At 69.4% G+C, this 56,668-nt stretch carries 52 protein-coding genes, 1 tRNA gene and 2 pseudogenes (1 of these 55 cut by a window edge); 26 read left to right on the top strand and 29 right to left on the bottom strand.

Annotated features, from left to right (window positions below; all coding sequences use genetic code 11):
- Positions 1–590, bottom strand: the 5' portion of a protein-coding gene (gene ssd, locus STSP_RS25980; RefSeq protein ID WP_067282845.1) for a septum site-determining protein Ssd. It extends 526 nt beyond the left edge of the window; the window shows 590 of its 1,116 coding nt (coding positions 1–590); the start codon lies at positions 588–590; the stop codon falls past the left edge of the window.
- 554 nt (positions 591–1,144) lie between these two features.
- Here ssd and STSP_RS25975 point away from each other — a divergent pair.
- On the top strand, positions 1,145–1,978 hold the full coding sequence (locus tag STSP_RS25975; protein ID WP_067282842.1) for an HAD family hydrolase: 834 nt from the start codon (positions 1,145–1,147) through the stop codon (positions 1,976–1,978).
- Positions 1,979–2,525: 547 nt separating this feature from the next.
- On the opposite strand, the gene STSP_RS25970 is transcribed toward STSP_RS25975, so the two are convergent.
- On the bottom strand, positions 2,526–3,350 hold the full coding sequence (locus STSP_RS25970; RefSeq protein WP_067282840.1) for a Fic family protein: 825 nt from the start codon (positions 3,348–3,350) through the stop codon (positions 2,526–2,528).
- A 142-nt stretch (positions 3,351–3,492) separates the two neighbouring features.
- Between STSP_RS25970 and STSP_RS25965 the strand changes: the two genes are divergently transcribed.
- A complete protein-coding gene (locus STSP_RS25965) occupies positions 3,493–4,494 on the top strand; it encodes an ATP-binding protein (protein WP_067282838.1) in 1,002 nt (333 codons plus the stop codon).
- 75 nt (positions 4,495–4,569) lie between these two features.
- Here the strand turns inward: STSP_RS25965 and STSP_RS25960 are convergent, their stop codons facing one another.
- Entirely contained in the window at positions 4,570–5,883 is a 1,314-nt protein-coding gene (locus tag STSP_RS25960) for a polysaccharide deacetylase family protein (protein ID WP_067282836.1), read from the bottom strand.
- A gap of 367 nt (positions 5,884–6,250) precedes the next feature.
- Between STSP_RS25960 and STSP_RS25955 the strand changes: the two genes are divergently transcribed.
- The 6 genes from STSP_RS25955 to STSP_RS40430 all read left to right on the top strand — a co-directional run bounded on the left by STSP_RS25955 (position 6,251) and on the right by STSP_RS40430 (position 14,414).
- Positions 6,251–8,746 carry a bifunctional SulP family inorganic anion transporter/carbonic anhydrase gene (locus tag STSP_RS25955; RefSeq protein WP_067282834.1) on the top strand — a complete coding sequence of 832 codons (2,496 nt, stop codon included), beginning with the start codon at positions 6,251–6,253 and terminating at the stop codon, positions 8,744–8,746.
- 124 nt (positions 8,747–8,870) lie between these two features.
- The gene (acs, locus tag STSP_RS25950) at positions 8,871–10,868 is read left to right on the top strand and encodes an acetate--CoA ligase (protein ID WP_067282831.1); all 1,998 of its coding nucleotides are present in this window, start codon (positions 8,871–8,873) and stop codon (positions 10,866–10,868) included.
- A gap of 248 nt (positions 10,869–11,116) precedes the next feature.
- Positions 11,117–12,523, top strand: coding sequence for a Na+/H+ antiporter NhaA (gene nhaA / locus STSP_RS25945; RefSeq protein ID WP_067282829.1), 1,407 nt, complete (start codon positions 11,117–11,119; stop codon positions 12,521–12,523).
- 89 nt (positions 12,524–12,612) lie between these two features.
- Positions 12,613–13,119, top strand: a complete 507-nt coding sequence (locus STSP_RS25940) for a phage holin family protein (protein ID WP_067282826.1) — start codon at positions 12,613–12,615, stop codon at positions 13,117–13,119.
- Entirely contained in the window at positions 13,116–14,072 is a 957-nt protein-coding gene (locus STSP_RS25935; protein WP_067282815.1) for an alpha/beta fold hydrolase, read from the top strand. Before STSP_RS25940 ends, STSP_RS25935 begins: the two co-directional genes overlap by 4 nt.
- A gap of 153 nt (positions 14,073–14,225) precedes the next feature.
- Positions 14,226–14,414, top strand: a complete 189-nt coding sequence (locus tag STSP_RS40430; protein ID WP_078067513.1) for a hypothetical protein — start codon at positions 14,226–14,228, stop codon at positions 14,412–14,414.
- Between the two features lie 225 nt (positions 14,415–14,639).
- On the opposite strand, the gene STSP_RS25930 is transcribed toward STSP_RS40430, so the two are convergent.
- The 3 genes from STSP_RS25930 to nth form a co-directional block, all read right to left on the bottom strand.
- Positions 14,640–15,839 (bottom strand): MarP family serine protease, encoded by a 1,200-nt coding sequence (locus STSP_RS25930; protein ID WP_067282812.1) that lies wholly within the window; start codon positions 15,837–15,839, stop codon positions 14,640–14,642.
- A gap of 117 nt (positions 15,840–15,956) precedes the next feature.
- Positions 15,957–16,655, bottom strand: coding sequence for an NUDIX hydrolase (locus STSP_RS25925; protein ID WP_107441401.1), 699 nt, complete (start codon positions 16,653–16,655; stop codon positions 15,957–15,959).
- A 370-nt stretch (positions 16,656–17,025) separates the two neighbouring features.
- Positions 17,026–18,300: an endonuclease III gene (gene nth, locus STSP_RS25920; protein WP_078067512.1), complete on the bottom strand. Its 1,275-nt coding sequence runs from the start codon at positions 18,298–18,300 to the stop codon at positions 17,026–17,028.
- A gap of 275 nt (positions 18,301–18,575) precedes the next feature.
- On the opposite strand from nth, the gene STSP_RS25915 reads away from it, so the two are divergent.
- Positions 18,576–19,250, top strand: a complete 675-nt coding sequence (locus tag STSP_RS25915; protein WP_067282806.1) for a Crp/Fnr family transcriptional regulator — start codon at positions 18,576–18,578, stop codon at positions 19,248–19,250.
- 104 nt (positions 19,251–19,354) lie between these two features.
- On the opposite strand, the gene STSP_RS25910 is transcribed toward STSP_RS25915, so the two are convergent.
- From STSP_RS25910 to STSP_RS39295, 4 genes are all read right to left on the bottom strand, one after another.
- Entirely contained in the window at positions 19,355–20,185 is an 831-nt protein-coding gene (locus tag STSP_RS25910; protein WP_067283002.1) for an MBL fold metallo-hydrolase, read from the bottom strand.
- Entirely contained in the window at positions 20,182–21,105 is a 924-nt protein-coding gene (locus tag STSP_RS25905) for an NUDIX hydrolase (protein ID WP_067282804.1), read from the bottom strand. Before STSP_RS25905 ends, STSP_RS25910 begins: the two co-directional genes overlap by 4 nt.
- Positions 21,106–21,196: 91 nt before the next feature.
- Positions 21,197–21,670 carry a RidA family protein gene (locus STSP_RS25900; RefSeq protein WP_067282802.1) on the bottom strand — a complete coding sequence of 158 codons (474 nt, stop codon included), beginning with the start codon at positions 21,668–21,670 and terminating at the stop codon, positions 21,197–21,199.
- Entirely contained in the window at positions 21,667–21,825 is a 159-nt protein-coding gene (locus STSP_RS39295) for a DUF4177 domain-containing protein (RefSeq protein WP_157902902.1), read from the bottom strand. The genes STSP_RS25900 and STSP_RS39295 overlap by 4 nt, the downstream gene beginning before the upstream one ends.
- Before the next feature lie 72 nt (positions 21,826–21,897).
- Between STSP_RS39295 and STSP_RS25895 the strand changes: the two genes are divergently transcribed.
- Together STSP_RS25895 and STSP_RS25890 are read left to right on the top strand one after the other, a co-directional pair.
- Positions 21,898–22,875: an ArsA family ATPase gene (locus STSP_RS25895; protein WP_067282799.1), complete on the top strand. Its 978-nt coding sequence runs from the start codon at positions 21,898–21,900 to the stop codon at positions 22,873–22,875.
- Entirely contained in the window at positions 22,872–24,230 is a 1,359-nt protein-coding gene (locus tag STSP_RS25890; protein WP_067282797.1) for an ArsA family ATPase, read from the top strand. Before STSP_RS25895 ends, STSP_RS25890 begins: the two co-directional genes overlap by 4 nt.
- A gap of 102 nt (positions 24,231–24,332) precedes the next feature.
- On the opposite strand, the gene STSP_RS25885 is transcribed toward STSP_RS25890, so the two are convergent.
- Complete coding sequence (locus STSP_RS25885; protein ID WP_198547440.1) at positions 24,333–24,674, bottom strand: WhiB family transcriptional regulator; 342 nt, start codon at positions 24,672–24,674, stop codon at positions 24,333–24,335.
- A 485-nt stretch (positions 24,675–25,159) separates the two neighbouring features.
- Between STSP_RS25885 and STSP_RS25880 the strand changes: the two genes are divergently transcribed.
- Complete coding sequence (locus STSP_RS25880) at positions 25,160–27,394, top strand: transglycosylase domain-containing protein (protein ID WP_067282792.1); 2,235 nt, start codon at positions 25,160–25,162, stop codon at positions 27,392–27,394.
- 120 nt (positions 27,395–27,514) lie between these two features.
- Here the strand turns inward: STSP_RS25880 and STSP_RS25875 are convergent, their stop codons facing one another.
- Positions 27,515–27,979 (bottom strand): GatB/YqeY domain-containing protein, encoded by a 465-nt coding sequence (locus STSP_RS25875; protein ID WP_067282790.1) that lies wholly within the window; start codon positions 27,977–27,979, stop codon positions 27,515–27,517.
- Between the two features lie 76 nt (positions 27,980–28,055).
- Here STSP_RS25875 and STSP_RS25870 point away from each other — a divergent pair, with 76 nt between their 5' ends.
- Positions 28,056–28,982, top strand: coding sequence for a metallophosphoesterase (locus STSP_RS25870; protein ID WP_067282788.1), 927 nt, complete (start codon positions 28,056–28,058; stop codon positions 28,980–28,982).
- A gap of 172 nt (positions 28,983–29,154) precedes the next feature.
- Positions 29,155–29,228, top strand: a tRNA-Pro gene (locus STSP_RS25865).
- Between the two features lie 93 nt (positions 29,229–29,321).
- Here STSP_RS25865 and STSP_RS25860 read toward each other — a convergent pair.
- The 13 genes from STSP_RS25860 to STSP_RS25800 all read right to left on the bottom strand — a co-directional run bounded on the left by STSP_RS25860 (position 29,322) and on the right by STSP_RS25800 (position 41,809).
- Complete coding sequence (locus STSP_RS25860; RefSeq protein WP_067282786.1) at positions 29,322–30,857, bottom strand: tyrosine-type recombinase/integrase; 1,536 nt, start codon at positions 30,855–30,857, stop codon at positions 29,322–29,324.
- Between the two features lie 532 nt (positions 30,858–31,389).
- The gene (locus STSP_RS25855) at positions 31,390–32,646 is read right to left on the bottom strand and encodes a DUF3631 domain-containing protein (protein ID WP_067282783.1); all 1,257 of its coding nucleotides are present in this window, start codon (positions 32,644–32,646) and stop codon (positions 31,390–31,392) included.
- Positions 32,647–33,007: 361 nt separating this feature from the next.
- Positions 33,008–33,922, bottom strand: a complete 915-nt coding sequence (locus STSP_RS25850; RefSeq protein WP_067282781.1) for a bifunctional DNA primase/polymerase — start codon at positions 33,920–33,922, stop codon at positions 33,008–33,010.
- 88 nt (positions 33,923–34,010) lie between these two features.
- On the bottom strand, positions 34,011–34,472 hold the full coding sequence (ssb, locus tag STSP_RS25845; protein ID WP_067282779.1) for a single-stranded DNA-binding protein: 462 nt from the start codon (positions 34,470–34,472) through the stop codon (positions 34,011–34,013).
- Positions 34,473–34,496: 24 nt separating this feature from the next.
- A complete protein-coding gene (locus STSP_RS25840) occupies positions 34,497–35,009 on the bottom strand; it encodes a hypothetical protein (protein ID WP_067282776.1) in 513 nt (170 codons plus the stop codon).
- 12 nt (positions 35,010–35,021) lie between these two features.
- Entirely contained in the window at positions 35,022–35,525 is a 504-nt protein-coding gene (locus STSP_RS25835; RefSeq protein WP_332835392.1) for a hypothetical protein, read from the bottom strand.
- Between the two features lie 23 nt (positions 35,526–35,548).
- Positions 35,549–35,740: a hypothetical protein gene (locus STSP_RS25830; RefSeq protein WP_067282774.1), complete on the bottom strand. Its 192-nt coding sequence runs from the start codon at positions 35,738–35,740 to the stop codon at positions 35,549–35,551.
- Between the two features lie 212 nt (positions 35,741–35,952).
- Positions 35,953–38,067 carry a hypothetical protein gene (locus STSP_RS25825; RefSeq protein ID WP_067282771.1) on the bottom strand — a complete coding sequence of 705 codons (2,115 nt, stop codon included), beginning with the start codon at positions 38,065–38,067 and terminating at the stop codon, positions 35,953–35,955.
- A 1-nt stretch (position 38,068) separates the two neighbouring features.
- On the bottom strand, positions 38,069–39,685 hold the full coding sequence (locus tag STSP_RS40425; RefSeq protein ID WP_067282768.1) for a hypothetical protein: 1,617 nt from the start codon (positions 39,683–39,685) through the stop codon (positions 38,069–38,071).
- A gap of 92 nt (positions 39,686–39,777) precedes the next feature.
- Entirely contained in the window at positions 39,778–40,086 is a 309-nt protein-coding gene (locus STSP_RS25815; RefSeq protein WP_067282766.1) for a hypothetical protein, read from the bottom strand.
- 27 nt (positions 40,087–40,113) lie between these two features.
- Positions 40,114–40,449 (bottom strand): RRQRL motif-containing zinc-binding protein, encoded by a 336-nt coding sequence (locus STSP_RS25810; protein WP_067282997.1) that lies wholly within the window; start codon positions 40,447–40,449, stop codon positions 40,114–40,116.
- Complete coding sequence (locus STSP_RS25805) at positions 40,446–41,555, bottom strand: hypothetical protein (RefSeq protein WP_067282764.1); 1,110 nt, start codon at positions 41,553–41,555, stop codon at positions 40,446–40,448. Before STSP_RS25805 ends, STSP_RS25810 begins: the two co-directional genes overlap by 4 nt.
- Positions 41,552–41,809, bottom strand: coding sequence for a DUF6284 family protein (locus STSP_RS25800; protein WP_067282761.1), 258 nt, complete (start codon positions 41,807–41,809; stop codon positions 41,552–41,554). Before STSP_RS25800 ends, STSP_RS25805 begins: the two co-directional genes overlap by 4 nt.
- A gap of 618 nt (positions 41,810–42,427) precedes the next feature.
- On the opposite strand from STSP_RS25800, the gene STSP_RS25795 reads away from it, so the two are divergent.
- The 4 genes from STSP_RS25795 to STSP_RS25780 all read left to right on the top strand — a co-directional run bounded on the left by STSP_RS25795 (position 42,428) and on the right by STSP_RS25780 (position 45,932).
- Positions 42,428–42,781: a GntR family transcriptional regulator gene (locus tag STSP_RS25795; RefSeq protein ID WP_067282759.1), complete on the top strand. Its 354-nt coding sequence runs from the start codon at positions 42,428–42,430 to the stop codon at positions 42,779–42,781.
- 226 nt (positions 42,782–43,007) lie between these two features.
- On the top strand, positions 43,008–44,072 hold the full coding sequence (locus STSP_RS25790) for a hypothetical protein (RefSeq protein WP_067282756.1): 1,065 nt from the start codon (positions 43,008–43,010) through the stop codon (positions 44,070–44,072).
- Entirely contained in the window at positions 44,069–44,269 is a 201-nt protein-coding gene (locus STSP_RS25785) for a GNAT family N-acetyltransferase (protein WP_232789793.1), read from the top strand. The genes STSP_RS25790 and STSP_RS25785 overlap by 4 nt, the downstream gene beginning before the upstream one ends.
- Before the next feature lie 175 nt (positions 44,270–44,444).
- The gene (locus STSP_RS25780) at positions 44,445–45,932 is read left to right on the top strand and encodes a hypothetical protein (RefSeq protein ID WP_157902901.1); all 1,488 of its coding nucleotides are present in this window, start codon (positions 44,445–44,447) and stop codon (positions 45,930–45,932) included.
- Positions 45,933–45,999: 67 nt separating this feature from the next.
- Here the strand turns inward: STSP_RS25780 and STSP_RS37475 are convergent.
- Positions 46,000–46,254 (bottom strand): annotated as a pseudogene (locus STSP_RS37475) (helix-turn-helix domain-containing protein); the annotation flags it as partial.
- 378 nt (positions 46,255–46,632) lie between these two features.
- Between STSP_RS37475 and STSP_RS37470 the strand changes: the two are divergent.
- The 4 genes and pseudogenes from STSP_RS37470 to STSP_RS25765 all read left to right on the top strand — a co-directional run.
- A pseudogene (locus STSP_RS37470) lies at positions 46,633–46,810 on the top strand (transposase); the annotation flags it as partial.
- Between the two features lie 32 nt (positions 46,811–46,842).
- A complete protein-coding gene (locus STSP_RS25775; RefSeq protein ID WP_067282751.1) occupies positions 46,843–47,298 on the top strand; it encodes a hypothetical protein in 456 nt (151 codons plus the stop codon).
- 30 nt (positions 47,299–47,328) lie between these two features.
- On the top strand, positions 47,329–47,922 hold the full coding sequence (locus STSP_RS25770) for a hypothetical protein (protein ID WP_067282749.1): 594 nt from the start codon (positions 47,329–47,331) through the stop codon (positions 47,920–47,922).
- A complete protein-coding gene (locus tag STSP_RS25765; protein WP_078067506.1) occupies positions 47,915–49,198 on the top strand; it encodes an IS256 family transposase in 1,284 nt (427 codons plus the stop codon). Before STSP_RS25770 ends, STSP_RS25765 begins: the two co-directional genes overlap by 8 nt.
- Before the next feature lie 144 nt (positions 49,199–49,342).
- On the opposite strand, the gene STSP_RS25760 is transcribed toward STSP_RS25765, so the two are convergent.
- Positions 49,343–49,648, bottom strand: a complete 306-nt coding sequence (locus STSP_RS25760; protein ID WP_232789792.1) for a hypothetical protein — start codon at positions 49,646–49,648, stop codon at positions 49,343–49,345.
- A 299-nt stretch (positions 49,649–49,947) separates the two neighbouring features.
- On the opposite strand from STSP_RS25760, the gene STSP_RS39290 reads away from it, so the two are divergent.
- Positions 49,948–50,589: an HNH endonuclease gene (locus STSP_RS39290; RefSeq protein WP_157902900.1), complete on the top strand. Its 642-nt coding sequence runs from the start codon at positions 49,948–49,950 to the stop codon at positions 50,587–50,589.
- 1,011 nt (positions 50,590–51,600) lie between these two features.
- Here STSP_RS39290 and STSP_RS25750 read toward each other — a convergent pair.
- Complete coding sequence (locus STSP_RS25750) at positions 51,601–51,945, bottom strand: STAS domain-containing protein (protein WP_232789791.1); 345 nt, start codon at positions 51,943–51,945, stop codon at positions 51,601–51,603.
- A gap of 314 nt (positions 51,946–52,259) precedes the next feature.
- Between STSP_RS25750 and STSP_RS25745 the strand changes: the two genes are divergently transcribed.
- Positions 52,260–52,664 carry a response regulator transcription factor gene (locus STSP_RS25745; protein WP_067282740.1) on the top strand — a complete coding sequence of 135 codons (405 nt, stop codon included), beginning with the start codon at positions 52,260–52,262 and terminating at the stop codon, positions 52,662–52,664.
- Here STSP_RS25745 and STSP_RS25740 read toward each other — a convergent pair.
- Complete coding sequence (locus STSP_RS25740) at positions 52,642–53,295, bottom strand: response regulator (RefSeq protein WP_067282737.1); 654 nt, start codon at positions 53,293–53,295, stop codon at positions 52,642–52,644. The genes STSP_RS25745 and STSP_RS25740 overlap by 23 nt on opposite strands.
- A 108-nt stretch (positions 53,296–53,403) precedes the next feature.
- On the opposite strand from STSP_RS25740, the gene STSP_RS25735 reads away from it, so the two are divergent.
- Both STSP_RS25735 and STSP_RS25730 read left to right on the top strand, forming a co-directional pair.
- Complete coding sequence (locus tag STSP_RS25735) at positions 53,404–54,867, top strand: sensor histidine kinase (protein WP_078067504.1); 1,464 nt, start codon at positions 53,404–53,406, stop codon at positions 54,865–54,867.
- Between the two features lie 382 nt (positions 54,868–55,249).
- On the top strand, positions 55,250–56,566 hold the full coding sequence (locus tag STSP_RS25730; protein ID WP_067282734.1) for a COG1361 family protein: 1,317 nt from the start codon (positions 55,250–55,252) through the stop codon (positions 56,564–56,566).
- Positions 56,567–56,668 lie beyond the last annotated feature (102 nt).

The following is a 56,668-nucleotide window of genomic DNA, read 5'->3' as shown; positions in this document are numbered from 1 at the left end:
CCGCGCGACTCTGCGAACGCGGGCCAGCGCAGCCCGTCGGCGGTCTCACCGCCGAGCAGCACGTCGAGGCCGCCGCCCAGCGGGTCGGCGTCCACGAGCAGGGTGCGGCGACCCTCCCGTGCCGACGTCACCGCGAGCGCGCACGCGAGCGTGGAAGCCCCCGCCCCTCCGCGCCCGCCGATCACCCCGATCGTGAGCGCGGGCCGCCCCACGCCCTCGGCCACATCGGCGATCCGGTCCACCAGCCACTGCTCACCGTCGGGCAGCCGCAGCACATGGTCGGCGCCGATCTCCACGGCCCGCTGCCACACGTCCGGATCGTCCTGGTCGCGCCCGACCAGCACCACTCCACGTCTGCGCCCCGCACCCCGCACCCGGACGGCGGCATCGTCCCCGACCAGCACGAGCGGCGCCGCTTCCCACTCGCTCCGCCGCTCGGGCACTCCGTGGTGCACCTCCGGTCTCGCCCCGGCCGCAGCACACAGCCGCAGCAGATCGTCCAGCAGCTCCACGTCCTCCGTGACGATCAGCGGTGCGCCCTGCCGCCCCTCGGCGGCCGGCGACCGGTCATATGCGATGGCTCCCGCCACGATCCCCAGCCCCTCTCGCTGTACACGTCATGCGCCCGTGACCCGTGACCGCGGAGGACGGGCCGGCAATTCGCCAAAGAGAAGTGGCGGGAACCGGCACTGCGAACCGGCGAAACCGAACCGGTCATGAACTCCGCGAGCGGGACGAGCGGAATCACCGTGCAGCGATCCCGGAAATCGTGTGGATCTTGGTCAATAACTGTGGACAACCCAGGGGTTGTGAATATCCCTCTCACCCATACCGGTGACATCGCCGGAACTTCCACAGAGGAGCACAACCACTACGCAGAGTGACCAGTTGAGGCAGTCGGAACACAGCGGCACTCAAGCCACACGGAGGACCCGATGATCAGAGAAGAGGGGACGAAACCCGTCCGGACATGCGACGACCCCCGCCGGGGGGGAGAGCGGGGGTCGTCCCCACGGCCGACTCGGGGGGGGAGGAGTCGGACCGGGTTAGCACGGTCGCGAACGATCCGTGACTTCCATGGTGTACCCGAGAGCCCTCTCAGGCAAACCCACGCGCCACACCTTACGCCGAATGGTGGGCGCATATGCTCTGGCTCGTGGAAAACCACTCGTCGCCCCGCACCGCGGCCTTCTTCGACCTGGACAAGACGGTCATTGCGAAGTCCAGCACGCTCACCTTCAGCAAGTCGTTCTACCAAGGCGGGCTGATCAACCGCCGTGCCGTACTGCGCACCGCGTACGCCCAGTTCGTCTTCCTGGCGGGCGGAGCCGACCACGATCAGATGGAGCGCATGCGCGAGTACCTCTCGGCGCTGTGCCGCGGGTGGAACGTGCAGCAGGTGAAGGAGATCGTCGCCGAGACCCTGCACGATTTGATCGACCCCATCATCTACGACGAGGCCGCCTCGCTCATCGAGGAGCACCACACCGCCGGCCGCGACGTCGTGATCGTCTCCACCTCCGGCGCGGAGGTCGTCGAGCCCATCGGCGAACTGCTCGGAGCGGACCGGGTCGTGGCGACGCGGATGGTCGTCGGCGAGGACGGGTGTTTCACGGGCGAGGTGGAGTACTACGCATACGGACCCACCAAGGCGGAGGCCATCAAGGAGCTGGCGGCATCGGAGGGGTACGACCTCGCGCGATGTTACGCGTACAGCGACTCGGTGACCGACGTACCCATGCTGGAGTCCGTCGGTCATCCATATGCGGTCAACCCCGACCGCGCACTGCGCCGCGAGGCTCTCGCGCGCCAGTGGCCGATTCTCGACTTCCACCGACCCGTCCGGCTCAAGCAGCGGATCCCCGCGTTCAAGGTGCCCCCGCGCCCGGCTCTGGTCGCGATGGCCGCCGTCGGTGCCGCCGCGGCCACCGCGGGCCTGGTCTGGTACGCGAGCCGGCGCCGCACCGCGGCACTCTGACGCGTCCCCGGCACGGGGACAGTGGGCGAGGCGGCTGGCGGCCAGGTGCCGCCGGACGCCGCGCGCAGCGCAGCAGTCTGACGCACCCCCGGCGCGGGTACGGCCCGGCCGCCTGTCGGGCGGGCCGTCCGGCTCAGCGCACCGCGGTTCCAACCGGGCCCCGCCACCAGCACAGACACCGCGGGCCACGCCGGAATCACCGGTCTTTGAACCTAAAAGTAAAGAAGTGTAGCGACCACTTCCGCTTGCCCTCGGCCCTGGAGTACAAAGGACTCAACGGCCCGCGAGACCACGGCATATCCGGAAGGATCACCTGTAACGCAACCAAGGCCCACGGACCGATGCATGAATACCGGGCACCCACGCGACGTCGACCCGTCGATTACGGGCCAGCCGCACCAGGCGACGGGCTAAGTCCCCGGCCTGATGGGCAGATATCGAGGACGCATGGTAACCCGGTGGACATGCCAGCGGCGGTACGAGTTCTCGTACCGCCGCAGCCCTGTCCGCTGGTCGCTGGTAGCCCCTCGCCTCCGGCCCGTCGGCCTCAGGCCGCCCCGCGCTGGAGCGCCTCGCAGACCGCCGTCGACTCCCTGACGCCCAGCTCGACCGCGCGCCCGCAGTGAGCGATCCAGGCGGCCATCCCCTCCGCCGTACCGGACGCATAGCCCTCGAGCGCTGCCGCATAGGCGGACCGGCCCTGTTCCGCATGGCCGACCTCGGCCGGGCAGATGGATTTTGGATCGAGGCCGCTGCCGATCAGCACGATGCGCTCGGCGGCGCGCGCGACCAGCCCGTTGTGGGAGCCGAAGGGGCGCAGCGCCAGCAGTTCACCGTGCACCACGGCCGCGGTCACCAGCGCCGGGGCCTGGCTGCCCGCGACGATCAGCTGCGACAGTCCCTCCAGGCGGGCGGCCACCTCCTCCGCCTGCGGCAGCGGGAGGTCGATCAGCGGTTCGTCGACCGGTTCACCGTCCTGCCGGGGCCGTCCTACGTCCTCGGACCGGCCGGCGGCCGCCACCAGGTGGAGGCGGGCCAGGACCCGGAGCGGCGACTGCCGCCAGATCGAGAGGAGTTGGCCTGCCTCGGCGGTGAGCCGCAGGGCGGCGCCGACGGTCCGCGCCTCCTCGTCGCCGCTGAAGTCGGTGCGCCGACGCACTTCCTCGAGCGCCCAGTCGGCGCCGGACAGCGCAGCCGATCCGCGCGCGCCGCGCAGCGCCGCCTCGGAGGTGATCTCGTTGCTGCGGCGCCGCATGATCCTGTGGCCGTAGACCCGGTCCACCGCCCGGCGCACCGACTCCACGGAGTCCCCGACACCGGGCAGCGAACCGAGGGCCGCGAGCGGGTCGGCGGACGCACCTGTCGTACTCATGAGTACGACCCTACGCGCCGGGCGATCTCCCGCCACCACTGCTCCGATGAGCTTCTCGCCACACCATCTCGGCCCACGAAGGAGTGGTCTTCTCTCCGCCGAGTTGCCACGCTCCGAGATCGCGCCATTACGCTTGGCGAACATGAAGATCGCTTTCGTGGGAAAGGGCGGCAGCGGCAAGACCACGCTGTCCTCCCTCTTCATCCGTCATCTCGCCGCCACCGGCGCTCCGGTGCTCGCCGTCGACGCGGACATCAACCAGCACCTGGGCCCCGCGCTCGGTCTCGACGAGGCGGAGGCCGCCGCGCTGCCCGCGATGGGCGACCGACTGCCGCTGATCAAGGACTATCTGCGCGGCACGAACCCGCGCATCTCCTCCGCCGAGACGATGATCAAGACGACACCGCCCGGCGCGGGCTCCCGGCTGCTACGGGTGTGCGAGACCAATCCGGTGTACGAGGCATGCGCGCACCCGGTGGAACTCGACGGCGCGGCCGTCCGTTTGATGGTCACCGGCCCCTTCACCGAAGCCGACCTTGGCGTCGCCTGCTACCACTCGAAGACGGGCGCGGTGGAGCTGTGCCTGAACCATCTGGTGGACGGCCGCGGCGAGTACGTGGTCGTCGACATGACGGCGGGCTCGGACTCCTTCGCGTCCGGCATGTTCACCCGCTTCGACATGACCTTCCTGGTGGCCGAGCCGACCCGCAAGGGAGTGTCCGTCTACCGCCAGTACAAGGAGTACGCACGGGACTTCGGCGTCGCGCTGAAAGTCGTCGGCAACAAGGTGCAGGGGCAGGACGACATCGACTTCCTGCAGGAGGAGGTGGGAGAGGACCTGCTCGTCACGGTCGGGCACTCGGACTGGGTGCGCGCCATGGAGAAGGGCCGCCCGCCCCGGTTCGAGCTCCTGGAGGACGCCAACCACCTCGCCCTGCAGGCGCTCAGGACCGCGGCCGACGCGACGTACGACGTCCGTGACTGGGACCGCTATACGCGCCAGATGGTGCACTTCCACCTGAAGAACGCGCAGAGCTGGGGCAACGCGCGGACGGGCGTGGATCTGGCGTCGCAGGTCGACCCCGGCTTCGTGCTGCGGGAGAGCCTCCACAGCGTAGAGGTCGGCGCCCCCCAGCCGGCATGACCGCCGGATCGCCCGGGCCTCCGCGTCACAGCGCCGGCCCGAGCGGTCCCGGGACGCCTCGCCCCGCGGACGTCCCTAGCCTTGGCCGGCCGCCGAAGCCCCGGACGCCGAAGCCCTGGGAGCGCCCGGTGCCCCCTTGGGGGCAGGCGAAGGTTCGGCGGCGAGGTAGGCGGCCCAGCCCGCCTTCGGGGCCTCGCCGACCTTCAGCCGGCGCAGCTTGTCGAGGACGGCCGGGTCCTGGGCGTCGAGCCAGTCGGCGAGCTGGCGAAAGGAGACGCAGCGCACGTCCGGCTTGTTGCAGACCCGCTCGATGGTCTCCTCGATGGCCCGCATGTAGGTGCCGCCGTTCCAGGACTCGAAGTGGTTGCCGATGATCAGAGGCGCCCGGTTGCCGTTGTAGGCGCGGTCGAAGCCCTGCAGCAGGCCGTCGCGCATCTGGTTGCCCCAGTACTCGTGCTTGGACGGGTCGCCCTGGGTCGAGGTGCCGGACTGGTTGACCATGAAGTTGTAGTCCATGGTCAGCGTCTCGAAGGAACGTCCCGGCACGGGGACGAGCTGCATCGACAGGTCCCACAGGCCGCCCTTCCGCTCGGGCCACACCTGGTTGTCGACGCCGCTGGTGTCGTAGCGGAATCCGAGCTCGCGGGCCGCCCGCCGGAAGTTCTCCTTGCCCTCCAGGCACGGTGTGCGGGCGCCGATGAGCTCTTTGTCGTAGTCGAAGGGCAGCGGCGCCGCCGTCTTCAGGCCCGCGTTCGTCTTCCATGACTTCACAAAGGACTTGGCCTGCCGGATCTCGTCCTTCCAGTCCTCCACCGACCACTCGCCGACCCCGCCTCCGCTGCCGCAGAAGTGGCCGTTGAAGTGCGTGCCGATCTCGTTGCCCTCGAGCCAGGCTCCCCGGAGCTGCTCCACGGTCGCCTTGATGCCCTCGCGGTCGTTGAAGCCGATGTCCGAGCGGCCGGGCGAGTGGTGCGGCGGCCGATAGAGGTCGGCCTTCTGCTCCGGGAGCATGTACACGCCGCTGAGGAAGTACGTCATGGTGGCGTTGTTCTTCTTCGCCACCTTGCGGAAGTACGAGAACAGCTTCTGGCTGTCCTCGCCCGCGCCGTCCCACGAGAACACCACGAACTGCGGGGGCTTCTGACCGGACTTCAGGCGCTGCGGCTTCGCCAGATGCGGCTGCGCCCCGGTGTAGGCGGTCGACCCGTCACCGATCAGGCGCACCGCACTCTTCGGCGCCGGAGCGGGAGCCACCGCCCCCTTCGGGCCCTTGGCGCCCTCCCCCACGCCCTCCTTGGCGCCGGTGGCAGCGCCGGAGCAGCCGGTGAGGGCTGCGGCACAGGCCGCGGCGGTCGTGATCCCCGCAGTGATTCTCATGATGACGGCCATCTTCCGCCCACCTTCTTCCTACGAGCCGGGGCAGTGCGCTGATGCGAAGCCGCGCGCCGATCCAGGGCAGGGGCATCGATCGAGGCGTTGCGCCGGGAATGCCGTCGGCGCGCCCCAACCTCGCACGAGGCCACGGAAGAAGTAGTCCGACGAGCCGACAAAAGGCCACATTCACTCGCTGGGGTGAAAAGATGCCCCTTTTGCCCTGATAATCGGGCACTCACCTTTACTCTGCATTACGGTTCGTTTACCAAGAGTTGAGAAATCCCGCCGCTGCAACGCCGTGACCCACGGCCGCGACCCATCCCGGCAATGGCCGGGAGCCCCTAGTTCCGCGACCGCGCCGCCCCGGAGGAGACGGGAAAAGATGTCAGCCTGCGTCCCCACTCGCACCGACGACCCTTCGCCCACAACCGACGCCCACGGACCCCACAGCCCGCCCTCGGGCCGGCGCGGCAGGTTCCGGATCGCCGGCGCCGACCTGTCCGCCTCGGTGGCCGTCTTCCTGATCGCCCTGCCGCTGTCGCTGGGCATCGCCCTCGCCACCGGAGCCCCGCTCCAGGCGGGCCTCGTCGCCGCCGCGGTGGGCGGCCTCGTGGTCGGCCGGTTCGGCGGCGCACCGCTCCAGGTGAGCGGCCCTGCCGCCGGGCTCACGGTCGTGACCGCCGAGATCATCCAGCGCTACGGATGGCGTACGACCTGCGCCATCACCATCCTCGCCGGACTGGCCCAACTCGGTCTGGCCTTCCTGCGGGTGGCGCGCTCCGCGCTCGCCGTCAGCCCCGCGATCGTGCACGGCATGCTGGCCGGCATCGGCGTCACCATCGCTGTCGCGCAGCTGCACGTCGTGCTCGGCAGCAACCCGCAGAGCTCCGTGATCGACAACCTCTCTGCGCTGCCCGGCCAGTTGGCCGATCTGCATCCGGCCGCGCTGTCGGTGAGCCTCCTGACCCTGGCCGTGCTGCTGGCCTGGCCCCGTATCCCCGGGCGCGCAGGGCGTGCCGCCCGTAAGATCCCCGCCGCCCTCGCGGCGGTCGCGCTGGCCACGGCGATGGCGGCGCTGGCCGGGCTGCGACTCCCTCGGGTCGATCTGCCCTCCTGGTCAAGCCATGCGCTGCCGCAACTGCCCGACGGACCCGTGCTGGGCATCGCGGCCGCCGTGCTGACCATCACGCTCGTCGGCAGCGTCGAATCGCTGCTCTCAGCCGTCGCCATCGACAAGCTGGCCGCGGCGCGCAAGGGACCGCGCGTGCCGCGGGCGGACCTCGACCGGGAGCTGCGCGGCCAGGGCGCCGCCAACATCGTCTCCGGAGCGCTCGGCGGCCTGCCCGTCACCGGCGTCGCGGTGCGCAGCGCCGCGAACGTCCAGTCTGGCGCCGTCAGTCGCAACTCCGCCATGCTGCACGGCCTGTGGGTCGTGGTGGCATCGCTCCTTCTCGTGCCGGTGCTCGACCTGATCCCGCTGGCCGCGCTGGCCGCGCTGGTCATGGCCGTCGGCATCCAGATGGTCAGCATCAACCACATCCGTACGGTCACCCGCCACCGCGAGGTGCTCGTCTATGCGGTCACCACCGTGGGTGTGGTGTTCCTGGGCGTCCTGGAAGGCGTGGGCGTCGGCATCGCCGTCGCGGTGGCCGTCGCACTGCACCGGCTCGCCCACACCCGCATCACGCACGAAGAGGACGCCGACGGCACCCACCACGTCCGGGTCCGCGGCCAGCTGACGTTCCTCGCCGTGCCCAGGCTCAGCCGCACCCTGCACCTCGTGCCCCACGGCGCTCATGTCGTGGTCGAGCTGGACGGCTCGTTCATGGACCACGCGGCGTACGAGTCACTGCAGGACTGGCAGGACTCCCACCGTGGACACGGCGGAACGGTCGAGATGGCCGGGCGCGCCGGGATCGCGGCCTCCCCCGCTCATGGCGGTGACCGTGGCCGAGGAGGCAAGTCCGCCCATGACGGTTCCCGCGCTCGAGGGAAGTCGAGGGTTGCGGAGAAGGCACGCGCCTGGGGAAGGCTCGTCGAGCCCACGGCCGCCTCGCACTCCTGCTGCCGTCCGTGGACGCCGTGGCGCAACCACCACTGCGACTGGCCCCGCCCCACCGCGGAGGACGGCCTGCCCAGCGCGCATCATCTGGCCAGCGGTATCAGCGCGTTCCAGCGCAACACCGCTCCCCTGGTGCGCAGCGAGCTCGCCCGGCTGGCGCGTGAAGGACAGCGGCCCACGCAGCTGTTCCTGACCTGCGCCGACTCCCGGCTCATCACCTCGATGATCACCTCCAGCGGTCCAGGCGACCTGTTCGTCGTACGCAATGTGGGCAATCTGGTGCCGCTGCCGGGCGAGGAGAGCGGCGACGACTCGGTCGCGGCTGCCATCGAGTACGCCGTGGACGTCCTGGAAGTGCAGTCGATCACCGTGTGCGGGCATTCCGGATGCGGGGCGATGCAGGCCCTTCTGAAGTCCGCCGCGCACGGGCAGTCCGACGACGGCACCGGCCAACGGTCCGCGGACTCCGGCCAGGTGGCGCCCGACGATGTACAGACGCCGCTCAGGCGCTGGCTGCGGCACGGGCTGCCCAGCCTGTGGCGCCTGGCGGACACCGAGCGGCCCTGGGCGCGGCTGGCCGGACGAGAGCCGGCCGATGACGTCGAGAGGCTCTGTCTGACCAATGTGGTGCAGCAGTTGGAGCATCTGCGGGCCCACGAGGCGGTGGCTCGGCGGCTCGCGGAGGGCACGCTCGAACTGCACGGCATGTACTTCCATGTGGGCGAGGCACAGGCGTATCTGCTCGCCGGCACCGCACCGGACGGCTTGGTCTTCGACCAGGTGGGCGAGGTGTCCCTGGAGGAGTCGCGCGCCTGAACTCTTCCCCGGTCCCGTCCGTGAAGAGGTATGACCCCGTGCCTGTGCGCGGGGTCATACCGGCATAAAGGTCTAAACCAATGTTCAGCAGACCCTTGCACCCGTGGCCTCGGACTGATGAGCTATGGCCTGGGACACAACGGACACCCTGGGAAAGGGAGATGTCGTGAGCAACGAAAGCCTGGCCAACCTGCTTCGTGAGGAGCGGAGGTTCGCGCCGCCCGCCGACCTGGCCGCGGGCGCCAACGTCACAGCGGAGGCGTATGAACAGGCCAAGGCTGACCGGCTCGGTTTCTGGGCCGCGCAGGCGCGTCGGCTGACCTGGGCCGTCGAGCCGACCGAGACGCTGGACTGGTCGAACCCGCCGTTCGCCAAGTGGTTCGCGGACGGGAAGCTGAACGTCGCGTACAACTGCGTGGACCGCCATGTCGAGGCGGGCCTCGGCGACCGTGTCGCGATCCACTTCGAGGGCGAGCCGGGCGACAGCCGCGCCATCACCTACGCCGAACTGAAGGACGAGGTCTCCAAGGCCGCCAACGCCCTCACCGCGCTCGGTGTGCAGAAGGGCGACCGGGTCGCCGTCTACATGCCGATGATCCCGGAGACCGCGATCGCCATGCTGGCCTGCGCCCGCATCGGCGCCGCGCACTCCGTCGTCTTCGGCGGCTTCTCGGCCGACGCGCTGGCCACCCGTATCGAGGACGCCGACGCCAAGGTCGTGATCACCTCCGACGGCGGCTACCGGCGCGGCAAGCCTGCCGCCCTCAAGCCCGCCGTCGACGATGCGGTCGCGCGCGTGGACCGCGTCGAGCACGTCCTGGTGGTCCGCCGCACCGGGCAGGACGTGGCCTGGACCGAGGGCCGCGACGTGTGGTGGCACGAGCTGGTCGAGCAGCAGTCGGCCGAGCACACCCCCGAGGCCTTCGACGCCGAGCACCCGCTGTTCATCCTCTACACCTCGGGTACGACGGGTAAGCCGAAGGGCATCCTGCACACCTCTGGCGGCTACCTCACCCAGGCCGCGTACACGCACCACGCCGTCTTCGACCTCAAGCCCGAGACGGACGTCTACTGGTGCACCGCCGACGTCGGCTGGGTCACCGGCCACTCGTACATCGTGTACGGGCCGCTGGCGAACGGCGCGACGCAGGTCATGTACGAGGGCACGCCCGACACCCCGCACCAGGGCCGCTTCTGGGAGATCGTGCAGAAGTACGGGGTGACGATCCTGTACACGGCGCCGACCGCGATCCGTACGTTCATGAAGTGGGGCGACGACATCCCCGCGAAGTTCGACCTGAGCAGCCTGCGCATCCTGGGGTCGGTCGGTGAGCCGATCAACCCGGAGGCGTGGATCTGGTACCGCAAGCACATCGGCGCCGACACGTGCCCGATCGTGGACACCTGGTGGCAGACCGAGACCGGCGCGATGATGATCTCGCCGCTGCCGGGCGTCACCGAGACCAAGCCGGGCTCCGCCCAGACGCCGCTGCCCGGTATCTCCGCCACGGTCGTCGACGACGAGGCGAACGAGGTGCCCAACGGCGGAGGCGGCTACCTCGTCCTGACCGAGCCGTGGCCGTCGATGCTGCGCACGATCTGGGGCGACGACCAGCGGTTCATCGACACCTACTGGTCCCGCTTCGAGGGCAAGTACTTCGCGGGTGACGGCGCCAAGAAGGACGAGGACGGCGACATCTGGCTGCTCGGCCGGGTCGACGACGTGATGCTCGTCTCCGGACACAACATCTCGACCACCGAGGTGGAGTCGGCGCTGGTCTCGCACCCGTCGGTCGCCGAGGCGGCGGTCGTGGGCGCGGCGGACGAGACGACCGGCCAGGCCATCGTCGCGTTCGTGATCCTGCGGGGTACGGCCGCCGAGTCGGACGACCTGGTCGGCGAGCTGCGGAACCACGTCGGTGCCACGCTCGGCCCGATCGCCAAGCCCAAGCGCATCCTGCCGGTGGCCGAGCTGCCGAAGACCCGCTCCGGCAAGATCATGCGACGGCTGCTGCGCGACGTCGCCGAGAACCGCCAGCTGGGCGACGTGACGACGCTCACGGACTCGTCCGTCATGGAGCTCATCCAGTCGAAGCTTCCGGCGGCGCCGAGCGAGGACTGACACCACACGGCCACGGGGACTGACACCACACGGCCAGACACGAGAAGGGCACCCGGCAGCGCGTCGGGTGCCCTTCTCGCATGCCATATGAAGATCATCAGGTAGGGCGTGCGGTCACCCGGTAGGGTGGTGCTTGCGTCAGGAACGCGTAAACGATCACATGATGATCGTCAGGGTGCGCCGGGAAGTCTGGTCGGCAACGCAGCACAGCTAGCCGTTTTGCCGAACACGACCTGGAGGTCCCGCCCGTGGCCGCGCCCGCACCCGTACGCCCGAAGACCCGCAAGGTACTGGGCCGTCTGTCCCTCCCGGAGCGGAACTACGTCGCGGACGCCCTGCGCACCGAAACCCTCGGCGGCGTCCTTCTGCTCGTCGCCGCCGTCACCGCGCTGATCTGGGCGAACACCCCGCTCCGCGACAGCTACGAGACCGTGCGCGACTTCCACATCGGACCCGCCGCGCTCGGCCTGGACCTCTCCATCGGGCACTGGGCTGCCGACGGGCTGCTCGCCGTCTTCTTCTTCGTCGCCGGCATCGAGCTCAAGCGGGAACTGGTCGCCGGCGATCTGCGCGACCCCAGGGCCGCGGTGCTCCCGGTCGTGGCTGCGATCTGCGGCATGGCCGTACCCGCGCTCGTCTACACGCTGGTCAACACCGTCGGCGGGGGTTCACTCCAAGGGTGGGCCGTGCCGACGGCGACCGACATCGCCTTCGCGCTCGCCGTCCTCGCGGTCATCGGCACCTCGCTGCCGTCCGCGCTGCGCGCCTTCCTGCTGACGCTGGCCGTCGTCGACGACCTCTTCGCGATCCTGATCATCGCGGTGTTCTTCACGCACGAGCTGAACTTCATGGCGCTCGGCGGCGCCGTCGCCGGCCTCGCCGTGTTCTGGCTGCTGCTGCACAAGGGTGTGCGCGGCGGGTACGTCTATGTGCCGCTCGCGCTGGTCATCTGGGGGCTCATGTACAACAGCGGCATCCACGCCACCATCGCAGGCGTCGCCATGGGTCTGATGCTGCGCTGCACGCGCCACGAAGGGGAGCGGCAGTCGCCCGGTGAGCGCATCGAGCACCTCGTGCGCCCTCTGTCGGCAGGTCTTGCCGTGCCGCTGTTCGCACTGTTCAGCGCCGGTGTCGCGATCTCCGGCGGGGCACTGGGCGAGGTGTTCACGCGGCCCGAGGCGCTGGGTGTGGTGCTGGGCCTGGTCGTCGGCAAGGCGGTCGGCATCTTCGGCGGAACCTGGCTGACCGCCCGGTTCACCAGGGCTTCGCTCAGCGAGGACCTCGTATGGCCCGATGTCTTCGCGGTGGCGTCCCTCGCGGGCATCGGCTTCACCGTCTCCCTGCTGATCGACGAGCTCGCCTTCGCCGAGGACCCGGTGCTGTCCGACGTGGTCAAGGCGGCCGTCCTCACGGGCTCCCTCATCGCGGCGGTGCTCTCCGGAGTGCTGCTGAAGATCCGCAACGGCAAGTACCGCAAGCTGTGCGAGGAGGAGGACCGCGACGAGGACCTCGACGGCATCCCCGACGTCTACGAGCTGGGCAACCCCGAGTACCACCTCCGCATGGCCCGGATCTACGAGGAGAAGGCCGCCGAACATCGCAAGCGTGCCGAAGCGGCGTCCGGGGCAGGCGGCCGGGACGACCGTCCGGCATGATCTGACACCAGAGGCGCAGTACGCACACCCCCCGGCCGCCGCTGGGGAGCCCAGGTGTCAGACCCGCAGAAGAGAAAAGGGAGACCGCGATGAGCGCACCCGACGGCCCTGTCGGCACCGACCGCAGCATCGGCCAGCTGTTCGCCTCGGCGACCACCGAGCTGTCCGCGCTGGTGCACGACGAGATCGCGCTGGCCAAGGCCCAGCTGCGCCAGGACGTCAAGCGCGGTGCGGTCGGCGGCGGCGCGTTCGCGGCGGCGGGCGCGGTGCTGATCTTCTCCCTGCCCATGCTGAGCTTCGCCCTGGCGTACGGCATCCACGAGGGTGCCGGCCTGCCTCTGTGGGCCTCTTTCCTGCTGGCCTTCGCGGCGAACGTGTTGGTGGCCGGCTTGCTGGCGCTGATCGGCATGGTGTTCGCGAAGAAGGCAAAGAAGGGCGGAGGCCCGCAGAAGGCCGTCGCCTCCGCCAAGGAGACGGCCGCGGTCCTGCAGAAGGCCAAGCCGCATCCGCGCGCAGCGGCGCCCGCCTCCTCCCGGCTCGGGCTGCCGGAAGGCGTCGGCGGCAAGGCCGAGGCTGTGGCACGCTCGTCCTCATGACCGACCCCTCCGCCCTCTCCGCCCATTCGGCGCAGCCTGCTTCAGCCGTACGCATCGACGTCCCCGGCGCGAAGGTGATGCACCGGGACGTCGCCGCCAACGGCGCACGCTTCCACATCGCCGAACTCGGCGACGGGCCACTGGTCCTGCTGCTGCACGGATTCCCGCAGTTCTGGTGGACCTGGCGGTACCAGATGGTCGCGCTCGCCGACGCGGGCTTCCGCGCGGTCGCGATGGACCTGCGCGGCGTGGGCGGCAGCGACCGGACCCCCCGCGGCTACGACCCCGCGAACCTCGCGCTCGACATCACGGGAGTCGTACGGTCCCTCGGCGAGCCCGACGCGGCGCTGGTCGGCCACGACCTCGGCGGCTATCTCGCGTGGACGGCGGCCGTGATGCGGCCCAAGCTGGTGCGCCGGCTCGCCGTCTCCTCGATGCCGCATCCGCGGCGCTGGCGCTCGGCGATGCTCTCCGACGTCCGGCAGACCGCCGCTGGCTCCTACATCTGGGGCTTCCAGCGACCGTGGATTCCCGAGCGACAGCTGGTCGCGGACGGCGGCGCCCTGACGGGCCGGCTGATCCGGGACTGGTCGGGGCCGCGGCCGCCGGAGGACGAGGCGGTGGAGACGTACCAGCGGGCGATGTGCATTCCCTCGACGGCCCACTGCTCGATCGAGCCGTACCGGTGGATGGTCCGCTCCATGGCGCGGCCCGACGGCATCCAGTTCAACCGCCGTATGAAGCGGCCGGTGCGGGTGCCGACGCTGCATCTGCACGGCTCCCTCGATCCGGTGATGCGCACGCGCAGCGCGGCGGGTTCGGGCGAGTACGTGGAAGCCCCGTACCGCTGGCGGCTGTTCGACGGCCTGGGGCACTTCCCGCACGAGGAGGACCCGGTGGCGTTCTCGGCGGAGCTGGTCAACTGGCTGAAGGACCCGGAACCGGACCGCTAGACGGGCCTGTGCCGGGCTTCTTCCGGCGGCCGTCCGAGTGGCCGTTAATCGGACGCGAACACCAGTCCTTCGAACGCCACATGCCTGCCGCATAGGCCAATTGGGGGCCAGGCGCGCGGTTACCGACCTTGAGGCACGGGCAGACCTCGGGGTATGGGCTGGACGCACGACTACAGTGACGCAGCACGCAACCGCCGCTCTGCCACAGGGCTGAGCCGTCATCAGGAGGGCGGCCCGCGACATGCGGGGCCGGACGATTCCTCCCAGGCGATCGGTATTCCCCGCATTCTCCGCCGCCGGGCCCGCTGGGTCTCGGCGCGTCTGCGGCACACGCGCGGCTAGCCGCAGCTCGGAACGCCTGCGGCAGACGCGCGGCCCCTTCCACGCGCGGGCCCCAGTTCCTCCGGCGCCCTCCGGACGTACACGCCCCTCTACCGGGGCATGACTCTGTGGCCGCCGCATCCCTGCTACGGGGCCCGCCCGCTACGGGCACGCGTGCTACGGGAGCACACCGGGCTACAGGCAAGCGTGCTCCGGGCACGCTTGCTTGCTACGGGCGCGCGCCTGCTACAGCGCGCACCCGTCGCTGTCGACCTGCTGGTTGGCGGTTCGGCCACGGTTGACGTCCTGGCGCACCTCGTCCGCGGTGAGCGCATAGCCCGTGTCGGGGTCGTCGAGCGACTTGGCGAAGACCACGCCGTAGACCCTGCCGTCGGGAGTGAGCAGCGGGCCGCCGGAGTTGCCCTGGCGCACCGTCGCGTACAGCGAGTACACATCGCGGCTCACCGTGCCGCGGTGGTAGATGTCGGGGCCGTTGGCCGGGATGCGGGCGCGCACGCGCGCGGGGCGCACGTCGTACGAGCCGTTCTCCGGGAAGCCGGCGACGATCGCGCTGCTGCCGCTGGTGGCGTCGGTGGATGCGAACTTCAGCGCGGGCGCGTTCAGGTTCGGGACGTCCAGCACGGCGATGTCCCGCTGCCAGTCGTAGAGGACGACCTTGGCGTCGTAGAGCCTGCCCTTGCCGCCTATCTGCACGGTGGGCTCGTCCACGCCGCCGACCACATGGGCGTTGGTCATGACGCGGCGGTCGGCGAAGACGAAGCCCGTACCTTCGAGAACCTTGCCGCAGCTCTCCGCGGTGCCGAGGACCTTGACGATGGAGCGCTGGGCGCGGGCGGCCACAGGGCTGTTGGCCAGAGCCGGGTCCGGCGCCTGCACCTCGTTGATCGGCTCGTTCGAGAAGGGGCTGAAGACCTGTGGGAAGCCGTTCTGCGCGAGGATCGAGGAGAAGTCCGCGAACCAGGTGTCGGCCTGCGGGGGCAGCGCCTGGGAAACCCCCTGCAGCACCTTGGAATTGCGCACTTCCTTGCCGAGCGTCGGCAGTGTCGTGCCCGCGAGGGCCGAGCCGATGAGCCAGGCCACCAGCAGCATCGCCACCACGTTCACCAGGGCGCCGCCCGTGGCGTCCAGGGCACGGGCCGGGGACCACGTGATGTACCGGCGGAGCTTGTTGCCGAGGTGCGTGGTGAACGCCTGGCCGACGGAGGCGCAGACGATGACCACGACGACCGCGACGACGGCGGCCGTGGTGGTCACCTGGGCGCCTTCCGTCACCTCGTTCCAGATGACGGGCAGGAGGTAGACCGCGACGAGACCGCCGCCGAGGAAGCCGATCACCGACAGGATGCCGACGACGAACCCCTGGCGGTAGCCCACGATCGCGAACCACACAGCGGCGATCAGCAACAGGATGTCGAGCACGTTCACCGATTCAAGCCTCGCCTCGCATTGCGGCCGCCGTCTCCTGGCCGGGGCCTCCGAGGGCCCGCGGCTTCAGCGGCCGATGTCAGGTCCCCGGGATCACACATCACGTACGCCAGCCTGTCACGCACGCCAGTCGAGCGGGACCTGCTTGTCGGTGTCCCAGGGGCGCTCCCAGCCCGAGTAGTGAAGGAGCCGGTCGATCACCCCGGCGGTGAAACCCCAGACCAGAGCCGATGCGACCAGGAACGCGGGGCCTCGGTGACCGCTCGGGTGCACTGTGGTCGCACGGTTGTTCGGGTCCGTGAGATCCGCCACGGGGACGGTGAAGACACGGGCCGTCTCCGCCGGGTCGACGACGCCGACCGGGGACGGCTCGCGCCACCAGCCCAGGACGGGAGTGACGACGAAGCGGCTCACCGGGATGTACAGCTTCGGGAGCACGCCGAAGAGCTGGACGCCGCGCGGGTCGAGCCCGGTCTCCTCCTCGGCCTCGCGCAGGGCGGCCCGCAGCGGCCCCACGGTCGCCGGGTCGCCGTCCTCCGGGTCCAGAGCGCCGCCGGGGAACGACGGCTGTCCGGCATGCGACCGCAGCGAGCCGGCCCGCTCCATCAGCAGCAGCTCCGGTCCGCGCTCGCCCTCACCGAACAGGATCAGGACGGCCGACTGGCGGCCCGCGCCGTCCTCCGGCGGCAGAAAGCGGCTGAGCTGCCGCGGCTCCACCGTCTCGGCGGCGCGGACCACGGGGGCCAGCCACTCGGGCAGGCCCTCGGTACTCACCGCCGGCAGGCCGTCCTGATCCCAGGCCCTGCTCGTGTGCATATGGCTCGCGTGCGTCATCGCCACCCCCGTCCCTCTGAGCACAACGCCTCCGCCCATGCGGATGGTTCCAACGGGCGGCTCACCGATGGACCACGGCGGCTCACCGACGGACCACGGCGGCTCACCGATGGACCACGGCGGCTCGCCGCTGGACCGCCCGTCAGCGAGATCAGGCCCGCCGAGGGCCCACCCGCCACCTGGGCCGGCCGTGAGCCGGGGAGCTCGCCGACTGACGAGCCGGGAAGCCCGCCAGCTGGCGGGCAGGGCCGTCGGCTGGACCACGGGCCCGTCGGCCAGATCGCGGACAGTGCCACCACCCCGGTCGCGGACAGTCCCGCCGACCGACTCCCGGGCAGCACGCTCGGCCTCCTCACCCGGCCCCCAGTGGTGGCGCGGGCCGGCCCGGATAGTCCGGGGGTGGCTTGAGGCGCTGGCCCGGCATGCCGCCCTTCTCGTATTTCAGCAGCTTCTTCGCCTTCTCCGGGTCCGTCTCGCCCTCGCCGTACGCCGGGCAGAGCGGGGCGATGGGGCAGGCGCCGCAGGCGGGCCTGCGGGCGTGGCAGATGCGCCGGCCGTGGAAGATCACGCGGTGCGAGAGCATCGTCCACTCGCTCTTCGGGAAGAGCGCGCCGACGGCGGCCTCGACCTTGTCCGGGTCCGTCTCGTCGGTCCACTTCCAGCGGCGGACAAGCCTCCCGAAGTGGGTGTCGACGGTCAGTCCCGGAACACCGAAGGCGTTGCCGAGCACGACGAAGGCCGTCTTGCGACCCACGCCGGGCAGCTTCACCAAGTCCTCGAGCCTGCCGGGAACTTCGCCGCCGAACTCGTCCCGCAGGGCCCTCGCGATACCCATGATCGACTTGGTCTTGGCGCGGAAGAAACCCGTCGGCCGAATGAGCTCCTCGACCTCTTCGGGGTTGGCGGCGGCCAGGTCCTCCGGCGTCGGGTACTTGGCGAAGAGCGCGGGCGTGGTCTGGTTCACCCGCAGGTCCGTCGTCTGGGCGGAGAGCACGGTGGCGAGCAGAAGCTGGAAGGGGTTCTCGAAGTCCAGCTCGGGGTGGGCGTACGGATAGACGTCGGCGAGCTCGCGGTTGATCCTGCGGGCACGGCGCACGAGCGCGGCACGGGACTCGGGCCTGGCGGCGGCCTTGGCCGCGCGAGCGCTCTCGGCGAGGGCCGCGTTGGCCGGGACGGCCTCCGCCCGAGCACTCTTGGCGGGCGTCGTCTTCTTGCCGGCCTCCTTCGTCGCGACCGCCTTGACCGCCTTCTTCGCGCCCGCCTGCTTCCCGACGGCCGCCTTCTCGGCCGCGGCCTCCTTCGCCGGCGCCGTTCCCCTGGCGGCGTCCGCTCCCCCCGCGCCAGCCGTCTTCTTCGCACCAGCCGTCTTCTTCGCGGCCGCCACCCGCTTACCGGCCGCCGCGGTCTTCGCAGCCGCCGTCCTCTTCGCGCTCGTCGCCTTCTTCGTGGCTGCCGTCTTCTTCACGGCCACCGTCTTCGCGCTCGCCGCCTTCTTCTTCGCCGCAGTGCCCGTCGCCTTCCCAGCTGCCCCGGCCTTGGTCGTCGCCGGCTGCCCGGCCGCCTCATCCGGCGCCGGATTTGTCGCTTTTGTCCCATTCTTGGGCTCGGCGGAAACCTGTTCGCCCATAGCGGAATTACGGCGTACAACCACCAGCCCAGCCCCCTTAGCCCGTGCTCTCACTGGCGTTTTGGACACCCGACCAGCCTAAAGCCAGCAACTGACATCCGCCCCAGACCCATCGGATCGGCCCCCGATTGGCCCCCTCCCGCACAGCTTGCGACGCCGGTGCGGCAAACTTGTGACTGATCACACTGTTTGGACCGTCCGGCAAAATGGGGAGCACGGTCCCCTGGTACGCGGGGGAGCAAGATCCCCTGAGCAGGTCGACAAGGAGAGAACTCGTGGACGACGTTCTGCGGCGCGCCCCGCTCTTCGCGGCGCTCGATGACGAGCAGGCCGCGGAGCTCCGCGCCTCCATGAGTGAGGTGACCCTCGCCCGCAGTGACTCGCTGTTCCACGAGGGCGACCCGGGTGACCGCCTGTACGTGGTCATGGAAGGCAAGGTCAAGCTCCACCGCACGTCCCCCGACGGCCGCGAGAACATGCTGGCCGTCCTGGGCCCCGGCGAGCTCATCGGCGAGCTGTCGCTGTTCGACCCGGGCCCGCGTACGGCGACCGCCACCGCCCTCACCGAGGTCAAGCTCCTCGGCCTCGGCCACGGCGACCTCCAGCCGTGGCTGAACGCACGCCCCGAGGTGGCCGCCGCCCTGCTGCGGGCCGTCGCCCGGCGCCTGCGCAAGACCAACGACCAGATGTCCGACCTGGTCTTCTCCGACGTCCCAGGCCGTGTCGCCCGTGCGCTCCTGGACCTGTCGCGCCGCTTCGGCGTGCAGTCCGAGGAGGGCATCCACGTCGTGCACGACCTGACGCAGGAGGAGCTCGCCCAGCTGGTCGGCGCCTCGCGCGAGACGGTCAACAAGGCCCTCGCGGACTTCGCGGGCCGCGGCTGGCTCCGCCTGGAGGCCCGCGCCGTGATCCTGCTGGACGTGGAGCGGCTCGCCAAGCGGTCGCGCTGACGCGCGGTCGTCTCTCGACGTTACGACGACGGGGTTCCGCCCAGGGCTGGGCGGAACCCCGTCGTGCTTGGCGGCGCCAGATCGACCGACGTCCCCGCGGCCCCCTAGATCAGCCCATGCTCCCGCAGATAATCCAGCTGCGCCCTGACCGACAGCTCGGCAGCCGGCCACAGGGAGCGGTCCACGTCGGCGTACACGTGGGCCACGATCTCGGAGGCCGTCCGGTGCCCGTCCTCGACGGCCGTCTCGACCTGGGCGAGGCGGTGTGCGCGGTGGGCGAGGTAGAACTCGACGGCGCCCTGGGCGTCCTCGAGCACAGGGCCGTGGCCGGGCAGCACCGTGTGCACACCGTCGTCGACGGTGAGGGAGCGCAGCCGGCGCAGCGAGTCCAGATAGTCGCCCAGCCGCCCGTCCGGGTGAGCCACCACGGTCGTACCGCGGCCCAGGATCGTGTCCCCGGTGAGCACCGCGCGGTCGGCCGGCAGATGGAAGCAAAGCGAGTCGGCGGTGTGCCCCGGGGTCGGTACGACGCGCAGCTCGAGACCGTCGAGGCGCACCACGTCGCCCGCGGCCAGGCCCTCGTCGCCGAGCCGCAGGGCCGGGTCGAGGGCGCGTACCTTCGTGCCCGTCAGCTCCGCGAAGCGCGCCGCGCCCTCCGCGTGGTCCGGGTGCCCGTGGGTGAGCAGCGTCAGCGCGATGCGCTTGCCGGCCTGCTCGGCCGTGTCGATGACATGGCGCAGGTGCCCGTCGTCCAGTGGTCCCGGGTCGACGACCACGGCGAGCGCGGAGTCCGGTTCGGAGACGATCCAGGTGTTCGTCCCGTCGAGCGTCATCGCCGAGGCGTTGGGGGCGAGGACGTTGACGGCACGCTCGGTCGCGGGGCCGGAGAGGACCCCGCCGCGAGGCTGGCCCGGGAGGGCGGTGGCGTCGGTCATGTGGCGGGCCCCCGGTCCCACCCGTCTCCCGCCACCGCCCCATCCGGGGCGCTTCGCGCCGCCCCCTCGATTCCAATGGTCTTGGTGAACTCGTCGTGCCCCGGCCAGGCCAGAACCACCCTGCCATCCTCCAGACGGGCCTCGGCCAGGACCGGGGTCATGTCGCAGGAGGGCGCTGCGGCCAGGGCCTCGGCCGCCGAGTCGTACGCGGCGAGCCGGCGCAGCATCGCGATGGTCGGCGGCATCATCAGCAGCTCGCCGGCGTCGTAGCGGGCGGCCGCCTCGGCGGGGCGGATCCAGACCGTGCGGTCGGCCTCCAGCGAGGTGCGGAGGGTGCGCTGGCCCTCGGGGAGCGCGGCCACGAAGAACCACGTGTCGTAGCGGCGCGGTTCGAACTCAGGTGTGATCCAGCGGCCCCAGGCCCCGAGCAGGTCGGAGCGCAGGACCAGACTGCGGCGGTCCAGGAACTCCGCGAAGGACAGGTCGCGGTCGATCAGCGCCACGCGGTCGGCCTCCCAGTCCTCGCCTGTGATGTCGCCCACGACGGTGTCCGCGGTCGGCCCGGCGAGCAGAACGCCCGCCTCCTCGTACGTCTCCCGCACCGCCGCGCACACGATGGCCTGCGCGGACGCCTCGTCCACGGCGAGGCGTGCGGCCCACTCCGCGCGCGTGGGGCCCGCCCAGCGGACCAGGCGGTCGTCGTCGCGCGGGTCCACACCGCCGCCCGGATATGCGTACGCGCCTCCGGCGAAGGCCATGGAGGCGCGCCTGCGCAGCATATGGACGCACGGGCCGCCGTCGCCGTCCCTCAGCAGCATGACGGTGGCGGCCCGGCGCGGGGTCGCCGGTGTGAGCTCGCCGCTCGCCAGGGCGCGGATGAGGTCGGGCCACTCCGGTGGGTACCACTGACCAGTTGCCATGGCCGGAGGCTAACCCGTGGCGGGCGAATGTTCGAGGGCCATGATCCGCCGCGCCGCGCCGCTGGACGGCACACGCCACGGCGCCCGGATCTCAGCCCTCGTCCGTGAGCTCCACCTGGATCTCGACCTCCACGGGCGCGTCCAGCGGCAGCACCGCGACACCCACCGCGCTGCGCGCGTGCACGCCCTTCTCGCCGAGGACCTCGCTGAGGAGCTCGCTCGCGCCGTTGAGCACGGCGGGCTGTCCCGTGAAGTCGGGGGCGGAGGCGACGAAGCCGACCACCTTCACGACCCGCGCGACCCGGTCCAGGTCGCCGGCGACCGACTTGACGGCGGCCAACGCGTTCAGCGCGCACGTACGGGCGAGATCCCTGGCCTCCTCGGGCGTGACCTCCGCACCGACCTTCCCGGTGAGCGGAAGCTTGCCCTCCACCATCGGGAGCTGGCCCGCGGTGTAGACGTAGGCGCCGGTCCGGACGGCGGGCTGGTACGCGGCGAGCGGCGGCACGACCTCCGGGAGTGTCAGGCCGAGCTCGGCGATCCGCGCCTCAACGGCCCCGCTCATGCGGTCTTCTCGCGCTTCAGATAAGCCACCAGCTGCTCCGGGTTCGGCCCGGGCACGACCTGGACGAGCTCCCACCCGTCCTCGCCCCAGGTGTCCAGAATCTGCTTCGTCGCGTGCACGAGGAGAGGCACGGTCGCGTATTCCCACTTGGTCATGTGGCCGACTGTATCCGCTGCGAACGGTGGCCTCCTGCGTAGCCCGGTCCGCCACTGGTTAGGCTCGAAGACGTGAGCAGGCTCCAGGTCGTCAGCGGCAAGGGCGGTACCGGCAAGACCACGGTGGCCGCGGCCCTCGCGCTCGCCCTCGCGACTGAGGGAAAGCGCACTCTGTTGGTCGAGGTCGAGGGCCGGCAGGGCATCGCGCAGCTCTTCGAGACGGAGGCTCTTCCGTACGAGGAGCGGAAAATCGCGGTGGCTCCCGGGGGCGGGGAGGTGTACGCCCTGGCCATCGACCCCGAGCTGGCACTGCTGGACTACCTCCAGATGTTCTACAAGATGGGCGGTGCAGGCCGCGCCCTCAAGAAGCTCGGCGCCATCGACTTCGCGACGACGATCGCACCGGGCCTGCGCGACGTGCTCCTCACCGGCAAGGCCTGCGAGGCGGTCCGCCGCAAGGACAAGCGCGGCCGTTTCGTGTACGACTACGTGGTGATGGACGCGCCGCCGACCGGCCGCATCACCCGCTTCCTGAACGTCAACGACGAGGTCGCGGGCCTGGCCAAGATCGGCCCCATACACAATCAGGCGCAGGCCGTCATGCGGGTGATCAAGTCGCCCGAGACCGAGGTCCACCTGGTGACGCTGCTCGAGGAGATGCCCGTCCAGGAGACCGCGGACGGCATCGGCGAACTGCGTGCCGCGAAGCTGCCGGTGGGGCGGGTCATCGTGAACATGGTGCGACCCGCCGTACTCGACGAGGCCCATCTGGAGCTCGCGCAGAGCGTGCCGCGGACCGCCCTCGCCAAGACGCTGTCGTCGGCCGGTCTCGGCGGCGCCCGCCGCGGCGGACTCGCGGAGCGGCTCGTGGACCCGCTGCTCGAACAGGCCGAGGAGTACGCCGAGCGGTACGCACTGGAGCGCGACCAGCACGCCGTGCTCGCCGAGCTCGGGCTGCCGCTGCACGAACTGCCGCTGCTCGCCGAGGGAATGGACCTGGCGGGCCTCTACCAGCTCGCCACGGAACTGCGGAAGCAAGGGATCTCATGACGCTGGACGCGGTGCGCACGCTCGACGTCGACCCCCTGCTCGACGACCCGGAGACCCGCATCGTGGTCTGCTGCGGCTCGGGCGGCGTCGGCAAGACGACCACGGCCGCCGCCCTGGGCCTGCGCGCCGCCGAGCGCGGCCGGAAGGTCGTGGTGCTGACCATCGACCCGGCCCGCAGGCTCGCCCAGTCCATGGGCATCGACTCGCTCGACAACACCCCGCGCCGGGTCAAGGGCATCGACGAGTCCGCGGGCGGCGAACTGCACGCCATGATGCTCGACATGAAGCGCACGTTCGACGAGATCGTCGAGGCGCACGCGAACGGCGACCGGGCCCGCCAGATCCTGGAGAACCCCTTCTACCAGTCCCTGTCGGCCGGTTTCGCCGGTACGCAGGAGTACATGGCGATGGAGAAGCTGGGCCAGCTGCGCTCACGCGACCAGTGGGACCTGATCGTCGTCGACACCCCGCCGTCGCGCTCCGCGCTGGACTTCCTGGACGCGCCGAAGCGGCTCGGCTCGTTCCTGGACGGCAAGCTGATCCGGGTCCTGATGGCGCCGGCGAAGATGGGCGGCCGGGCCGGGATGAAGTTCCTGAACGTCGGCATGTCGATGATGACCGGCGCACTGGGCAAGCTGCTCGGCGGCCAACTCCTGCAGGACGTCCAGACGTTCGTGGCCGCGATGGACACCATGTTCGGCGGCTTCCGCACCCGAGCCGACGCCACGTACCGGCTGCTGCAGGCGCCGGGTACGGCGTTCCTGGTGGTGGCGGCCCCGGAGCGGGACGCGCTGCGCGAGGCGGCGTACTTCGTGGAGCGGCTGGCCGCCGAGGACATGCCGCTGGCCGGTCTCGTGCTGAACCGGGTGCACGGCAGCGGAGCGGCCCGGCTGTCGGCCGAGCGGGCCCTGGCTGCCGCGGAAATGCTTGAAGCAGAAAATCTTGAAGACAGCCGCATTGTGGATCAGGAGGGCGGGAAAGCTGGAGTTCGTAACTCCCCCGAAACGCCAGCCGACTCCGCCAAGTCCCCTGAATCCCAGGGGGGTTCACACAATCCCGGCTCAGCCGCTGCAGGTTCGGACACTCCCGAAGAAGGCTCCCCCGCCTCGGACCGAACCGACGGAACCGACCAGTCGGCCGAGCAGCCGGCAGAACAACTGACCACGCTGACCGCAGGCCTGCTCAGGCTGCATGCCGAGCGGATGCAGCTGCTCTCCCGTGAGCAGCGCACACGCGACCGCTTCACCGCGCTCCACCCGGAGGTTCCCGTGACCGAGGTGGCCGCTCTGCCCGGCGACGTGCACGACATCGCAGGACTTCGGGCCATCGGAGACCGGCTCGCGGCCGGAGACTGACCGACCGGAGCTGTCTGAACACCGTGACTGCAGAGGCGTTGGTCACCCTGTCTGCAGAGAGGGTGTCTCAAGAGAGGCTTTCCGCGCGACAGCGGCGAGCGATCAGCCCACCGCCGCGTAGCTCTCGTAGACCTCTTCGTCGGCGTCGACCGGCAGCAGACCTGCGCCGCGCTCGTATTCCGTACGCGCGGTCTCGAGCAGCCTGCGCCACGAGGTGACGGTGGGCCGCCTGCGCAGAAGCGCACGGCGCTCCCGCTCGGTCATACCGCCCCACACGCCGAACTCGACGCGGTTGTCCAGCGCGTCGGCCAGGCACTCGGTGCGCACCGGACACCCGGTGCAGACCGCCTTGGCCCTGTTCTGCGCTGCTCCTTGTACGAACAGTTCATCCGGATCAGTAGTGCGGCAGGCCGCCTGCGCACTCCAGTCGGTTACCCAGCCCATACCGGCGCCGTCCTCTCCCGAATCGAGGCTCCCCCACGGCGGCAGCGGCATATTCACCGCCGCCAGTTGAGGACGTTACGGAAGGTGGGCACAGCACAACACCCCCTTCGGGCCCAATCTTGAATGGCCCGAACGGACTATGCGTACGCGGCAGATCACCCAACGGAGTGAGCTGGGGACATGCGTAAGGAACCCGGCAAACCGGGGCAGTTCAGTTGAGGCACAACGGACGACCACTGACACATAAGGCAGATTCGGACACGCCCCAGCCGCAGGAGAAGGTTGACGTCCAGTAACGATTCGGGCTCACCGGACGTCGTGCCGTGACTTGCGGTGGGACGGCCGGGGACCACGGGGAACCACGTGGGAGGCAATCCCCAAAGTCCCTGTACGACCAGGTATGACCGACACTGCCGTGACAGCCGAGAGCAGCTTAGGCCAAGGGATATACGGCTGTCCGGCGAATCAGAACGTACGCTTCCTCCATGGCAAACAAGCGCTCGGGCGGTGGTCTCTCTCCAACGCAGCAGGCAGCCAAGTTCCTCGGTGTCAGTGTGCTCGCTGGAGCGGTGCTGGCCGGCATCGCGCTGCCCGCCGTGGGCGCGCTCGGACTCGCGGCCAAGGGAACGGTCGAGGGTTTCGACGAGATCCCGGCGAATCTGAAGCGGCCGCCCCTGAGCCAGCGCACCACGATCCTGGACAGCAAGGGCGGCACGATCGCGACGGTCTACTCGCGCGACCGTACGGTGGTCGACCTCAAGGACATCTCGCCCTACATGCAGAAGGCGATCATCGCGATCGAGGACGCCCGCTTCTACGAGCACGGCGCGGTCGACCTCAAGGGCATCCTGCGCGCGCTCAACGAGAACGCGCAGAGCGGCGGCGTGGCCCAGGGCGCGTCCACGCTGACCCAGCAGTACGTCAAGAACGTCTTCGTCGAGGAGGCCGGCGACGACCCGACGAAGGTCGCCCAGGCCACCCAGCAGACCATCGGCCGCAAGATCCGCGAACTGAAGTACGCGATCCAGGTCGAGGAGAAGCTGGGGAAGAAACGCATCCTCGAGAACTACCTGAACATCACGTTCTTCGGGCAGCAGGCGTACGGCGTCGAGGCCGCGTCCCGGCGGTACTTCTCCAAGTCCGCCAAGGACCTGAACCTGGAAGAGGCCGCGCTGCTTGCCGGCATCGTCCAGTCGCCGAGCCGCTACGACCCGATCAACGACGAGGCCGAGGCCAAGACGCGGCGCAACGTCGTGCTCCAGCGCATGGCCGACACGGGCGACATCTCCCAGGAGGAGGCCGAGAAGGCCAAGGAGAAGCCGCTCGGACTGAACGTCAGCAGGCCCAAGAACGGCTGCATCACCGCGGTCAAGGGCGCCGGCTTCTTCTGCGACTACGTGGAGAGGGTCTTCAAGAGCGACCCGGTCTTCGGCAAGACCAAGAAGGACCGGGCGAAGATCTGGAACCAGGGCGGCCTCACGATCCGTACGACGCTCGACCCGCAGGCGCAGAAGTCGGTGCAGGCGTCGATCAAGCAGCACGTGAAGCAGTCCGACGAGGTGGCGACGGCCGCGACCATCGTCGAGCCGGGCTCCGGCAAGATCCTCGCCATGGGCCAGTCCCGGCCGTACGGCTTCGGGACGAGCGAGAGCGCGATCAACCTGTCCGTGGACAAGGCGATGGGCGGCGGCGCGGGTTACCAGCCGGGTTCGACCTTCAAGCCGATCGTCGCGGCGGCGGCCATCCAGGGCGGCAAGCCGGCGACGCAGTCGTACTCGTCGCCGTACGAGATGGCGTATCCGAGCCCGGTCGCGCAGTGCGACGGCAAGACCTGGGTGAACACCGATGGTGCCAAGCTCACCAACGAGAACGAGTCCGAGAAGGGCCCGTACGCCATGAAGGAGGCGACCGCCAAGTCGGTCAACACCTATTACGTACAGCTGATCAGCGACATCGGCATCTGCCCGGTGACGCAGATGGCGACGAAGATGGGCGTCGAGCGCGCCGACGGCGGGACGATCTCACAGGTCCCGTCGATCGCCCTGGGCACGCAGGAGATGTCGCCGCTGACGATGGCGAACGCGTACGCGACGTTCGCCTCGCGCGGCACGTACTGCACGCCGATCGCGATCGAGTCGATCACGCAGAAGCTCGGCGGCGAGGAGGAGAAGCCGCTGGCCGTGCCGAAGTCGACCTGCACGCGCGCGATGTCGGAGAAGACCGCCGACACGATCAACACGATACTGAGGGGCGTCGTCGAGGACGGTACGGGCCGGCAGGCCGGCCTGGACAGCCGTCCGAGCGCGGGCAAGACCGGTACGACGGACTCCCGATACGCCGCCTGGTTCGTCGGCTACACGCCGAACATGTCGGGCGCCGTCTGGGTCGGCGACCCGCAGCACAAGCGGCAGATGGTCAAAATCACCATCGGCGGCGTCTACCACGCCAAGGTCTACGGCGGCCAGGTCCCCGGTCCTATCTGGAAGGACATGATGACCGGGGCGCTCGTGGGCAAGCCCGCGCCCGACTTCAACCTGATCAACATTCCGGACCCGAAGACGGACAAGGACAAGGACAAGGGCAAGAAGCGCGACGACAACGGGAACAACGGCGGTACCGCGACCCCGCTGCCCGGCATCACCTTCCCACCGGACTTCCTCGGCGGGACGACCAACGGCGGGAACAACGGGGGGAACGGCAACGGGAGGAACGGCAGATGACGGCGGTCGCTCCCGATCGTCGCTGATGCGCGCGTGAGGGCGCCCCCTGGCAAAGGGGGCGCCCTCACGTTTGTACGGAGACGGGCGTATGGAGACGGGGTGCCTGCGGACGCGTCGCCGTCAGCCCGCGAGGAGCTTCTTGACGACCGCCGCGACGCGGCCGCCCTCCGCCTGACCCGCGACCTTCGGGTTCACGATCTTCATGACCTGGCCCATGGCACGCGGCCCCTCGGCACCGGCCGCCTTCGCCTCCTCGACCGCCTGCACGACGATCTGCTGGAGCTCCTCGTCGGACAGCTGCTTCGGCAGATACGCGGCGAGGACCTCGCCCTCCGCCTTCTCCCGCGCGGCCTGCTCCTCGCGGCCGCCCTGCGCGAAGGCATCGGCGGCCTCGCGCCGCTTCTTCGCCTCCTTGGTGATCACCTTCAGCACGTCGTCGTCGGAGAGCTCGCGCGCCGTCTTGCCCGCGACCTCCTCCTTCGTGATGGCGGCGAGGGTGAGCCGGAGCGTCGAGGAGCGCAGCTCATCGCGCTCCTTGATCGCCGCGGTGAGGTCTTCCTGCAGCTTCGACTTGAGCGTGGTCATGCCCCGATTCTCGCAGGTGCGTCCAGCCGGACGCCCGCTGATTTCCGGCGCCCCGGGGTTCTGACACGATGAGCGTATGCGTGCGCGATACGGAGTACCTCTGGGCATCACGGCGACCGCGGCGGCGGGGCTCGTCTACGCGGCGGGCTTCGAGGCCCGCTCCTTCCGGCTCCGACGGGTCACCGTGCCCGTACTGCCGACGGGCATGCGCCCGCTGCGCGTCCTCCAGGTCTCCGATATCCACATGGTCTCCGGCCAGCGCAAGAAGCAGCGCTGGCTGCGCTCGCTCGCCGGGCTCCGCCCCGACTTCGTGATCAACACCGGGGACAACCTCTCCGACCCTGAGGGCGTACCGGAGGTCCTGGACGCGCTGGGCCCGCTGATGGAGTATCCGGGCGCGTACGTCTTCGGCTCGAACGACTACTACGGCCCCAAGCTGCGCAACCCCGCCCGCTACCTGGTCGACAAGGCACGCGGCCGGCACGGCCTCAACGGCAACCCGCCCGCCGTCGGCGCCGTCCACAATCCGTGGGAGGGCCTGCGCGACGGCTTCGACGAGGCGGGCTGGGTGAACCTGACGAACACCCGCGGTGCGCTGAAGATAGACGGCTTCGAGATCGCACTGACGGGCGTGGACGACCCGCACATCAAACGCGACCGGTACGCGCGCGTGGCGGGCGGTCCTCCGGCGGGCGCCGACTTCTCGATGGGCATCGTGCACGCCCCGTATCTCCGCACCCTCGATGCCTTCACCGAGGACGGCTATCCGCTGATCCTGGCGGGCCACACCCACGGCGGCCAGCTGTGCATCCCCTTCTACGGGGCCCTGGTCACCAACTGCGACCTGGACACGGACCGGGTGAAGGGCCTCTCCACGCACTCGGCGGCCGGTAACGTCTCCTACCTGCACGTCTCGGCAGGCTGCGGCACCAACCGCTACACGCCGGTACGGTTCGCGTGCCCTCCGGAGGCGACGTTGCTGACCCTGACGCCGCGGCTCTGACGCGGCGGCCTCGACCCGCCGATGCGCGGCCTCGCGGCTCAGACGACGCGACGCCCCAGGTCAGCACCACCCGCGGCGCCCGAGAAACCGGATTTCGTCTCCGGCCGCCGGTCCGCTAAAGTAATCGATGTCGCCGCGACGAGAACGCAAAACTCTCGTCTCACAGCGACACCGGGGTGTGGCGCAGCTTGGCAGCGCGCTTCGTTCGGGACGAAGAGGTCGTGGGTTCAAATCCCGCCACCCCGACAGCTGAAACACCAGGTCAGGCCCGGTCTTCCACTCAGGAAGACCGGGCCTGACTCGTTCCTTAAGGCTTCTGGGGAGTGAGCCGGGAGTGGATCATGGAAATTCACTCCCCGAGCGACAGTCCTGCGGCGCTCTCAGGAGGACATCGAGCGCGCGCACCGGGGACCGCGGGTTCATGGTCTTTCGCGCCTCCAACGACTCCTCCCACTGCTCAGTCAGCCCGTCCATGAGTCGGTTCCTCATCCGAGCGGTGATGTGCGAGTAGCGCGCCTGCACCGAGCCGTCCTCATGCCCCAGGCGCTCGTCCATGAGCTTGGGCGGAGTTCCGAGCTCCGACATGACCGTCTTGTGGGAGTGCCGGAGTCCGTGCGGGGTGAGGCCTTGCGCGATCGGCAGCCAGCAAGCGTCCGCACGGCCTGAGGCATTCCGGCCGCGCACCGGCACCCCGGGCCACGGATCCCCCATCACGGGTACCGGGCGAGCCTCCTGCGGCGCCTTCTTCGGGTACCACCCCGTCGCGGCCGGGTGGAAAAGCCAGGTTGCGAATCCAGTCCGCCGCCAGTGAGCGGCAGTCTCCCCCGTGTGGCCGGTGCGGGTATAGCCGAGTTCCGTGATGGCCATCTCCACCCGGACCCGCGTTGGCTTCGCGACCATGTCCGGTCGGTTCAGCACATTCGAGACCGTTGCCGCGGAGACGCCGGCTCGACGGGCCACGTCGACGAGCTTCGCGCCCATCTGCCTGGCGGCGCCGTTGGCCGGTCCGTGACCGCTGAACACGTAAGCGTTCTCATGGCATCGGCAAGGAGTCGAGTCAGTTCGGGAGATCTGGCCTGCGACCAAGGCTGACAGCCACTGGGGCGTATCGATCGTCCGGTAGGAGTCGTCCTTCGGCGGGCAACGTTCGAACTCCCCCGAATCCAATTCGTAAAGCTGCCACTCCACCCGCACCGAGGCAGGGCGTACGAACTTGCGCTCTAGGCCTACGACTTCGCCCCATCGCATGCCCGTGTAACCCTTCAGGACCACAGCCACGAACTCGTCGTCACGGCCGGACAGCAGCGCAGCCCGCTCGGCGGTCAGGAGGATCCCGAGAGCGTCGGTCACCACCTTCTCCGGGCCCCGGTTCCGGGAACGGCCGGCGCGCTTGCCTCGGCCTCGCCTCTTGGTGGCGGGATTGGAGTCCCGCAGACCTTCGTCTACCGCATCGGCAAGGATCAGGTGCAGCGTGCCGTGCCAGGTCTTCACGCTGGACGCGGCATAGAGCTTCCGCTCCTTCTTCTCCCAGGCTGCGACATCCGTTGGTTGGATATCGGCGATGGCCTTGTCCTCGAACTCGGGGAGAAGGTGCTCCTCGATGTGCCGCTTGTAGTTCTGCATGGTGGACGCGGCCAACTCCTGTGCTGCGTACCAGCGATTCACGTACTCGCCGAAGGTTTCCTTCCCAGCCTTGGGGTCTCGATAGCCGATCTCTCGGACCTTGGCTTCCGCGTCATTTGCCGCCTTCGCGGCGTCGCGCTTATTGCCGAAGCGGATGGTGGCGCCGTTGGCGTCCACGACGGTGCGAAGGACGCCGGGGGCGATCCAGTACCGGGCTCGGTAGTAGTCTCCGCGCTTCTCGGCGTAGCCCATGCTTGCCTCTCATTACAGGCGAGGGGTGGAAGCCGTGACGGCTTCCACCCCTCGCGATCAGTTCTTCTCTCAGGCGGCCCTGCGCGCCCGCCTCGGACTACGCGCACGCAGGCTCGTCACAGGCCTGACCGGCTGCGCGTTCGTGCGTCGCCGGGCGGTGGAGGCTCCTTCGACGGTGCTCACCTGGCTAGGGCGCTCTTCAAGGAGGTGGAAGATCTCCTGCACGTGGTCGCTCGTGAAGCGGTAGCCACCACCACTCCGAAGGAAGGGGATGCGCCGCCGGCGGACTTGTTCCTTCACCCACCACTCCGAGCACCCCAGGGATGCCGCTACTTCCGCGGCCGAATAGCTCGCGGGAAGTCCGGTTCGCCTCGACACGTTCATGACTCCTCTCTGCCCTCTGGAGAATCCGCAACATCCGCCACGCCGCAACATTGCTGGTCAGCGGCCTGCGTTTGTGGCGGACGGCGGTTTTGTTGCGGATAGGTGCCGCCACGGGCAGGCCGTGGCGGCACCTTCGGCGTGGGGTGGATCAGCTGACGCTGCGGAGGGGGCGTGTGTCGGTTTCCGCGAACATGTGGCGGGACTCGGAGGGGCCTTCCGCCACAAATTCACCCTCGCTGACCTGCGGTGTTGCGGCTGTTGCGGATGTTGCGGACTTTTCGGGGGGAGGGGGGCAGTAGCGGGCCCAGGCGTCCTTCAGGTCCTCCGCGTAGTAGCCCTTGGGGGTAGTGCTGCCGACTCGGATGCCGCGCGGCTTGATGGGGCGACTGTCGGGGCGGACGTACTGGCTCAGGAGCTTGGACAAGCCGCGCGCTGTGAGCGCCTTGCCGTCGTCGTTCAGGTCCGACCACGGGGCATCGTCAAGTCCGAGCAGGACTTCGAGGATGGCTGCGGTGGGCATCCGGTCGGCTCCGCAGAACACGCGGTCGCGCAGGTCGGTCAGGAGCCTTACGCCGAGGGAGGCCTCGTCGGTGTCGTGTGCGGCCTTGATGAGTTCGACGCAGGCGGCGCGGGCGCGCTCGGGCCAGTGCCCGCCGGCGGCGTCCGCGACGGCGAGCAGCGGCTCCCACACGTCGGCTGGCCGGTCCGAGACTCCGTCGGGCATCTCGGGCCAGGCATCTGCGACTTGGTCGTGCACGGTCTTGGCCCATTCGGCGAGCCGATCGCGCAGGGCATGGCCGAGCTTCTCGTGGGAGCGGCGCCGGTAGGGGTCGCACTTCTCGTTGGGGGCGCGCTTGCGCATGCGGATAATGACGGAGCGGGTCAGGATCGTGTCCGGCAGGGAGCCGAGGCCGGCCATGGCGACCGCGCAGAACGACGAGAACCATTCGGCGTTCTGATTGGAGCCATCGCCGACGCAGCGCAGGGACTTTCCGCCCCGCCGGTAGCCGGAGTTGAGGAATCCGCGCACCTCTTCGTTGCCGCCGGCCTTGGGGCCGAAGACTGTGTCGATCTCGTCGAAGAGGAGGGTCGGAGTTCCTCCGTCGGCCTCCACGAGCCGGAAGAGTGCATTGGCGGAGGCGTTGACGGTGGTCGCCGCGCGCGGGGTGAGGGTTTCCACGATCTCCAGCGCTCGGGACTTACCCGAGCCCGGTTCTGGGGAGAGGAAGGCCAGGCGGGCGGTTCCGTCGAACGCGTCGATCAGGTGGGCGTGTGCGTCCCAGAGCGTGACGGCGACGTAGGCGGCCTCGGTGGGGAAGACGTTGAAGCGGCGGTGGAACGCTTCGACCTCGTCGAGCAGCGCCGCCCCGTCGATGGACGGCGCGGGCGAGTTGGTGCTGGTCATGCGGCGTTCCTCCCTTCCTGGGTAGTGCGGAGCGGGCATGCGTCGCGGTGGGCGGTGTGGTCGTCGATGAGCGCCAGCACTTTGCGGTGACCGACGGCGCTGCGATCGCGACCGCAGGCGCACCACGAAGTCGCGGTCGGTTTGGCGCCGCGGGGCGCGCAGATGTGCAGCCACGCCACGGGAGACCGCCCATCCCCGGGCGGCTGGCTCGGCGGACGCTGTTCGCCTCGAAGGGCTGAAAGGACGCCCTGACGGGCGACCTTCTCTCGGCCGCCCACCCGATCCGGGCGCACCGCGCTGTTCACGGAGTCGCGCCGGGGCGGGGTGTTGGGGAGGCTTTTCAGGCGGCGGGACGGGGTGGTCATGCGTTCTCCCGCGGGCGGACGGTGCGGATCGACCAGTTCAGGGCGCTGCGGATCGTGGCCGTGCACTCGGAGGCAGACAGGCCGGCCATCTCTCCGGCCGCCTGAAAAGCCTCCTCCACCACGTGCCGGGGAATCTCGCCCCAGGCCACGAAGCGCCCCAGAGACCGTGCGGCCTCCAACAGCCGCTGGTTACGTCCTCCTTCACCGGTCTCGGCCACCTGCTCGGCCTCCCGTTCCAGGGCTACGTGCGCGCGGCGGCTGACCGTGCCGGGTACGAGCAGCGGTGCGAGCCCAGCCGCTGTGGACGCAGCCGCCGGAGCACGGAGCAGGGTGTGAAGCCAGTCGGGCAAGTCAGCGACCGGGCCGTCCACGTCGACCGCGTATGCGCCCTGAGCGGTGTGGCTTCCGGCGGCGACGACGTTGCCGCCCCAGGCCCGGGTATCGATGTGCTCGGCCACCGTTCCCTTCGTACTGGGCAGACGGTGTCGGGTGTGGAAGTACAGGTGGAGTCCGCCGCTGGGGGTCCGCACCGTGTAGGTAGCAGGCCAGGACGCTCCGGCGCGCTCGCAGAGCGCTTGGAAATTTGTCGCGCCGCAAGGCGCGTCCGAACTGCCCTTTGTCTTCTCGTCCTTGGGGATGTCGAGGTCGACGACGAGCAGGTGGGCGGGGCCGGGGGCGATGCCGACGTTGAACGCGCCCGCGCTCCACGTGCGGCGGATGCGCTCGGGATCGGTGGTGGCCCGTTGTTCCCACTTCACGTGCCCACTCGAGCAGGGGCCGCGGCCGGTGCAGGAGCGTTCGCCGTGCAGCGCGGAGCCCTTGGCGCCGGGACGCAGCGGGTGGATGGGCCAGCCGCGGGCGGCCGCATCGAGCGCCGCGCGCAAGAGCGCGGATCGTGCGTCATGCGTCATGCTGGAGACCTCCAACAGGTCTGTTGAGGACTGGAGACAAGGGCGGCCCCGCGACTTTGGCGAGACGAGGGGGCCGCCCTTGGCGCAGCTAGAACGGGGGCTCGTCGCCGGTCTTGGCGGCGGCCGGGGCGGGCTTTCCGGTGTCCCATGGGTCATCCGTGGCGTTCGCGGAGCCCTGTGTGGGGCGCTTGGCGTCGATGGCGACGTTGACGAACCGCAGGGACGCGCCGATCTCGTCGACCTCCATCGCGAGCATCGAGCGGTTCTCGCCTTGGTCGGTCTGCCAGTTGTGCTGCCGGATGCGGCCGAACGCGACCACGCGGGAGCCCTTGGTCAGCGATTCGGCGATGTGCTCGGCAAGCTGACGCCAGGCGGCGCATCGGAAGAACGTGGACGTGCCGTCCTTCCACTGGTTGCTCTCGCGGTCGTAGACGCGCGGCGTAGCGGCGATGGTGAATTTGGCGAGCGCGGCACCGCCCTCGGTGAACTTGATTTCGGGGTCGGCGGTCAGGTTGCCGATCACGGTGATCGGGGTCTCTCCGAACGACATCAGGTGTCCTTCCTGGTGGTTGGGTCAGTACTGGTCGATGGCGGCGCAGAAGTCGCAGTCGCAGTCGTCGTCGTGCGGGCAGTCGCAGCCGCAGGGGTGGCCGGCGCCGATGCAGTAGCACTGGCACATGCCCTCCCCGCACGGCATCTCGTCCTCCGCGTCGTCGAGGCCGTGGCCGCGGGCGCCGATCGGGCTCAGTGCGATGTGGGCCTGGTCGAGGGCGGCATACAGCGCCTCCGCGGCGCGCACGGCGTCGCCGGTGGCGCCGCGCAGGCTGGCGATACGGGCTACCAGGTCCTCGGGACCCTGGTCGCTGTACAGGTCGCCGTTCTCGTGCTGCCGGTCAATGAACGCCCGCACCTGGTGTAGGGCCTGGGGAAGGCGCATGGCGATCGTGGAGAGGTTGCCGACGGTGCTGTAGGCGTCGCCCGGGAAGGCCAGGCCGCCGGCGTTGGGGAGGGTGGCGTAGTTGAGGCTGCGGATGGTCTCGGCGGCTTGGTCGGCCAGGGCGGCGGCGTTCGTGGTCTCGATGGTCACGGCAGGCTCCTGTCAGTTGTGCAGGTGGGTGTGGGAGCGGGCGAACGCGCCCCGGGTGTGGGTGGTCACGTGCGTGTTCTTGGTGACCGGCCCGGTGTAGACGGCTCGGGAGATGGAGCTCCTGGCGCGGGAGAACGCGGCGCCGATCGAGAGCGCGGCGAACGCGATGCCGGAGAACAGGACGCCCATGCAGACCACACCGGTCACGGACATGGAGGCGAATCCCTTCAGCACGAGCCAGACGCCGCAGCCGACCCCGGTGGCGCCGGCGCCGATCCCGATGGAGGCGACCGCCGTTCCGGCCGCCCAGGCGGGCACGATCCGGTGGTCGTCCTGCCAGACCGGCTGCGCGTCCCCGACGGCCGGGTGCTCGGTGTCGTCGCGGTAGGACGTCGGGATGGGCGCCGGGGGCGGCGCGGGCCGGTAGACGTCGTCGATGATGCGGCGGGCTTCGGCGTTGGCCGCGTCGTCGCTCATGCGCGGCCACCAGTCGGCCGGGGTGTCGGTCTCGCTCACGGCAGTGCCTTCCTTCTGGTGGGTCAGGCGATGTTGGATGCGGCGTTGATGAGGGCCTGTATGGCGGCGCGGATGGCGGTGGAGGCTCCGGTGTCGGCGGTGAAGAACCCGAAGAGGAACACCGCGAGCGCGGCGGCGGGGCCGACGTAGCGGGTACGGATGAGGACGAACGTGAGGAGCCCGAAGAGGGCGACGGCGGACAGGGTCACGATCACGAGTGGCCCCCTTGGGCAACGGCCGGCGGGCAGCTCCCGGGGTGGGTGCTGCCCGCCGATGGCTTGTCGTCTGGCTTGTCGTGTGGCTTGTCGCTTGTCTTGTCGTCTTGCTTGTCTTGTCGCTTGTCGCCTCCCAGGTCAGAGCCCGTTTCTGACCCACACGACAACCCCAAGAGGGGCGTGCGTGCGGGGTGGGCGACAAGCGACAAGCACTAGTCGTTCGTGGGCGGTTCGGGGGCGTGGTCGCGGTGGACGTAGCGGGCCTTGGTGCCCTCCCCGACCCGGACCGCAGTGCCGTCCTCAGTCCACGCCTTGAGCCAACCAACAACCGTCTGCCGGTTCGTGCCGTACTCGCCCGCGAGCGCGCGGGCGATGGCCGACGCACCGGTGCCCTCCGGGCCCGCAGCGAGCAGCACGGCGAGCGCGGCCCGCTGCGCCGGGCTGTCCTGCTCCGGATTGTCACGCAGCGCGGACAGGTTCAGCCCCGACGCCGGCGGCGGGGGCGTGGCCGGGTCGGGAGCGGTACCGAACTGCGCGTCGATCTCCTCACGGAACCGACGCAGCAACTCATCCTCCGGCGAGGCCTGGTCGCCCCGGTCCGTGCGGTGGGCCGACAGGTTCAGCCCGCTCCCCGAACCCGCCACCGTCCCGGACGGCTCGGAGCCGGTGTCGGTCTGGGGGCCGAGGTCGCGCATCCATGCGGTGCGCTCCGCGTCCCAGCGCCGCGCGTAGTCGGCGCCCGCAGCCTTGGCAGACACGGCGTCCAGCCGCGGGTGCCGCTCGGACGTGGCGACGGTGATGTCCCGGATCTGGCTGGGCTTGATCCGCCACGTCTTGAACAGCGCCCCGGGTGATTCAGGGGTGCCCATGAACCCGGCGCCCTTGTAGGGGGCCTGGTCCACGCGCAGCCCGCGCCGGCCGGGGAACATCTTGCCAAGGTCCATACCCTCGGTCTCGCCGCCGGTCAGGGCGACGCGGACCTTGGCCTCACGGCGGATGAGCAGGTTGCCCAGCACGCTGCCGGTGGCCCCGAGTGCGGTCAGCACGGTCCGGATACCCATGGCGCGCAGCATCCGGATGACTTCGAGGATCTTCTTGGCGAGTTCCTTCATGCGCCGGTCGGTGCTGACCAGGATCTCCGCACCCTCGTCGATGACCAGCATGATCTGCGGGATCTTCGCGCTGACCGGCAGCAGATCCGTGTCGTGCTTGGCCAGCAGATCCTGGTAGGCGCGCTTGCGGTGCAGTCCGATCGCGAGAGCCGCATCGAGCATCAGCATGGCCTCTTCATGGGTGCCGGCCAGCCAGTCGATGCCGGGCCGTACCGGCTTGCCGTCCTCCCCCGTCAGCTCACCGTTGAGGGCGGGCAGCACCCAGGGCAGGCCGGCGGATCCGGCGTTGAGGTCGATCACCCAGGTCAGCATGTCCTCGGCCCGGGCGAACCCGCCCAGGACCCCGTGGAGCATGTTCGTCTTGCCGGACCCGGTGGGGCCGACCACGAGCGCGCACTGTTCACGCAGGTAGGCCACGACCTCGTCACCGTTGGTGCGAAAGCCCCACGGGATCCCGGTGAGGATCGAGAGGGGTCCGTAGTCGTCGGGGTAGGTGCGTGTCTCCGCGAGGACGTTGCGGGTGGTCACGTCCATGATGGTGCGGCCCTGGTGGATGCCGGGGCTGGCGGATGCGGTGCAGCCGTGCGGCAGCTTCGCATCCGCGGACAGGGCCGCGGCGTGCTGGGCGATGCGGTCGTAGGTGATACCGCCCTGCGGCTCCAAATCGAGGGAGTAGCCGTTGCCGGTCTCCCACATCTCCACGGCCAGCACCTTGACGGTGACGTGGCAGATGCGCTGGATCCGCTCCACCCACTCCGCAGCGATTGCGCGCCGCTCCGCGGTCAGTTCCAGGGCGATCTGGCGCTGCTCTGCGGCGATGGCCTCGTCCTCGCGGGCCTCTTCGTACAGGGCGACGGAGCGGGCGCCGGCGCCGATGCCCACGCCGATGGTGGCCAGCGAGCCGAGGGCGGCCCACGAGAGCGGGCCCGAAGCCATAGCCCAGGTGGTCCATCCGGCGCCGACCAGCCACGATGCGGCCTTGAACGCGAGGGTGCGGCCCGCGTTGCGGACCTTGAGACCGGCGACAGTGTGACCGAGCGCTCCGGCAGCGCCGACCGCGAGGGCCCAGGCGGGCGGCATACCGGTGGCGGCGCCGGTGGTGGCGACGGCGAGGGCTCCGGTGGTGGCGGACAGAGCGCCGGTCACGGGTCCGTGACCGGCGGTCCAGTCCAGCACCGGGCCACTCTCGTTCTTCGTAGTGGCGGCGCTGCTCATCTCAGACGTTCCAGCCCTTCTCGGCCTCGGGGCCGTTGCGGGGGTCCTCGTGCCGGGCGATGTCGTGCTCGTGGGCCTGCCGGAACAGCGGGCCCATGTCCTCCGCGACCGCGACCGCGCTCATCAGGGCGCCGAAGATGTCGTTGAAGCCGTCCGCGACCTCCTTCTCCAGTGGAAACTCGCTGTCGGCGCGCTCCGCGAGGGTCTTCATCACGTTCGCCACGCTGGTCAGTGCGGCGGGCAGGCTCTCGACCATGGCGAGGATCTCCATGGCGTCCTCGGGGTCGTAGGACTGGGCTGCCTGCTCCATCTCGGCTGCGTGCTCTTCGAACCTGAACCCGGACACGTGCTCTCCTTCACTGCTCGTCGATGTGCCGGTGTTGTCGGGGACCAGCTCGGTGGGACGCTGAACGCGCTCCCCGAGCCCGTCGGTGACGTCCTTGGCGGCTTCCTCCTCCGCCGCCTGTTCGGCCCGGGTCTGCTCGTCGCGTATGACCTGGTCACGGTCCGCGCGCTGGTCACGAGCGGCGGCGGTCAGGCGCCGGTACAGGCGCCGCCCGGGGTGCACGAGCCAGGGCAGGCCCAACTTCCGTCCCAGCGGGCTGGTCAGCAGCCCCAACAGGCCGATGGGCAGGGCCAGCAGGGCGGCCAGTGCCCGGCGGCCGTGGAATCGGGCGGCGGAGCGTCGCAGCGCCTTCCTGGCCGCCTGACGGGCCGGGGCCTTCCGCACGTTCGAGCGCTGGCTGGCCACAGTCCAGGCGGCCTTGGCGTCGCGGCGAGCCCGGTTCTTCGCGATGGCCGCAGCCTTCATCGCGCGGGCCTTACGGCCGGCGCCGCCCAGCATGCGGCCGGCCAGACCACCCGACCGCGACCGTGTCTTGCCCAGCCCAGAGCGGCTGTTGGGCTTCGGGGCGGTCGTGTTTCGGCGGGCGTCTGCGACCGCGCGACGGGCCGCAATGGTCTGGGCTCGCTTCTCGCCCCGCGATCCGCCGGCTGCCTTCTGCGCCGAACGCAGCGCCTTGACCTGCGACGCCTTGCCCCGCAGACCACCTGCCGCGCCACGACTCTTGAGACCAGCGGCCGTGTTCAGGGAGACCGGAGCCCGCTGCTTACCGGCCGCGGGACGCCCCTGCCCAGAGGCGCGGCCGTGACCGGCCTTGCCCCCTCCGCCGGACGTGCTGCGCTTCTGCCCCGGCACCCCGCCGGCACCGCCAGCCGCACGGCGGGCCGCTGAACCGGCCGCACGCGCACCGCTGCCGAGGCTGCTCGGGCGATTGCGGGCGGCGGCGCTACGGCCCGCGGTGCGGGCGGCGGCGCGGCGCGCGGCCTGCTTGGGACGTGGGTTGCGGTTGCGGTAGGACGCGACCGTCCCGAGGACGACCGCGCCGGTCGCGGCCACCGCAGCGGCGATCGGACCGCCCGCGAGACCGGCCGCGGCGACCATGCTCACGGTCGTGTTCGCCCCGGAGAAGGCCAGCGGGACGACCGGCCAGCCGCCCGGCGTGTGCTCCACCTCGGTGTTCGTGGCGGGCTTCTCCACAGCCTGTGGAGGCGCGGGGTTGGGAGGGGTGTCGGGAGCGGCGGGGGCCACTACCACTTCGGTCGTGGTGTCGGTCATGCTGTGGACACTCCTTTGGAGGAGAAGCAAGGCCCGAACGCACCGGTCCAAGGGATACGTTCGGGCCTTGCGTACGAGTAGGAACCAGCAGGTCAGGCGGCACGGTGCGGGTGCGTGGCGGCGAGCGCGCGCCACCGCTCGTTCTCCGCAGCGCTGCCGTTCTCGACGCGAACCTGGAAGCTGCAGCCCGGCGTGGTGCAGCGGTGCACCCGCAGGGCGTCCTCGATGCGGATCAGCAGCCACAGCGACGACGACAGGACCCCGAGCACGCACGGGGTGATCAGGCCGATCGGCACGCCGTAGGAGGCGAGCCGGACGCCCATGGAGATGGCCATCGCACTGACGGCGGCGATGACGAGCGCCGCCACGATCCGGCGACGCACGGAAGGCTTCTGTGCCATAAGAACTCCCAGCTCAGACGGGGGATTTCAGGCGGCGCACTGTTCCTCGACAGCGGCGCAACGGCCGCACATACCCAGCGACGTGGGGATGACGTAACCGGCGTCGCGCCCACACTCGGGGCACCGCCGGCGGGCAGCGTTGGCCTTGGCCAGAGCCGCCCACCGAGCCGGGGACATCGGCCGCACCGGCTTGGCGCGGTCGACCCGGTAGAGGTAAGCGACCAGAGGACCCCGACGACGCCGCGGGCGTTCGAGCTGCGCGGCAACGTCCTGCCCGCCAGGCCGCAGCCCCAGGGCGCGCAGTTGCCGGTAGGTGGCCAGGCCGTCCGGGGCCAGGCGCCACCGGTACACAGGCAGTGTCACGACGTGCTCTCCCGCGCCATCAGCGCCGTCCACGCCTCCCGCACACGGTCCTCCGCACCCTTGAAGCCTCGGCGGCGGAACTCTGCGGCGGCCTGCCGGTACGAGAGCGGCGGGTTCTGCGAGTGACGCAGGAACCGCAGCACCACCAAGAGCTGAGCGTCGGTGAGCGTGGCGCCCGGCTCGGGCAGCGTCACGCCCGCGACCATCGCCACGTCCGCGAGCGTCACGGCGGGCAGGTGCACCTCCTCTTCCTCCGGCTCCGGCCCACTCTCGGCGGGCTCGTCGACGGGAGGCGTCACGGGGCCGTCACGGTACTCGACACGCTCGCCGTCCGGAGTCGGGGACAAGGCGTTGACCTGCGTGTCGTCGCCGTCACGGGAAGGAGTAACGGGCGGCAGAGCGGGAGCCTTTGCGGTGTCGGTCCCGGCGGGTGTGACGGCGGGCGTCACGGGTGTGCCGAACATGGCGGCCAGCGCGGCATCCGCGCCCTCGGTGACACGCTCGCGCTGTACTTCCACCAGCCGCGCCCCGAGCGTCACGTCACCCACGCCGACCTTCTCCGCGAGCCTCCACGACTCGCGCTCAGACTGCGCCTGCACCTTCGCGTCGGGGTGGTTGGCGGCGCGTGCGCGGTGATAGGCGAGCGCCTGCACGAGCGCGGCCGTCTTGCGCTCCGCCTCCGGGTCACGGCCGTCACGGTGGACGACAATGCGGCGAGCCAGGAACGCGGCACCCTCGGCAGACACGGACATGCCCATCGGAGTCAGGGCGTAGATGACGGTGCGGCCCGGATCCGGGGCGGCCATCGCTGACATCGCGGACGCCGCCGCCGGCAGCGCCCACAGCCCGGCACGCACCGGCCACGGGGACGACTGCCCCAGCATGGTCAGCCCGAGTAGCACGAGCGCGAGCACTGCGGTGGCGCCCTCGCCGGCGGCGACCGCGCCGGTCGCGGTGCCCTTACCGTAGGTGTGACTGATGTTGGAGAACGTGCCGTAGGCGCCGAACAGGCCGGTTGCCACCATCGGTACGAACGCCGCACCGAGCACGATGCCCTGGCCACGCGTCAGCCGGCGCGGCGACTGCGTAGTGGGGTCGGCGGTCATGCCGCTTCCCCCGCTCCGAGACGGTTGGCGACCTCGACACGCGCGGCCAGCACCTTGTTCGTCGCGCGGCGCAGCCGGCGCTGATCCAGCTCCGACACCGGCCGGGCCAGCAGCGCGATCTCGACGTCCAACAGGTCCATCTCCGCATCGATCAGCGGACGCTCCAACTCGATCGCGTGGAGGTCTTGCCACGAGGGTCCCGCGTCCGCAAGGTCGCCGGTAACGGGCTCCTGAACAGCAACGATGAGCTTCATGGGTCGTGTCTCCCTAGCAGTAGTACGGCCCGAACAGCGGCCCCGGGTGGCTAGACCCGGGGCCGCCCGCCGCACGGGGACAGGGCTACTCGCACAGCACGAGCGGCCACGGCTCCCCGACACCCACGCCGCGAACGACGCGGGTGTCGGGGACCGTGAGCACTGGTGCTGACGCGGGGCTCGAACGCCCCGCGAAAGGTTCTGCGGAGTTCAGATCACGCAATGCCAGTCACCGCCCCGAAGGGCGGATCCGGGCAGGTCACCCGGCCCGACATGGGCGGTCGGGATGGTGACCCGCACCCATCGACCGCACGTGTTCATGCGGCTGGGCCAGCACTCTGTTGAGTTCGTGGCAGCGCTTGTTCCGGTCCTTGCCTTCCGGGCGCTGTTTGTGCAGGTCAAGCAGGTTTCGCGAGCGATTCGCTCTCTCGGGCCGAGCCGTTCGACTGCCTCGTGACCACTTCCTGTCGTGATGGGACCGGGTCACGCTCCGTGCAGCCGGGTTCTCTTTGGCCGGACCCGGGGACGCGCATGAACTAGCTTGTACTGGCACATGCTCGATTGCAAGCCCCGTGCGGCATCTCGCGCTAGTTCGAACTGATCGATACGCTCAGACGCATGACCATCGACGCGGACGACCCCCGACTGAAGTCCGTCCAGATCGCGGAGGCGATTCGGCAGGACATCGCGGATGACGTGCTGAAACCGGGCAGCCGACTGCCGAGCCACCGGGAGTTGGCTGACAGATACAGCGTGGCCACCCAGACGATTCAGAACGCGCTGAAACTGACCCGCGAACAAGGGCTGACACGTCCCGCGGGAAACCGGGGCACCTTCGTGGCGGATGACGCACGCGAGCGACTGGAGAACCAGTCCTCCGCCGGCCTCTCCGAGACGTCGGAGCTGCGGCGCGAGGTCGCGGAGCTGCGCGAGCGGGTCTCCGCTCTGGAAGCGGCCGTCTATGCCCGCTGAACCGGCCGCTGCCAGCAACTTCCTTGAGCACTTTGGCATCTGAGTCATCGTCCGTTCCTCCTGACAATGACTGTCGAAGAAGTCACTATGACCACACGAGGGCCTACGCAGGGCCGCCGCCGGACATGGACCGGACCGGACAAGGACCGCAACCGGACCAGGCGACGACAGCGCAGCGCAGCCGCCCGAGACTGAGGGCAGTGGGACAGGCGACAAGGGAGGACCTGTGGCCGGCAACGCGAAGAGGAACGGCCAGGAACCACGCACCGTTTTGGAGCACCTGCTCTGGCAACGCCCCAACACCTATGACGAGATCGTCGCGGAGTTCGAGAACGTCGCGCGCCAGATGAACGAGGACGCGACCATGAGCACTCGGCACCTGCGGCGTCTCGCCAGCGGTGATCGCGTCGGCACAACTCCAGTAACGCGCCGGGTCCTACAGACCATGTTCGGCAAGCCGCTGAACGAACTGCTCCGCCCGTGGGAGGCCACCGCCTCCTTATCGGAGGAGCAGGCGCCCTCCGGCCTGGTGCTCGCCAAGAACCAGGCCGACATCGACAAGGAGCTGATCTCGTTGGCAGCGCGGCGCGCGAAGACCTTCGCACTCACAGCAAACCAAGGGAACCTCACGGAAGCGGCCATGGAGCAGGTCCACGACGACGTGCGCCAGCTCGCCTCCGACTACCCCCAGCGCCCCCTTTCCGATCTCCTGAGCGAGCTCGTACAGACTCAAGAGCTGCTCTACCGGCAACTGGAGCAGCGGCAGAGCCCTGCGCAGGCCCGGCATCTGTACTTCCTCACCGGGGTCGTCAGCGGCCTGCTCGCCAAGGCCAGCCACGACCTGGCCGACCCGCACGCGGCCATGGCACAGGCACGCACCGCCTACCTCTGCGCCGAGAACGCCGACCACAACGGCCTTCGCGCCTGGCTGCGCGGCCTCCAATCACTCATCGCGTACTGGGCAGGCCGACACCGCGAGGCCGTCCGCTTCGCACGTGTCAGCGTATGCCTCTACCGCCTGCTCGGCGTAGGTCTGGGCGGCGCCGGCCTCGGTCGGCAGCCAGGCGAGGGCGTCCGCCGCGTAGTAGACCTGGCGGGGCCGGCTGAAGGTGCACAGGCCGCCGAGTTCGTCGACCTCGTCCGGCTGGGCGGAGTCCCAGGCCTCTTCGGCGCGGCGGATGGCCGCGTGCGTCTCGTTGGCGTCTCCGAGGGCGGCCCACGCCCGGGCACTACGCCATCGCGGCTTCTGAGTGGGGCAAGGGCTACGCCACCGATGCGGCGCGCACAATGATCCGCTTCGGCTTCGGTGAGCTCGGACTGCACCGCATCAGCGCCGCCATAGGCCCCGAGAACCACGCCTCGATCCGTGTTGTCGAAAAGCTCGGCTTCACTCGTGAGGGCATCCTCCGGGATCACGTCTTCACCAATAGCGAGTGGCGTAACAGCGTCCTGTATTCACTCCTCAAGCACGAGTGGAACGAGGGGTAAGCGGCTCGGACGATGCGAGAGGGCCCGTACAAGGTGCCGGCCCTCTCGCATGCACAGCTGGTGGGCGAGCACTTGCCATAGCGCGGTCAGGACAGCCCTCGACGCCACCGGCTTGATGCAGTAAGGGCGTGTGTCATCGCGGACGTGGCCACCGGGGCAGAGTCAATGTTTGACTATGAAGAAGCAACCTCTTGTCGTCGTGCAGGCGCCGGACGACCGCGGCCTGCGGACCGTGAGTATCCAAGGCGAAACCGACGGCCGAGCCTGGTCGCTCAAAGAATTGCGAAGAATTCTGCGGCACGCGGGCCTACCACCGGATATCAACCTCGACAACCCGGGCCGCGTCCACTGGGTAGCCGACCAGACGTGCTGGCCCGACCATCCTTGGAAGAGGCGTGCTGCGGCGGTGGTCATGGCTCTGGGGCTTCTTACATCCGTTGCCGTGCTGTTGTATGTGGGCATCAAGGATGCGTTTAATGCGCTGGCGTACGGCGGGCGCGTGATGGGCGTCATCTTGTTGGCCGCTGCGTTGGTGGAGATCGTCGCTGCTCTTGTCCTATGGGACTACTGGGGGAAGAGGGTCTTGCGGTACTCGGGCGAGGCAACTCTTGTGGGCGTCGGGTCCGTGATGGGCACGAATCTGATGTTCCTGGTCATTCAGATCGAGGGCGGGGACTACAACACCTCGTATTTCTGGCTGTGGATCGGTCTGGCGCTCTGGTCGGTCTGGGCATTTTGGGCTTTGACCCGGCAGAAGGTCTGGCAAAAGATTCCGCATCCCAGGACAGTCGCGCTGGGCGCTGCGGTGTCCGGAATCGTCGGGGCCGCGGGCCTTGCCTATTCGCAAATGTTCGTCCCGTATAGCACCCCCGTGAAGGTACCCTTCGGCGTCTCCATCGGGAATCCGACGATGAGCGCGGATGGCGCGGTTCTTCACGTGCCAACACACGTCGAGTTTCGGAACACCGGTTCGGTGCCAATTGACGTGGTGGGCACCATGTGGAGGGTTAAAGGCTATCCGACAAAATTGAACACTGAAGGCAACAGCATGAGGGAATGGAAAAATGATCTGTGGTATAACAGCAAGACGCTGAGGCATGTCACTTACTCACCTTCCCGCATGTTGGGGACCGGAGAGATTGTAGACCCGGGCGCCAGGCTCGACCCCGGTGACGACTTCTCAAAAGACCCCATCATCGACGTTCCTCTAAAGTCTGGGATCGGCCGTGTTGAAGTCTACGCGATCATCTCCTATGTCAGGGCCGACAGAGGCAAGCTGGGAAACAGCTACCCAGTCTCACATAAAGCCTCCTGGGATACGGGATCGAAAGACGGGAAGCACACAGGGGACGCCCCCGAGTGGGTGGCAGCCCCGGGTGACGAGTTCTATCGCTATTACTCCAGGATTTACCGCAGCAGTGAAATGCTCAATCTCACGCACGCTGAGGACTACGCATCCGCCTGGTGGGTCCTGCCACAGTGGAGAGAGGGTAATGGGTTCGCTAAGGGAGATACCGACCCATACATGGAGGTGAGCATCTCTCCTCATGAGAACCTCGCACAGACCCTCAGCGATGCCGAACAAGCACCGTACGGAATGAAGACCGTAGACACATTTACTGAGCGCACCATCGCTCAACTCCTGCAAGCATCCAAGAAATAGCCACCTGTCCGCCAGTGAGCCGCTTCCAACCTCAGCTTGAGACGTGAGGTGGAGGGTGAGGACGCCTCCGGTCGGCTTCACGCAGGTACCGGGACGCACCAGAAGGCGGCACCACCGGTCTGGCCGGTGCTGCCGCCTTCTGCCGGCCGGAGGGGTTCCGGCCGTTACGCCATCGCTTTCCCGTGCGGAGGTTGATGCCGACGGCCCTGGCCGCCTCCGTGTAACTCACGCCTTGCTGCACGAGCCGGGCGTATTCTTCCCGCTCACGGGTCACCTTCCTGCGGCCCTGAGCCCCCGTCCGGGTCTTGCGGATCTCGAACATCGCCCCCCTTTAGCTGGGGTGTTGCGACGATCGCTAGAACCTAAGGCCCATGGGCCATGTGCGGGCCAGAGGGCCCGCAGAATGCCTCGCGCGTGCTCGCTGTGCAAGTCAGAGCAGGTGAACGCCCGGGACACATGTCGGTCTTGAGGACCGTCCCTGTCCAAGCGCGGTAGAACTTGCCCTACTTGATAAAGGCCCGCGCACGGCGCGGGCGCGCGCCGCCTTTGCGGCGCGGCCTGCCTCCTGTCTCCGCCCCGGCTGGCCGCGCCAGGCGGCGCGCTACGTGCAGCGGGCTGAGCAGGAGAAACCCTCTGTGGCTGGGGCGGTCGGCTCCACGACTTTACAACTCATCTCATTTGGCTGGATAGGTCGTCGGCTGTGGTGGGGATCGTTGAGCGGTTGGTACCGGACGAGTTGTGGGAGCTGTTCCAGCGAGTGGTGCCGGAGGCGCCGGCCCGGCCTCAAGGCGGTGGCAGGCGTCGGCACGGTGACCGTGAGGTGCTGGCCGCGATAGTTCGTTGCCACATCGGCCTGCACATGCCAAGATCGCGGCCCGACTTTGATCGCTCTGATGCGGAAGGGCTTCTGATGGCCAAGATGAGGAACCGGATCGTCACCCTGCTGGCGGCGACCGCCGTGATGGTCGGCGTCTCCTTCGGCGCCGGCGCGGGCACCGCCGCGGCAGCGCCCCGGCTCACCTACACGACGAGCTGGTATCAGGACTACGATTCGGTCGTCGTCTACCTCTACGCCGACGGCAACTACGCCGGATATGTGAACTGGAACTCGGACCCGGACAGCTTCGGCACCCCCGGAGACGCGCTCCGGGCGCATGACGGCGGGGCCGACGGGTGGGGCGTCGAGGGGACCGTCATGAGCGCCCAGGTCTACCGCGTGGCTTCGACGGCGGGACACGCGTCCCCCTACACGACCCCGTGGCAGACCGGCGACATCACCGAGGGGCACCGGATGATGCTCGACGCGTGCCTGGTGAAGGGCTCGGAGGAGGTCTGCACCGGGTTCGACTTCTACGTCTACGCGTAGACGCGATCGCCCACCCGGGCGGGCGGGGGGGTGGCGGCAGGGAGCAGTGATCCCCGACGCCTGGCCGGAGCGGTCCACGAGGCACTCGGCGGTGAACTCGGCGCCGGCCACGCGCTGCAGGAGGCGTACCCGGCAGAGGTCCGTCACGGCGAGCGCCTGGTCATCGTTGGACCGGGCATGATGACGACCGCGATGACAGCCGCACTCGAAAGTGACGTCGCTGGACTGCTGGAGGGGTACGAGGACGGGACCTGGCACCCGGCCACGGAGGAACGCGCGCTCGCCGAGGGCCTGGCGCGGGCCCGCTGGAGCCCTGACTCTTTCCGGGCTTCGCTGCGCGCGGTGTCTCCCGCCATTCGGGCCGGGCGCCTGGTCGACGTCCTCGATCCGGCTGCGGCCGTCCTCGAGTCGGCCGGCACTCCCGGGGCCGACTCCGCGCTGCTCGCGCTGCGGCGTCTGGTCGACGCGCTTGCTGCCGAGTCCTGCGTGTCGGTGGTCATGCGATGCGAGTTCCTTTGCGAATCGGGCGCGCAGCAGCACCCACGGGCGGGCGCGTACCGCGTGCAGCGGGACTGTACGGTCACTGGTGTAACTCCCGAGCTGGAAGCGACCGTTGATGACTGACGTGGTGAGTGACACCAAGGCCCCGGAGGTACCCGTGGACGAGGTCGTGGACGACGCCCTGATCCAGCAGCTGATGGCCCGTGCAAAGGACGGCGGGATGAAGCTGGCTGGCGAGGGCGGTCTGCTGCAGCAGCTGACCAAGAAGCTGCTGGAGTCCGCCTTGGAGGGCGAGATCACCGACCACCTGGGCCACGAGAACGGCGAGCGGGCCGAGGACGGGCGAAGGGAGAACTACCGCAACGGCCACCGAGCCAAGACCGTGACCACCGAAATCGGCACCGTCGAGATCGAGGTGCCCCGGGACCGGGCCGGCACCTTCGAGCCGATGATGGTCAAGAAGCGCCAGAAGCGCCTTGCCGGTATCGATGAGATGGTGCTGTCCCTGTCCGCGAAGGGCCTGACCCACGGCGAGATCTCCGCCCATTTGGCCGAGGTCTACGGGGCAAACGTCTCCAAGCAGACCATCTCCACCATCACCGACAGCGTGGTCGCGGGGATGACGGAATGGCAGAACCGGCCGCTCGACGCGGTTTACCCGGTCGTCTTTATCGACTGCGTGAACGTGAAGATCAGGGAGGGGCAGGTCGCCAACCGGCCCGTCTACATGGCCGTGGCGGTCACTGCCGAGGGCCACCGCGACATCCTCGGCCTGTGGGTCGGCGACGGGGGCGAGGGCGCGAAATATTGGCTCCAGGTGCTGACCGAGATCAAGAACCGCGGCGCCGCGGACGTGCTGATGCTGGTCTGCGACGGGTTGACGGGGTTGCCGGACGCGGTCAATGCGGTCTGGCCTGCGACGATCGTGCAAACGTGCGTCGTTCACCTGTTGCGCAACTCGTTCAAGTACTGCGGGCGGCAGGACTGGGAGAAGATCGCGCGTGGACTGAAGCCGGTCTACACCGCGCCGACCGAAGAGGCCGCGCTGGAGCGGTTCATGGAGTTTGCCGAGGTGTGGGGGAAGAAATACCCGGCGATCGTGCGGTTGTGGGAGTCGTCCTGGTCGGAGTTCGTGCCGTTCCTGCGGTTCGACGTGGAGATCCGCCGGATCGTGTGCACCACCAATGCCATCGAGTCGATCAACGCCCGTATCCGCAAGGCTGTGCGCGCCCGTGGGCACTTTCCGACGGAGCAGGCCGCGCTGGAGTGCGTTTATCTGGCGGTGATGAGCCTGGACCCAACCGGGACAGGACGGCGGCGCTGGGCGATCCGGTGGAAGCCAGCACTGCAGGCGTTCGACATCACCTTCGACGGACGGCTCTCGGCCGCCCGCCGCTAGAACCCGACAACCGAGTTACACCACTGGCTGGACACACCCGCTCAGTAACGGGCAGGCTCACAAACCTGCCCGATCCGCGGGCCAGCGTAATGGGCCATGATCACTCGCGCCAAAGCAGCTCCAGCCCAAAGCCGCTCCGCCGACCTACTCCTGAATCAGCAGGTCCGGATGCGTGAACACAAAGACCATGTACGCGACCGCAGCCACTGTCCCCACGGACGAGAGCACCAGGCCGGTCAGAGGCTGAGCACGGCTCGCGCCTTGACGCGAGGCGGCGCGGTATTCGATGGAACCCCGGACAAGGCCTGTCAGTCCCAGCGGCAAGGCCAGCAGCCAGACGAGCATCCAGAACGGGCAGCAGAACCAGAACGCAACGGAAGCCCCGCCGAAAACGACGGCAAGACTCATCTGCCCCGATCTGTCGCCAGTCGGCTCATCATTGGGAGTCACGCGCTGATCAAAGCAGCATGGGGGTGAAGCCCAGCAGCCGCCCCTGGCAAGCGCCGTGCCCGCCACGTGCCCGATCGAGCGGGGAATCACGGGAAACACCGGGCGCTCACAGTGCACGGACATGCGAACGGCCCCCGACCAGTTGGCTGGTCAGAGGCCGTTTCACCATGCGGTGGGTGTGGGATTTGAACCCACGGTGGCTTGCGCCACGACGGTTTTCAAGATCGTTCATTTCCGCCGGCCCCTCAGGGGCTGCGGAAGTGGACAGCGAGGCCAGACTCAGGACGTACCGTCATGGCATGGCAGCGTTCGAGCGTCCGGGTAACCCTGAGTACCTTCGCCAGGCGACATTTCGCATATTTGGCGAACAGTGCCTCCGGTGTGGAGAACGGCGGCCGTTGGAGATGGCGCACATCATGAATTGGCCTAGATGCGTAGCCGTCGCCGGCAAGGAGGTCAACGGCATTGCACCACCCGAGGCCTGGCACTACGGCGAAGCCCTACGCCACTTTCATCATCTTGGCAACGTGCTTCCGCTCTGCGCCAACTGCCACACGCTCTACGACGGCGTGCAGTGGGAGGACGTGACCGAGGCTGAGGTAAGAGGCTACCGGGACGCGGCTGTACAGGAGCCCGACGTTCTATCACGGCTGATCAATTTCGTCGGCACGGAGCTTTCGGGCCGCCCCAATCGGTGTACCCACAAGGTCGATGGCAAGCGGAAGCACTCGCATGCTGTCGACGTCAATTCCTGCGTATGGCCGCTGACGTGGATCGCACAGGGGTACGAACTGGGTCTCATCACCGAGAAGCCAAACCTGATCGTGTCAGCCGACTCTGCGGTCCACTATCACGTGCTCCTGACCACGACGGAGATCCGAATGTGCACCGGTGAAGTCAGTAGGTGTGGCCGGGACGGCAAGGTCTGGAAACGCCGCTGACCTGGCCGTCGCGTTCAGGCGCTGTACAGCAACGAAGTACAGCAACCCTACCGACCGCAACCGACGGCCACCGCTCCTTGATGACCGGCTGACCAGTCGGGCACACCGCAGCGACCTCCCCGCCCGTAGTTTGCATCAGGGGGCGGAGCCGTGCCACAGCCGTGCCACATCGGGCAGTCAATCACGGTCAATGGCGGTTCGCCGCAGTCGAGATGCGCCGCTGACCTGATCACCTCCTATAGCTGGAGTGACCTGGGCACCCTCGCTGCCCCACACCACCAGGCTTACAAAGCAGGTGTCGCCCCCATCGGACGGCTCGAACCGAAGGTCGCAGTGTCGCAGCCGGGCCGGCGAACTTGGGAGTAGTGGGCCATGTGTGGGCCAGAGGCCACATGACAACGCCGCAAGAGCGTTTCCACTGCAGTTCAGAGCAGGTTTCGGTCCTGCCGCCGCAACGCTCTTAAAAACGCCTACGCCACCCAGCAGTAGAGGCCGAAGAGACGTACAGCCACGGATGGGTGAAGGCGATCGTGGTCCTGGTCTTTATCCAGTGCACTGACGGACCCTGGCGTTCACCGCTGTACGCACGCCCCATCTGAGCTGCCGCGCGAACGCCTACGAACGCCACCGAACGGGGTGCGGACTCCCTGGGGAGTGAGCGGGGAGTGGATCAAGAAAGCCGTGCGGATCTCCACCCACCGGAACCAACTCGTACCAACGCCCTGACCTGCACAGGAGTCAAGTGCTCCTGGCCAGCGATCTTTCCGCACATTATTCGGGACGAAGAGGTCGTGGGTTCAAATCCCGCCACCCCGACGCTGGTCAGAGGCCCATTCGCATGATCGCGAATGGGCCTCTGTCATGCCTTGGGGGGCCAAACGACGGAACCCCAGCGCTCGCCGAAGAGGTGCTGAGGGCGGGAACGGACTTCGACGGAACCGAGCGCTCGCCGATGCGCAACGCAGAAGCCCGCGTCACCCTGGGGGTCACAGCGGCACGTGTCTGGGCGGATCAGCTCACGGACTCGATGGTGAAGGCCCTGTGGGTGCCGGTCAGCCGCAGGATGCGGGCAAGGGTGCGTGGGACGGCCCGCAACCGCAGCTCCACACCGACGGTCCGGGCGTTGCGGGCGGCGGCCAGGAGCGCGCTGAGCCCGGAGCAATCGCAGAACCGTAGGCCGCTGAGGTCGACCACGATGTGCCGGTAGCCGTCCAGGGCGGTGCGCAGGATGGTGCGGGCCTCGCCGGTGGTGGCCACGTCGAGCTCCCCGGTCACCGTCACCTGGCAGCGTCCGGGGCCGGTGGCTTTCAAGTCCACGTGCATGGTGTCGTACACCGGCACGTCCTTCTCCGCCATCTTCGCCTCCGCTGCCGACATTCGAATTGCATCCAGCTTCGCGGTGCGAAGGGGGTTGCGTCTTCACGGCCAGCGGTGGTTGTCGCCCCCTGCTAGCCGGCAGTCTGAGATGGCAGTCGCCTGCAACGACGCAGTTCGCACTGCCGACGCCCGTCCCCCTATGGCTTCCGGTCGCTGCCTGACTTTGAGGGGCCATCAGCGCAGGGGAACAGCGGCGGTGCATCGCCTCGGCGAGCAGGGGTGCCGGCAGCGGTGCGGGTGAATACAGCTAGCAGGAATGCCGACCGGGTGCCCGCGCTGCGATCCTAAGACTCATGCTGCGCTGCCTCATCGTCGATGACAGCCCCTACTTCCGGGACGCCGCTCGCGGCCTGTTGGAGTGCGAGGGCGTCGCGGTCGTGGGCGTGGCATCGGACTGCGCGCAGGCCATGCAGCAGGCCGAGCAGCTCAGGCCGAATGTGGCGCTCGTGGACATCGACCTCGGTGGCGAGAGCGGCTTGGAGCTGGCAGGCCGGCTCCACCGCGAGACCGGCCCGGCCCCGCCCCCGGTCATCTTGATCTCCAGCCACGCCGAGGAGGAGTACGCCGACCTGATCGCGGCGAGCCCCGCGGTGGGATTCCTGCCCAAGACCGCCCTGTCGGCCCGCGCGATCCACGACATGCTCTCCGCGGCGGACGACGGCCACCGGGATTCGGTTATCGGGCCTCCAGAAAGGTGATCACGGCGCGGACGCGACGGTGATCCTCGTCGGTCTCCGGCAGCCCCAGCTTGGCCAGGATGCTGCGCACATGCTTTTCGACCGTGCCTTCGGTGACCCACAGCCGTCGGGCGATGCCGGCATTGGACCGGCCCTCGGCCATCAGCGCCAGCACCTCGCGCTCGCGCTCGCTGAGCGCGGCCAGCGGGTCCTGGCGACGGCGGGCGGTCACCAGCTCCTGCACCAGCGCGGGATCCACCACCGACCCCCCCTTGGCGATCCGCTGCAGCGCCTCGAGGAACTCCTGCACGTCAGCGACACGGCTCTTGAGCAGGTAGCCGATCCGCCGACCGCTGGCCAACAGCTCCATCGCGTGCTCCACCTCGGCATGGGCCGACAGAACCAGGATGCCCGTCTCGGGGAATTCCTGGCGGATGGTGCGCGCCGCCTCCAACCCCTCGGTGGCCTGGGCCGGCGGCATCCGAATATCGACCACCACCAGCTCGGGCATCGCCTCCCGGACCGCGGCGAGCAGCTGCTCGCCGTCGCCGGCTTGCCCCACCACCGCAAAGCCCGACCGCTGCAGCAGGCTGGCCAACCCCTCGCGCAGCAGGACGTCGTCCTCGGCCAGGACCACACGCAACGCGGTCATGGGAGACCGTCACCGTTCTCCCCGGACCCAGCAGTGCGGGCTCGGGTTCCGTGCCGTCATGCCTAACATTGTCGGTGAGCCTCGTCCGGTGAGCACCCTGCAGGAGCCTTGGCAGACCATCTCACCGAGGGAGCACTGGTGCGCCTGCTTGCCTCGCATACCCGGCAGACCGGCACGAACGGTGGGCTGACCCCCCGCATGATCGTCGCCAGCGGCCTGCTCATGGCCCTGGTCGGCGCCGCCTTCGCCGTCCTGCTCTTCTCGGTCGCCGACCTGCGCGGGGCGCAGCGACTCGCGCAGCAGTCCGAGAAACTGCTCATGGTGGCCAACCACCTCGAGCGTCGCGTCGTGGATCTGGAGACGGGCGTGCGCGGCTTCGCCCTCACCGGGCAGGAGCGGTTCCTGCAGCCGTGGCAGGAGGCCAGGGCCGCCTTCCCCGAGCAGGCCAGCGAGCTGGAACGGCTGGCCGGCGGCAACGCTGAACAGCAGGCCCGGGCTCGTCGGATCGAGCGGGACGGCACCTCATATATCCGGGACTACTCCCTGCCGCTGGTGAACGCCGCCCGCCGCAACCCGGACACAGCGCGGACCGTGGCCGCGACCGAGGAGGGCAAGCGGCGCGTCGACGCGATCCGCGCCGAGTTCGACCGCGTCGTGGCCACCGAGCGCGACCTTGCGGCAGCCCGGCAACGGCACTCCGATGCGGCCGCCGACCGGGCGGTGGTGGCGGCTGTCGTTGGCCTTACCGGGTCGGTTGTGCTCATCACCGTGTTCGCGGGCTATCTGACCCGGGCGATCGTGCGGCCGGTCCGCCGGGCGGCAGCCATGGCCGGCCGGCTCGCCGGCGGGGACCTGGCCGCGCGTATGCCAGAGACCGGGGTCGGCGAGATCAGGGTGCTGGAGCGCAGCTTCAACGCCATGGCCAGCTGGCTGGAGGAAGGCCGCGCCGAACTCGCCACCTCGCGGGCCCGGATCCTGGCCGCAGCCGACCGCGCCCGGCGCCGCATCGAACGTGACCTGCACGACTCGACCCAGCAACGGCTGGTGGCGGTGATGCTTCAGTTGCGGTCCGTCCAGGCTGCGGTGCCCCCGGATATGCCGGAGTTTCGGGAGAAAGTGGCCCGGGTCGCCGACGCGCTGACCGGGGCGCTGGATGACCTGCGCGAGGTCGCCCGCGGCATTCACCCGGCGATCCTGTCCGAGGGAGGCCTGCCTCCCGCGCTCAAGGCCCTGGCCCGCCGCTCACTCGTGCCGGTCGAGCTGGAAGTGGACGTCCCCACCCGGCTGCCCGAGCCGGTCGAGGTCGCCGCGTACTACGTCGTCTCCGAGGCGCTGGCCAACACTGCCAAGCACGCCCGTGCGTCCCTCGCCCACGTCCAGGTGCGGGCCGACGAGGACGGCCTGCACCTGTCGGTCCGTGACGACGGCGTCGGAGGGGCCGCACCTGGGCGCGGTTCGGGGCTGGTCGGGCTCACCGACCGCATCCAGGCCCTGGGCGGAACGATCATGATCCACAGCCCCGCCGGGCAGGGGACCACGCTGCGGGCCGACCTCCCCCTGACGGGGCCGTAGACCGTCCGGTATGTCACCCCGTACTTGCTGCGGAACCTCCTCGGGCAGGAAGTGACCGGCTCCGGGAATCACCAGCCCGGTGACGTCGGTGGCGATCATGCGCATGACCTCCTCGGGCATGGTGCCGGTGCTGTACTGGCCGCCTATGGCCAGGACCGGGATGGTCAGCGGTCCCTCGTCGCGCCAGCGCTGGGCCTGCTGGGCGGATTCTTCGAGGGTTCGGTAGTACTCGAAGCCGTCGCGCAATCAACCCATGTCAACGCCCATGCCCGGCACAACCTTTGGCAGGCCCGGGCCGTCCAACAGCGGCAACGATCACTCCGTACGGACGTCCCCAGGACCGTCGCCACGGGGTGGATCTCCGTACAACCTGGGAGTTGCCATGAGAACCGCCACCGGCCGCAGGAGACGGGTCGGCGCGTGCGCGCTCGTCGCAGTGGCGGCGCTGAGCGCCACCGTGCTCGGCACCACGCCGGCCTCCGCCGCGAGCGACATGCTGTGGGTCCAGTCCCCGGAAGGGGCGACACTGTCCGCCACGCCGGGCTCGTACCAAGAGCTCTCGTTCGGCCTGTACCACGACAACGGCGACTACCACGTCGCCAACGGCGTGCTCACCCTCGACCTGTCGGAGCTGGCGGGCGTGGCCGAGGTCTCGGTGCCGGACAACTGCTTCCTGTCCGAGGACAACACCAGCGCCTTGTGCGACATCTGGGAGGTCGGCGACATCGGCGGCACCTACGACGGGCCCCAGGTCACCCTCGGGCTCCGGACCATGGAGGGCGCCCCGGCCGGTGCGGAGCTGAGCATCGGCCACCATGCGCAGGCGGAGACCGACGGCCCGGACGGTGTGCTGTACTCCCACTGGGGCAGCACACCGGTCAAGGTCGAGTCCGTACCTTCGCCGGACCTGAGCCTCACCGAGCCGGCGCCGGTGGGCCCGGTCGCCCCCGGGACCTCTCTGACCGTACCCGTCACGGTCACCAACAACGGCGACGCGGCCGCGGAGGGCTTCCGCCTCCAGGTGTGGAACACCTACGGCCTGGAGTTCGCCACCACCGACCCGGGCTGCGCCTGGACCCCGCCCGTCCTGGACACCGAGGACATGCCGGGCGGCCTGCTGGACTGCACGTTCGACACCGTCGTGGAGCCCGGCGCCACCGTCACCCTCCCGGAGCCGCTGCGGCTCACCGTGGCGTCCCACGCCCTGATCGAGCGACTCGATGTCAGCGTCCAGCCGCTCGAGGGCACACAGGACCAAAACCCCGAGGACAACTTCACCAGCACGTCGGTCACCGCGGAGAACACGGCCGACTTCGCCGTGCAGGGTGACGAGGTCACCGGCGCGGCCGGGGAGAGGGTCACGGCCACGATCGGGTTCCGCAACCGCGGTCCCGCCTGGTTCGCCAACATCGGCAGCGGTGACCCGGTCGGCACGGTCACCCTGGCGGTGCCCGAGGGCGCCACGGTCGTCTCAGCGCCGGAGAACTGCTGGGCGGAGGGATCCGCCACGTACCGGTGCGAACTCCGGCACTGGGCCGCCCCCGAGGACCGGATGCAGTTCCCCTTCGAACTGCGCATCGACCGGGTGATCCCGAACGCCACCGGCGCCGTCACACTTCACGCCTCCTCGCGGCAGGCCCCCTACGACCCGAAGCCGCACAACGCTCAGGCCGAACTGGTGCTCAACGCCTCCGAGTGACCGTTCCGAGGCCCGTCACCGGAACCCCCGGTCCGCATCCGGACCGGGGGTATGGAGCTGTTGCCGCTTGAGTGGGCTTGAGCGTGTTCTGGTGGGCGGGAG

This window comes from Streptomyces jeddahensis, from assembly GCF_001642995.1.
GTDB lineage: Bacteria > Actinomycetota > Actinomycetes > Streptomycetales > Streptomycetaceae > Streptomyces > Streptomyces jeddahensis.
This window is presented reverse-complemented; position numbering and strand designations above follow the sequence as displayed.

Coding starts and splice junctions, on each gene's coding strand:
- STSP_RS39295 (WP_157902902.1), bottom strand. CDS start 21,825: ATGACCAAGTGGGAATACGCGACCGTGCCTCTCCTCGTGCACGCGACG.
- ssb (WP_067282779.1), bottom strand. CDS start 34,472: ATGTCGTTCGGAGAGACCCCGATCACCGTGATCGGCAACCTGACCGCC.
- STSP_RS25730 (WP_067282734.1), top strand. CDS start 55,250: ATGAGAACCGCCACCGGCCGCAGGAGACGGGTCGGCGCGTGCGCGCTC.
- STSP_RS25800 (WP_067282761.1), bottom strand. CDS start 41,809: ATGAAGCTCATCGTTGCTGTTCAGGAGCCCGTTACCGGCGACCTTGCG.
- STSP_RS25875 (WP_067282790.1), bottom strand. CDS start 27,979: ATGACCACGCTCAAGTCGAAGCTGCAGGAAGACCTCACCGCGGCGATC.
- STSP_RS25750 (WP_232789791.1), bottom strand. CDS start 51,945: ATGGCGGAGAAGGACGTGCCGGTGTACGACACCATGCACGTGGACTTG.
- STSP_RS25740 (WP_067282737.1), bottom strand. CDS start 53,295: ATGACCGCGTTGCGTGTGGTCCTGGCCGAGGACGACGTCCTGCTGCGC.
- STSP_RS25775 (WP_067282751.1), top strand. CDS start 46,843: ATGGCCAAGATGAGGAACCGGATCGTCACCCTGCTGGCGGCGACCGCC.
- STSP_RS25825 (WP_067282771.1), bottom strand. CDS start 38,067: ATGAGCAGCGCCGCCACTACGAAGAACGAGAGTGGCCCGGTGCTGGAC.
- STSP_RS25935 (WP_067282815.1), top strand. CDS start 13,116: ATGACCGACCCCTCCGCCCTCTCCGCCCATTCGGCGCAGCCTGCTTCA.
- STSP_RS25855 (WP_067282783.1), bottom strand. CDS start 32,646: ATGACCAGCACCAACTCGCCCGCGCCGTCCATCGACGGGGCGGCGCTG.
- STSP_RS25795 (WP_067282759.1), top strand. CDS start 42,428: ATGACCATCGACGCGGACGACCCCCGACTGAAGTCCGTCCAGATCGCG.
- STSP_RS25850 (WP_067282781.1), bottom strand. CDS start 33,922: ATGACGCATGACGCACGATCCGCGCTCTTGCGCGCGGCGCTCGATGCG.
- STSP_RS25955 (WP_067282834.1), top strand. CDS start 6,251: ATGTCAGCCTGCGTCCCCACTCGCACCGACGACCCTTCGCCCACAACC.
- STSP_RS25765 (WP_078067506.1), top strand. CDS start 47,915: ATGACTGACGTGGTGAGTGACACCAAGGCCCCGGAGGTACCCGTGGAC.
- STSP_RS25890 (WP_067282797.1), top strand. CDS start 22,872: ATGACGCTGGACGCGGTGCGCACGCTCGACGTCGACCCCCTGCTCGAC.
- STSP_RS25925 (WP_107441401.1), bottom strand. CDS start 16,655: ATGCACACGAGCAGGGCCTGGGATCAGGACGGCCTGCCGGCGGTGAGT.
- nth (WP_078067512.1), bottom strand. CDS start 18,300: ATGGGCGAACAGGTTTCCGCCGAGCCCAAGAATGGGACAAAAGCGACA.
- STSP_RS25860 (WP_067282786.1), bottom strand. CDS start 30,857: ATGGGCTACGCCGAGAAGCGCGGAGACTACTACCGAGCCCGGTACTGG.
- STSP_RS25965 (WP_067282838.1), top strand. CDS start 3,493: ATGAAGATCGCTTTCGTGGGAAAGGGCGGCAGCGGCAAGACCACGCTG.
- STSP_RS25815 (WP_067282766.1), bottom strand. CDS start 40,086: ATGGCACAGAAGCCTTCCGTGCGTCGCCGGATCGTGGCGGCGCTCGTC.
- STSP_RS25805 (WP_067282764.1), bottom strand. CDS start 41,555: ATGACCGCCGACCCCACTACGCAGTCGCCGCGCCGGCTGACGCGTGGC.
- STSP_RS40425 (WP_067282768.1), bottom strand. CDS start 39,685: ATGACCGACACCACGACCGAAGTGGTAGTGGCCCCCGCCGCTCCCGAC.
- STSP_RS25975 (WP_067282842.1), top strand. CDS start 1,145: ATGCTCTGGCTCGTGGAAAACCACTCGTCGCCCCGCACCGCGGCCTTC.
- STSP_RS25910 (WP_067283002.1), bottom strand. CDS start 20,185: ATGACCGACGCCACCGCCCTCCCGGGCCAGCCTCGCGGCGGGGTCCTC.
- STSP_RS25940 (WP_067282826.1), top strand. CDS start 12,613: ATGAGCGCACCCGACGGCCCTGTCGGCACCGACCGCAGCATCGGCCAG.
- STSP_RS25880 (WP_067282792.1), top strand. CDS start 25,160: ATGGCAAACAAGCGCTCGGGCGGTGGTCTCTCTCCAACGCAGCAGGCA.
- STSP_RS25905 (WP_067282804.1), bottom strand. CDS start 21,105: ATGGCAACTGGTCAGTGGTACCCACCGGAGTGGCCCGACCTCATCCGC.
- STSP_RS25900 (WP_067282802.1), bottom strand. CDS start 21,670: ATGAGCGGGGCCGTTGAGGCGCGGATCGCCGAGCTCGGCCTGACACTC.
- STSP_RS40430 (WP_078067513.1), top strand. CDS start 14,226: ATGGGCTGGACGCACGACTACAGTGACGCAGCACGCAACCGCCGCTCT.
- STSP_RS25885 (WP_198547440.1), bottom strand. CDS start 24,674: ATGGGCTGGGTAACCGACTGGAGTGCGCAGGCGGCCTGCCGCACTACT.
- STSP_RS25780 (WP_157902901.1), top strand. CDS start 44,445: ATGAAGAAGCAACCTCTTGTCGTCGTGCAGGCGCCGGACGACCGCGGC.
- acs (WP_067282831.1), top strand. CDS start 8,871: ATGGCCTGGGACACAACGGACACCCTGGGAAAGGGAGATGTCGTGAGC.
- STSP_RS25870 (WP_067282788.1), top strand. CDS start 28,056: ATGCGTGCGCGATACGGAGTACCTCTGGGCATCACGGCGACCGCGGCG.
- STSP_RS25970 (WP_067282840.1), bottom strand. CDS start 3,350: ATGAGTACGACAGGTGCGTCCGCCGACCCGCTCGCGGCCCTCGGTTCG.
- STSP_RS25960 (WP_067282836.1), bottom strand. CDS start 5,883: ATGGCCGTCATCATGAGAATCACTGCGGGGATCACGACCGCCGCGGCC.
- STSP_RS25745 (WP_067282740.1), top strand. CDS start 52,260: ATGCTGCGCTGCCTCATCGTCGATGACAGCCCCTACTTCCGGGACGCC.
- STSP_RS39290 (WP_157902900.1), top strand. CDS start 49,948: ATGGCAGCGTTCGAGCGTCCGGGTAACCCTGAGTACCTTCGCCAGGCG.
- STSP_RS25785 (WP_232789793.1), top strand. CDS start 44,069: ATGATCCGCTTCGGCTTCGGTGAGCTCGGACTGCACCGCATCAGCGCC.